Below are 45,460 nucleotides of genomic sequence, written 5' to 3' on the forward strand. Positions count from 1 at the left end.
CCCCCCCCCCCCCCCCCCCCCCCCCCCCCCCCCCCCCCCCCCCCCCCCCCCCCCCCCCCCCCCCCCCCCCCCCCCCCCCCCCCCCCCGCCCCACGACGAAACCGTTGGCGCTACGCGCACCCCCACCGAACCCGCGCAGGCCGCCGCAGGCATCGCACCCGAACCACCGGCACCACCGACAACGAGAGGCTGACCCGACGTGCAAGACGACCTCATCGCCCGGGCCCAGGCATGGCTCGCCGAGGACCCCGACCCGGAGACCCGCGACGAGCTGGCCAAGCTCATCGAAGCCGGCGACCTCACGGAGCTCGCGGAGCGCTTCAGCGGCACCCTCCAGTTCGGCACCGCGGGCCTGCGCGGAGAACTCGGCGCCGGCCCCATGCGCATGAACCGCACGGTCGTCATCCGCGCCGCCGCCGGCCTCGCCGCGCACCTCAAGAAGCAGGGCCACGACAACGGCCTCGTCGTCATCGGCTACGACGCCCGCCACAAGTCGGAGGACTTCGCCCGCGACACGGCCGCCGTCATGACCGGCGCGGGCCTGCGCGCCGCCGTACTCCCCCGCCCCCTCCCCACCCCGGTCCTGGCCTACGCCATAAGGCACCTCGGCGCCGCCGCCGGAGTAGAGGTCACCGCCAGCCACAACCCGCCCCGCGACAACGGCTACAAGGTGTACCTCGGCGACGGCTCCCAGATCGTCCCGCCCGCCGACATCGACATCGCCACCGAGATCGCCGCGGTCCCGTCCCTCACCACGGTCCCCCGCCCGACCGAAGGCTGGGAGACCCTCGACGACAGCGTCCTCGATGCCTACCTGGCCCGCACCGACGCCGTACTCGCCCCAGGCTCCCCCCGCACCGCCCGCACCGTCTACACGGCGATGCACGGCGTCGGCCGGGACGTCCTCCTCGCCGCCTTCGAGCGCGCCGGCTTCCCGGCCCCCGCCCTCGTCGCCGAGCAGGCCGACCCCGACCCGGACTTCCCCACCGTCGCCTTCCCCAACCCGGAAGAGCCCGGCGCGATGGACCTGGCCTTCGCCAAGGCCCGGGAAACGGCCCCCGACCTCGTCATCGCCAACGACCCCGACGCCGACCGCTGCGCCGTGGCCGTCAAGGACGGCGACGAATGGCGCATGCTGCGCGGCGACGAAGTAGGAGCCCTGCTCGCCGCCCACCTCGTCAACCGCGGAGCCCGGGGCACGTTCGCCGAGTCGATCGTCTCCTCCTCCCTCCTCGGCCGTATCGCCGAGAAGGCGAACCTCCCCTACGAGGAGACCCTCACCGGCTTCAAGTGGATCGCCCGCGTCGAGGGCCTGCGCTACGGCTACGAGGAGGCCCTCGGCTACTGCGTCGACCCCGAGGGCGTACGCGACAAGGACGGCATCACCGCAGCCCTGCTGATCACCGAGCTCGCCTCCGTCCTCAAGGCCGAGGGCCGCACGCTCCTCGACCTCCTGGACGACCTCGCCGTGGAGCACGGCCTGCACGCCACGGACCAGCTCTCGGTGCGGGTCCAGGACCTGTCGGTCATCGCGAACGCCATGCGCCGCCTGCGCGAACAGCCCCCGACCGAGCTCGCCGGTCTGGCCATCATCCGCGCCGAGGACCTCACCAAGGGCACCGACACCCTCCCGCCGACCGACGGCCTGCGCTACACGCTCGACGGCGCCCGCGTCATCGTCCGCCCCAGCGGCACGGAGCCCAAGCTGAAGTGCTACCTGGAGGTCGTCGTCCCGGTCGCGGCGCACGCCGGCCTCCCGGCGGCCCGCGCCAAGGCGGCCGACCTGCTGGCGACGATCAAGCGGGACCTGTCGGCGGCGGCAGGCATCTGAGCCGGACGACGGCTGCCTGTCTGTTCCCGAGAGGGTGCCCCCGTCTGGAGGCACCCTCTCGGGTGATTTCCCCACGGCGGTTGACCGGCGCTCCGCGCCCCGCCCCACACCCCGGGCAACGGTGGACGGCAGAACCCACCGCCGATCCGCCTGGAGCAGCGCCGTGTCCACGACCGCATCCCGGCCGACCTCCCGAACGACCACCGCTCCCACCGACGACACCCACCCGGGCTCCCACCCCCCGCCACACCCACACCCTCGCCCGGCCCTCCTACGCGCCCTGCCCCACGCGACCCCCGCCCTCCTGAGCGCTCTTCGCCACGCGGCCCCCGCCCTCCTCGCCTACCTCGCCGTACGCGGCACGGGCCTCGCGGTGCTCACCGTCTGGGCGCACCGCCGGAACCACGGGGTCTGGCCGATCCTGGCGACGCAGTGGGACGCCGACTGGTACCTCGGCATCGCCGACCACGGTTACGCGAGCGAACTCGGCACCGCGCACAACGCCAACAACCTCGCCTTCTTCCCGCTCTACCCGATCCTGGTCAAGGCGCTCGCGGCGGTCACCCCGGGCACCCGCGCCAGTACCGGCCTCGCCATCGCGGTCGTCGCCTCCGTCGTCGCCGCGTGGGGCGTCTTCGCGGTCGGCGACCGGCTGTACGGCCGCAGGGTCGGCATCCTCCTCACCACCCTCTGGGCGGCGCTCCCGGTCGGCCTGGTGCAGTGGATGGGCTACACCGAGTCCCTGTTCACGGCGCTGGCGGCCTGGTCCCTGTACGCCGTGCTCACCGGCCGGCTCCTCACCGCGGCATGGCCGGCGGTGCTCGCGGGCCTGACCCGGCCGACCGGCATCGCGGTGGCGGCGGCGGTGACGGTGGCGGCGCTGCTCGCACTGCGCCGCCGCTTCCGCCTCCGTACCCTCGCGGCCGCGGCGATCGCCCCGCTCGGCTGGTGCGGATACGTCGGCTGGGTGGGCCTGCGCGTGGGCCGCTGGGACGGCTACTTCGCCGTACAGCGGCTCTGGCACAACGAGTTCGACGGCGGCCGCGAGACCCTGCGTCTGGTACGGCGGCTGCTGGCGCGCGACTCGACGCCCGAGCTGTTCCTGGTGATGGTGACGCTCACGCTGGTCGCGTCGGTGGTGCTGTTCGCCCTGTCGGTGTGGGACCGGCAGCCGGTGCCACTGCTGGTCTTCACGGCCGTACTGCTGGCGATCGTCCTGGGCAGCGGCGGCGTCTACTTCCCCCGCGCCCGCTTCCTCCTGCCCGCCTTCCCACTCCTGCTCCCCCTCGCCGCGCACCTGTCCCGCGCCTCCTCGCGCCACCGCGCGCTGATCCTCACGGCGGCGGTGGCCGGGGCGGCGTACTGGGGCGCGTACATGGCGTTGGTGTGGCCGGCGGCACCCTGAACGCGGGCCGCCTCCCAGGGCGTTGGCCCGGATCCGCGTGCGGCAGCGACACCCCCTGCGCGGCAGCCGAACCCCCCTGTGCGGCAGCCAAACCCCCGCCGCCCTCACGCCCAGAGCACCAGCGCCGTCCACCCCACCGCGATGAGCACCGCGAGCGGCCACAGCGGGCGCCCGCGTCGGCGTTCGTCGCTCATCTCGGCCGGTCGCGCGGCCGGGTCCTGCCACATCGCCGTGATCTCGGTGGCGATCCGCTCGTAGGGGTGGACGAAACCCGTCCTGCGCTCCAGCCGGCGCCAGCGAAGGGTGTCCACCGACCACTCGCCGAAGGCACTGCGGCGAGTGCCGATCTTCAGCTCGGCGCCCTTGCACTCGACGGTCCGCAGGTCGTCCCACGCGATGTGCCGGGTGCCGAGCAGGGCGTTGAACCAGAGCCCCTCGCGGTCGGCCGTGACCCGCCAGGCAAGCTGGCGCGGCGCCATCAGGGCGACGCAGAGTCCCAGCAGCCCGCCGAGGACGTACCGCCACACCCCGCCCTCGGTGACGAAGAGGACCCCCACCCACAGCGCCCCCAGGGCCACCGACAGCCAGTCGGGCCACCCGGCCCGCCACCGCCGCACGTCCACGGCCCCCTGGCCGCGCAGCCGTCCGGCGACGTCCTCGACAGCGGCCCGCCGCCGCGCCTCGTCCGCCACCGCACGCTTCGCACCCGCCAGCCGACGGCGTACGGCCCCCTCGGAGAACGGCCGCACGGGCCCCGTGGACCACTCCACGACCGCCGGCTCGTCGGACTCCGTCGAGGCGATCACGAGCTGAACCTCGGCGCCGTCGTAGGGCACCCCGTACAGGACGGCTTCCCGCAGGGGCCCGGGCTGGTCCTCGTCGAGCCGCTCGAGGAGTTCCCGGATCTCCTCGTCGTCCTCGTCGTCGTCCTCGTCGTCGTCCTCGTCGTCGTCCTCGTCGTCGTTTTGGTCGTCGTCCCCGTCGCCCCGGTCCTCGCGATCCCCTTCCCCGGCCAGGTCCCCGTCCCCGCCTCCGGCCTCGTCATCGTCCTCGTCGTCGTCATCGAGCACCGATGTCGCGACAGTGAACAGCGGCCGCACCCCTTCCAGGTCGTCCGCGGCGTACACCTCGGTGTCCACGTCGGTGTTCACCCGCATCAGCACCCGCAGCACGGGCACGGGCTCCCGGCGCAGCCCTGTGGCACGCCACCGGCCGAACGCGGCGGACAGCAGCACGGTGACGCCGATCCCGAGGACGTACCAGCCGACGGCCGGCGCGGTCCGCCGGTCGTCGGAGAGCTCCCACCCGCCGGAGCCGGCGACCAGTACGGCCCCGGCCACGAGCGGTACGAGTGCGACCCAGACGAGGAATTTCCCGCGCCCCACCGGCGCGCCGCCGTCCGGCAGGGCACTGGTCACTCCCCCGGCGGCAGCCCTGGCCGCCGTTCGCTGTCGTCCCCGCGCGAGGAGCCGCAGCACGGCGGCCACCCACAGCAGCACGAGTACGACCGACAGGCTCACCGCCCACGCGAGGGCGACCCCCTGGAACAGCACGACAACGACGAGGACGGGCGCCGCCACCCCCACGGCCTCGGGACGTAGCACGACCCAGACCGCCTGCAGCGCGAGACACGCTGCGGCCCACCCCGGCACCCCGGCGTAGAGCGCCAACGCCCCGGCCGCCACACCTGCGGCCAGGACGACGGCGACGACAAGGGACGCCGGCGCCCGCAACGGCACCCAGCGCGGCGGCAGAGCACCGGTCCAGCGCCGGGTCTGCTCGGCGTCCCAGGGAAGGCAGCCGTCGGGTATGGCGGAGGCGGGCAGCGACGGGGGCTGCCGGAGATTCGTAGTCATCGCTTGCCAGACGTTCGGGCCGCGCTCGTGGTTGCGGTCCTTGCCGTCCTCGGCCCGACGGACGAGCGGGGCCGGGCGCCGGGAGGGGCCGGCCGCGGGCGGCTCAGGTGATGATCAGCAGGATCAGCAGCAGCACGGCGCCCGCGACCGCCGGCCCCGCCACCTCGTAGGCCCACCGCACGGTCACCTCGCCCTGCGCGGACTCCTCCTGCTCCCGGTGCTCGTGCAGCTCCCGCAGGTCGTCCATGACCTGGTCGGTCTCGGCGCGCACCGGCCCGTCCACGTTCAGGCCCGACCGCGGCGCCCCGAAGCCGAGCCCTCCGAAGCCCGTCCCCCCGCCTCCGCGGCCGCCCCGCTCGCCTCGCGCGGCAGCGCTCCGCTCGGCCGCCGCCCGGGCCGACCGGCGCGCCGCCTTCTTGCGGGCGCGCAGCGAGACCGGGACCGCCCAGAGCTGGAACTTGGTGCCGGACTTGGCGACGACCTCGTTCGAGTAACCGGACCGCAGCGAGGCGATCTGGCCCCAGGGCAGCACGATGACGCGGAGCGGGTTGCGGATGCGCAGTCGTTCCTCGTTGGCGTAGACGGCGGGGCGCAGGGTGAACGCGGACACGAGCGGCACGAGCAGGATGAGCGCCGCGAGGGCGAGCCACTGTGTGCGGCCCTCGCCACGGACCAGGGCGTCGATGCCGAGCCAGAGCACGATGGCCAGGAGAAGGACACCGCCGACGATGCCCATGGGTGAGCGGTAGACCCGGTCCTTCGATACGGGGTCCGGGGTGGTGGGCTGGGGCTCGGGGGTCGTCATGGGGCCGATTCTGCCGCATGCCTGCGGCGGGCTTGGCCGGGCGCCCGTTCGCCATGAGGACGTGCCTTGTCCGCGAGTGCGGGTCGTGGGTGGCCCGCCGCTCCCCCAGGCGCGGATTCACGGAGAGCAGCCCTCTTGGGGTGTACAGCCGCTACGCGCGTAGATATGCTCGTCTGGTGACCATGCCCACCAATGCACCTGCCGCAGCCCACGCCCTCTCGGACGTCACCGCGTCCGACAGCACGCTGCGCCGCTTCCTCCACGGGCTGCCCGGCGTCGACGCGGTCGGCCTGGAGGGGCGGGCCGCGTCCCTCGGTACCCGTTCCATCAAGACGACCGCCAAGGCGTACGCCATCGACCTCGCCATCTCGATGGTCGACCTGACGACGCTGGAAGGCGCGGACACCCCGGGCAAGGTCCGGGCGCTCGGCGCCAAGGCGGTCCACCCCGACCCCACCGACCGTACGACCCCGGCGACCGCGGCCGTCTGTGTCTATCCCGACATGGTGGCCACCGCCAAGGAGGCCGTCGCCGGGTCCGGTGTGAAGGTCGCCTCCGTCGCCACCGCCTTCCCGGCCGGCCGCGCCGCCCTCGGGGTGAAGCTGGCCGATGTCCGGGACGCCGTCTCGGCCGGCGCCGACGAGGTCGACATGGTCATCGACCGCGGGGCGTTCCTCGCGGGGAACTACATGAAGGTGTACGACGAGATCGTCGCCGTGAAGGAGGCCTGCGGGGCGAGCGCCCGGCTCAAGGTCATCTTCGAGACCGGCGAGCTGTCGACGTACGACAACATCCGGCGGGCGAGCTGGCTCGGCATGCTGGCCGGGGCGGACTTCATCAAGACGTCCACCGGCAAGGTCGCCGTCAACGCCACCCCCGCGAACACGCTCCTTATGCTGGAGGCGGTACGGGACTTCCGCGCCCAGACCGGCATCCAGGTCGGCGTGAAGCCGGCCGGCGGGATCAGGACGACCAAGGACGCGATCAAGTTCCTGGTCCTGGTCAACGAGACCGCCGGCGAGGACTGGCTGGACAACCACTGGTTCCGCTTCGGCGCCTCCTCGCTCCTGAACGACCTGCTGATGCAGCGTCAGAAGCTGGCCACCGGCCGCTACTCCGGCCCCGACTACGTGACGGTGGACTGATCACCATGGCATCGGCATTCGAATACGCACCGGCCCCCGAGTCCCGCTCGATCGTCGACATCGCGCCGTCGTACGGCCTGTTCATCGACGGCGAGTTCACCGAGGCCGCCGACGGCAAGGTCTTCAAGACCGTCTCGCCGTCCACCGAGGAGGTCCTCTCCGAGATCGCCCAGGCCGGCGAGGCGGACGTGGACCGCGCCGTGAAGGCCGCCCGCAAGGCCTTCGAGAAGTGGTCGGCGCTGCCCGGCTCCGAGCGCGCCAAGTACCTGTTCCGCATCGCCCGGATCATCCAGGAGCGGGCCCGTGAGCTCGCCGTGCTGGAGACCCTGGACAACGGCAAGCCGATCAAGGAGACCCGCGACGCGGACCTCCCGCTGGTCGCCGCGCACTTCTTCTACTACGCGGGTTGGGCCGACAAGCTCGACCACGCCGGTTTCGGCCCGAACCCGAAGCCGCTGGGCGTCGCCGGCCAGGTCATCCCCTGGAACTTCCCGCTACTGATGCTGGCCTGGAAGATCGCCCCGGCCCTCGCGACCGGCAACACGGTCGTCCTGAAGCCGGCGGAGACCACTCCCCTCTCGGCGTTGTTCTTCGCGGACATCTGCCGCCAGGCGGGCCTGCCCAAGGGCGTCGTCAACATCCTTCCGGGATACGGCGACACGGGCGCCGCGCTCGTCGCGCACCCGGATGTGAACAAGGTCGCCTTCACCGGCTCCACGGCCGTCGGCAAGGAGATCGCCCGGACCGTCGCGGGCAGCCGCAAGAAGCTCACCCTCGAACTGGGCGGCAAGGGCGCCAACATCGTCTTCGACGACGCCCCGATCGACCAGGCGGTCGAGGGGATCGTCAACGGGATCTTCTTCAACCAGGGCCAGGTCTGCTGCGCGGGCAGCCGCCTCCTCGTCCAGGAGTCGATCCAGGACGAGCTGCTGGAGTCGCTGAAGCGCCGCCTGTCGACCCTCCGCCTCGGCGACCCGCTGGACAAGAACACCGACATCGGCGCGATCAACTCCGAGGAGCAGCTCTCCCGTATCACCACGCTCGTCGAGCAGGGCGAGGCGGAGGGCGCCGAGCGCTGGTCGCCGGCCTGCGAGATCCCGACCGCCGGCTACTGGTTCGCCCCGACGCTCTTCACGAACGTCACCCAGGCGCACCGGATCGCCCGCGACGAGATCTTCGGCCCGGTGCTGTCGGTCCTGACCTTCCGTACGCCGGACGAGGCCGTCGCCAAGGCCAACAACACGCCGTACGGCCTGTCGGCGGGCGTCTGGACGGAGAAGGGGTCGCGGATCCTCGCCGTGGCGAACAAGCTCCGTGCGGGCGTCGTCTGGTCCAACACGTTCAACAAGTTCGACCCGACCTCGCCGTTCGGCGGCTACAAGGAGTCGGGCTTCGGCCGCGAGGGCGGCCGCCACGGCCTGGAGGCGTACCTCGATGTCTGAGAAGAACGACAAGACTGAGCGCGCCGAGCGGCTCTCCGTCTTCAAGACCTACAAGCTGTACGTCGGCGGGAAGTTCCCGCGTTCCGAGAGCGGCCGGGTGTACGAGGTGAGCGCGAAGACATCAGCCGCTGGCGCGGCGGGCAAGGGCGACTGGTTGGCGAACGTACCTCTCTCCTCCCGCAAGGACGCCCGTGACGCGGTGGTCGCCGCGCGCAAGGCGTTCGGCGGGTGGTCCGGCGCGACGGCGTACAACCGGGGCCAGATCCTCTACCGCATCGCCGAGATGCTGGAGGGCCGCCGCGAGCAGTACGTGCGCGAGGTCGCCGACGCCGAGGGCCTGTCCAAGTCGAAGGCGGCGGCGCAGGTCGACGCGGCGATCGACCGCTGGGTCTGGTACGCGGGCTGGACCGACAAGATCGCCCAGGTGGTCGGCGGCGGCAACCCGGTCGCGGGCCCGTACTTCAACCTCTCCTCTCCCGAGCCGACGGGCGTGGTGGCCGTGGTGGCACCGCAGGAGTCGTCGTTCCTGGGCCTGGTCTCGGTGGTCGCCCCGGTGATCGCGACCGGCAACACGGCCGTGGTCGTGGCCTCGGAGAAGTCCCCGCTCCCGGCCCTCTCCCTCGGCGAGGTCCTGGCCACCTCCGACCTGCCCGGCGGAGTCGTCAACATCCTCTCCGGCCGTACGGCGGAGATCGCGACGCCGCTCGCCGCGCACCAGGACGTCAACGCGATCGACCTCGCGGGCGCCGACGACGCCCTGGCGAAGGAGCTGGAGATCGCCGCGGCGGACAACCTCAAGCGCGTCCTGCGTCCACAGCCTGTGGACGACTGGGCGGCCACCCCCGGCATCGACCGTATGACGGCGTTCCTGGAGACGAAGACGGTCTGGCACCCCACGGGTTCCCTGGGCGCGTCCGGCTCGTCCTACTGACCCGCCCGCGCAGACCAGAGGGCCGTGCCTCCTCTCCGTCCGGAGGAGTCACGGCCCTCTTCTTCCGCTCTTCCGCCGCCGCTGCGTGGCGTACTCAGGTGAACGCCGCCTGTAATCCGGGTGTGACGCGCGCTGCAAAGTCGGTACGCCGGGTCGTCCGCCGGGCGGAACATGCCTCACACTGGTGTCCCGTGAGTTCCCAACCGCCCATACCGACGCGAGTCGTGCTGCTCTGCGGCCCTTCCGGCTCCGGCAAGTCCCTGCTCGCCGCCCGTTCCGGTCTTCCGGTGCTGCGGCTCGACGACTTCTACAAAGAGGGCGACGACCCGACGCTGCCGCAGGTCCCCGGGTCCTCCGACATCGACTGGGACCACTCCGACTCGTGGGACGCCGACACGGCCGTGGCGGCGATCGTGGAGCTGTGCCGCACGGGCCGTACGAACGTCCCGCTGTACGACATCTCGCTCAGCGCCCGGACCGGCGAGGAGACCGTCGAGATCGGCCGGACCCCCCTGTTCATCGCGGAGGGCATCTTCGCGGCCGAGATCGTGACCCGCTGCCGGGAACTCGGGGTGCTGGCCGACGCGCTGTGCCTGAGCCGCGGCCCGGTGCGGACGTTCCGCCGCCGTTTTCTGCGCGACCTGCGGGAGGGCCGCAAGTCGGTGCCCTTCCTGCTGCGCCGCGGCTGGCGCCTGATGCGCCTGGAGCGGTCGATCATCGCCCGCCAGACGGCACTGGGCGCGTACGCCTGCGACCGCGACGAGGCCCTCGGCCGCCTCACCGCGGCCGCCGCGGGCCGCTGCCCGGCGGCTTCGACACCGGCCGGCTGAACGACTTCGGCGCCTTCTCCGTCGTAGGCCTGGGATCTTGCGGAGGAAAGGACGACGATGAAGCGTGCGGCTCTGCTCGTGACAGTGGCGCTACTGACGTCGGCCGGTTGCACGGGCACCAGCGGCGGGGTTTCCGGCGGGGCCTCCTGTTCGGGCCTGGTGACCTACGACAGCCGCGACTACCTGCCCACCGAGAAGTCCGTCTTCACCGTCGGGGAGCGGCTGGGCACGGCCACGGTCGTGGAGTGCGACGACACCCCGAACGACCCGGAGGTCGCCATCCCCGAGAGCACGACCGGCGCCTACGCGATCGAGGGGGTCGATCCCACCGAGGCCATCGCCGTCGGGGACAGTCCCGCCGAGGCGGCGCCCATGGCTGCCCGCTGACCGCACAGCGAAGCGGGACTGGACGGACCCCCCGGCCCTCCAGCCCCGCTCTCGTTGCGCTCCACCGCTTCCCCCGTGGTGGAGCTTCCCCCGTTTCCCCCGTCGGTCCCCTCGTGGGCCCCCCGGCCCCCGTGGGTCCCCCCACTTCTTACCGCTCCCCCGTTACCGCTCCCCCTGGTGCGTCCCCCCGGACCTTCAGGCGACGAGCTCCCCGAAGGCGTCCTCCTCGTCACGGCCGAAGCTGAGGACCTCGTCCTCGCGCAGCCGGCGGAGCGACCGCCAGATGCTGGACTTCACCGTGCCGACACTGATGTCGAGGATCTCCGCGATCTCCGGGTCGGTGCGGCCCTCGTAGTAGCGCAGGACCAGCATCGTGCGCTGGAGCTCGGGAAGGCGGGCGAGCGCCTGCCACAGGACCGCGCGCAGTTCGGTGCCGCGCATCGCGTCCGTGTCGCCGGGCGTCTCCGGCAGTTCCTCGGTCGGGTACTCGTTCAGCTTGCGGCGGCGCCACGCGCTGATGTGCAGGTTCGTCATGGTGCGGCGGAGGTAGCCCCCGACCGCGGCCTTGTCGCTGATCCGGTCCCAGGCCTTGTACGTCGAGAACAGCGCGCTCTGCAGCAGGTCCTCGGCCTCGAAGCGGTCACCGGTCAGGTGGTAGGCGGTCGCGTACAGGGAGGCGCGGCGCTCCTGGACGTAGGCGGTGAACTCCGCCTCCGACAGCGAGCGACGACGCTCCCCCGAGTCCTCCCTGTACGCGGCTCCCCCGTGCGGTTCCCCCGTGAAACCGTCAACCACCGTCATGTACGCGGTGTGCTGACGCCCGGTGCCGCGAGCGCACCCCCGCCCGCTCACGGCACCGGACTTCTCGGAACCCCGGCCCCCGTTCACGTCGTGCAGCCGCGTGATAACCGCGCTGGTGCTGGTGCCGTGCAGCGTGTTCATCTCGCGCCCCCCGTCGTGGACTTCCGGTGTTCTGATCGTGCGACTTGCTGGTGGTCTTGCTCGGTGCGTCTTGCTGTCTTGCCTGTGCCGAAAAGCTTGCCCGGGCACCTTCATGGCCGTGTCCGCCGACTGTCACAGAGCTGTCACAGGGGCCTGTGTCAGAGGTCGCCCCCAGGCGCGGGACAGTCCCCGCACAGCCGAACGCGCTACGTGCGCGTAGCCGTACAGCTCGTACAGGTGTCGAAAGACCGCCCCCGCATGGGCCAGAATGACCCCCGTGCCTTCCCTGTTGCTGATCGAGGACGACGACGCCATCCGGACGGCCCTGGAGCTCTCACTGACGCGCCAGGGACACCGGGTGGCCACCGCTGCCACCGGCGAGGACGGCCTGAAGCTGCTGCGTGAGCAGCGGCCGGACCTGATCGTGCTGGACGTGATGCTGCCCGGCATCGACGGCTTCGAGGTGTGCCGCCGTATCCGGCGCACCGACCAGCTGCCGATCATCCTGCTGACCGCGCGCAGCGACGACATCGACGTGGTCGTGGGCCTGGAGTCCGGCGCGGACGACTACGTCGTCAAACCCGTGCAGGGGCGGGTCCTGGACGCCCGGATCCGGGCCGTGCTGCGCCGCGGGGAACGGGAGTCCAACGACGCGGCGACCTTCGGCAGCCTCGTCATCGACCGCGCCGCGATGACCGTGACGAAGAACGGCGAGGACCTCCAGCTCACCCCCACCGAGCTGCGCCTGCTGCTCGAACTGAGCCGCCGGCCGGGTCAGGCCCTGTCCCGGCAGCAACTCCTCCGCCTGGTCTGGGAACACGACTACCTCGGCGACTCCCGCCTCGTGGACGCCTGCGTCCAGCGACTGCGCGCGAAGGTCGAGGACGTACCGTCGTCGCCGACGCTGATCCGTACCGTCCGTGGTGTCGGCTACCGCCTGGACGCGCCTCAGTGACAGACGCGCAAGGGGGTTTCCGCGGCTGGTTCGCGGCTCGCAAGGGAGTGTGGTCGAGGCTGCGTTTCACGAGCCTGCGACTGCGGCTGGTGGTCGTCTTCGGCCTGGTGGCGCTCACGGCCGCCGTATCGGCCTCCGGGATCGCCTACTGGCTCAACCGCGAGGCGGTGCTCAGGCGCACCCAGGACGCGGTGCTGCGCGACTTCGAGCAGGAGATGCAGAACCGCGCGGGCCTGCTCCCCCAGGAGCCGACGCAGGACGAACTGCAGCACACCGCCGGGCAGATGGCCAACAGCAGCCAGCGCTTCTCCGTGCTGCTGGCCGCCGAGGACGCCGACGGCAAGCCGGTGTACGGCAATTCCGGCGGCCTGGACGGCTTCACGCTCGCGGACGTGCCCGAGTCGCTGCGCACGGCGGTGAACGAGAAGCAGACGACCAACTCCTCCGGCAAGTCCGAGTACCACCTGTACTGGCAGCGGATCATCGAGGACGACACCCCGTACCTGGTCGCCGGTACCCGGCTGAACGGCGGCGGTCCGACCGGCTACATGCTCAAGTCCCTGGAGCAGGAGGCCAAGGACCTCAACTCCCTGGCCTGGTCGCTCGGTATCGCCACGGGCCTCGCGCTGATCGGCTCCGCGCTGCTCGCGCAGGCCGCCGCCACGACCGTACTGAAGCCCGTGCAGCGCCTCGGTACGGCCGCCCGCCGACTCGGCGAGGGCAAGCTGGACACCCGTCTGCGTGTCTCCGGCACGGACGAACTGGCGGACCTGTCAAGGACGTTCAACAACGCCGCCGAGGCGTTGGAGAAGCGGGTCGCCGACATGGCGGCGCGCGACGAGGCGTCCCGCCGCTTCGTGGCGGACATGTCCCACGAACTGCGCACCCCCCTCACCGCGATCACCGCCGTGACGGAAGTCCTCGAAGAAGAACTCGAGGCGGAGTCCGGCTCCATGGACCCCATGATCGAGCCCGCCGTACGCCTCGTCGTCAGCGAGACGCGCCGCCTGAACGACCTCGTCGAGAACCTGATGGAGGTCACCCGCTTCGACGCGGGCACGGCCCGCCTGGTCCTGGACGACGTCGACGTCGCCGACCAGATCACGGCCTGCATCGACGCCCGGGCGTGGCTGGACGCGGTCGATCTGGACGCCGCGCGCGGCATCATGGCCCGCCTGGACCCGCGCCGCCTGGACGTCATACTGGCCAACCTCATCGGCAACGCCCTCAAGCACGGCGGCTCGCCGGTGCGCGTCGCGGTCAGTGCGCAGGACGACGAGGTCGTCATCGCCGTACGGGACCACGGCCCCGGCATCCCCGAGGACGTCCTGCCTCACGTCTTCGACCGCTTCTACAAGGCCAGCGCCTCCCGCCCCCGCTCCGAGGGCAGCGGCCTGGGCCTGTCGATCGCCCTGGAGAACGCCCACATCCACGGCGGCGAGATCACCGCCGCCAACTCCCCCGACGGGGGCGCGGTGTTCACCCTGCGCCTGCCCCGGGACGCGTCGCAGCTTGCGCAGGAGACGAACGGCGACGAGGGCGGCGGCAAGGACACCGGTCGCGCGCAGAAGGGGGACGCCTGATGAACGCCCGCGACGCGGGGACCGCTCCCGTTCGCCTCAAGGGCGCCGAGGCCGAACTCCCCGCACGCTCACACGCACACGGCCGGACGGCCCGTGCGGGCCGCCTGCTGACGCTCTCCGCGCTGACGGCCGCCCTCCTCGCCGGTTGCGGCATACGGTCCACGGAGGTCCCGACCGACTTCGGCCCGGCCCCCTCCCGCGTGCACTGCTCGCTCTCCGGGCCGGACGTCTCGACGCAGGCCTCGCGCGGCCTCCCGGTGCAGGTGTTCCTGCTGTGCGGCTCGCAACTGGTGGCCGTGGAGCGGACCGTACGGGTCCCGGACGGCTCGCCGGACTCGGAGCGCCGTGTGCTGGTGGCCCAGGGCCTGCTGGACGAGCTGGAGGAAACCCCGTCGGCCGACGAGAAGGAGGCCGGCTACACCACGGACGTCCGCGGCGCCATGACCGTGAACGGCCCCCGCCCCGGCGATCCCGACGAGGCACTGCGCCTGAGCACCCCGCCCACCGACCTCACGTCGTACGCCCTCGCCCAGATCGTCTGCACCTTCTCGGACTCGACGGCCGCCGAGGGCGACGGCTCGGTGATCCTGGGCGGCCCGACGGACGAGCCCCCACGCCGCTACGAGTGCACGGACGAGGTCCGCACGAGGCCTGGCAGCAACGAGCCGCCGTCGAGCGACGTCTGACGGAGGGATGTGGGCCGGCGCTGAGAGGTGCCCGGCGTGAGGGCTGAGGTCGGGGGGTTGCGCAGCCCGGCGCGACGGGGTGCGGCCTGCCCACTCGTGCCGCCCATGGGGGTACCTCCCAGGCCCTTTAGGCACTGGGGGAGGCACGACTGCCCGCAGCTGGGGCGGCGGAAGGACGCGTGCCCCCACGCAGCCGCGGTCGCGTACATCGGGAAGGGGACGGGTCGGGCGGTGTCCGCCCGCAGTGGCCGGCGTCAACACGCGGCACCTCCTGGCCTGAGCCCAGCCGCCGGTCCGAGGACGGCCCCCCGACCCGGCCCCGACCCACCCACCGACCGCAGGCGCTACGCACGCCCCCACCCCACCCGCACAGGCGCCGCAGGCATCACACCCGCACCCCGCCGGAGGCCCGTGTGGCGGACGCCTCACGCCACCACGGCGTGTCCCGGAACCGATCCCGCCGGGGGGCGCGTCTAGGGGGGCGTGCAGCGTCAAGGCTCCATCGGCGGCAGCGCCGCGATCCGCATCCGTGCGACGGGAGGTGTCCTCCTGGTCGCACACCTCGCGTTCGTCGCCTGGCTAACACTGCGCCCCCTGGACGTCCCCTGGGTGATGCCGGCCAACCTGCGGCCGTTCGCCGGGATAAGAGCCGACCTGGCCCTGGGCTGGCAGGAAGCCGCCCGCCACATCGTCGAGGGCCTCGCACTGCTCGCCCCACTGGGCGTACTGCTCCCGATGACACACGGCAGGCTTCACGCCTCCCCCCTCGGCTCCCTGGTCCGCACGGTCGCCGCCGGCGCCCTGATCTCCCTGGGCATCGAACTGCTGCAGACCGGCGTCCCGGGCCAGGTCGTGGACATCGACTCACTGTTCCTGAACACGGCCGGCGTGGCCCTCGCGCACACCACGATCGTCCCCGCCGCCCGCGCCTGGCTGCGCCGCAGGTCCCGGCTCGCCCACCGGTCGACGGTCCCCCAGGACGAGCCCTCTCAGGGTCGGACCCCGACGATTCCCAGGGTCGGGATAGCCCCGTAGAGCGACGCTTTGCCCGGTTCGTCGCCATAGCGTGGATGTCAGATGAGGCCATCACTAGGAAGGCCCCACCAGGGGGCCTTCGGCCCACGCTCGCGAAGGAGCCACACCATGACCGCGCTCGCCCGACCCACCCACGGCCGCATGATCGGCGGAGTGTGCGCCGCGCTGGCGCGACGCTTCGGCACCTCCGCGACGACGGTGCGCGTCCTGTTCCTGATCTCCTGCCTGCTCCCGGGCCCGCAGTTCCTGCTCTACATAGCGCTGTGGCTGCTGCTCCCGTCGGAGGCAAAGGCGAACAAGACACGCACGGCCTGGTAACCAGGGCACGTACAGCCTGGTAACCCGGCGAAAAAATGCGCCCCGGCACCGCCTCCATCGCCGGGGCGCACCACTGTCTCTTCCGCCGGCCCCGGCCCCCCGGCCCGCCCGGTCCCTTCCCGCCCCCTCCCGTCTCCTCGCTGCCCCGGTTCAGACCAGCTGCTTGACGGACATGAGCAGATGCCGGTGCGAACCGCCCACCCCGCCAGCCCCCTCCTCCGCCTCCACCCCACTCAACAGCACCCGCTGCCCGGCCCCGATCAGCTCCAGCCGCAACCGGCCCGCCTCAAAGGAATTCAGCGCGTCCAGCAGATACGCCGGATTGAACGCGACGCCGACCTCCTCCGCCCCACTCAGCACCGCCGGCAACCGCTGCGCCGCCACATCGTCCCCGTACCCGGCCCGCAGCAGCACCGACCCGCCGGCCGAGAAGTCCAACCGCACGGGACTGCTCGCCTCGGCCACCACGGCAACCCGGCGCACGGCCTCCGTGAACGCCCCGGACTCGACCTCCGCGACCGCCGCCCCCGCCATGTCGAACAGCGACCCGTACGCCGGCAGCCGCCCGTCCAGCAACCGCACGACGCTCCGCATGCCCCCACCCTCGAAGCCGACCAGCCCGCCACCCGCGGCAGGCTCCAGCCCGACGCGCACGACTGCGCACCGTGCGAGCGACCGCGCGGCATCGAGCAGCCGCCGCGCGGGCACCAACGCCTCCACGGCCCCACCGACACCCATCCCCTCCGCGGCCCCCACCGACCCTTCCGGCTTCCACCCCACCCGCCGTACGGCATACCGGTACCGGTCCGACGCCGACAGCGTCATCGACTCGCCGTCCAGGCGCAGTTGCACACCCGTCAGCACCGGCAGCGTCTCGTCCCGCCCCGCCGCCACGGCCACCTGCCCGACGGCCGTGGCGAACGCGGCGGCGTCCACACTGCCGTACGGCCCGGGCTGCGCCGGAGGCGCCGGGTACTCCTCGCGCGGCAGCGTGGACAGACCGAACTCGGTGCCGCCGGCCTCCACCGTGAACCGCGCCCCGTCCAGGGAGCAGCTCACCGGCCCGTCGGGCAGCACACGGCAGATGTCCAGCAGCCGGCGCCCCGGCACGAGCACCTCGCCGGGCGCCCCGGTCTCGGCGTCCACCTCGATGCGCGCCGCCGCCTCGAAGTCGAACCCCGAGACGGTGAGCCGCCCGGATGTCACCGCCAGCAGGAGTCCGCCCAGCACCGGCACCGGTGTACGCGACGGCAGTGCACGCCCCGCCCAGCCCACAGCCTCGGCGAAGGCGGCACGCTCGATGCGGAACTCCATGAAAAATCCCCCTGTCCGGACCCGGCTCCCCATGACCGCGGACACTATCCGCACCCACTGACAACCGGCCCCGACCAGGGGGAACGTACAAGCCCCCCAGAGAGACCCGGGGAGACCCCAGAGCTCAGGCGGCCGTCGCCAGCCGCTCCCGCCGCAACCGTGCCGCCCGCGTCCCGAACACCGTGATCGTCACGACGCCGAGCACCGCCAGCAGTCCGACCCCGACGGTCCCGGCCCAGCCGCCCGCGTGGAAGGCGACGGCGCCCACGGTGCTGCCCGCGCTGGAGCCGACGTAGTAGGCGGACTGGTACAGGGCGGAGGCCTGCGCCCGCCCTCGCGTGGCCGTCTTGCTGACCGCCGAGGACGCCACCGCGTGCCCCGCGAAGAAGCCGCCGGTGATCAGCACCAGCCCCAGCAGGACGAGCGGCAGCGACCCCGCCAGGGACAGCAGCAGCCCCGCAGCGGTCGTGGCGCCCGCCGCGTACAGCGCACCGCGCCGGCCCAGACGGCCCACCAGCCGCCCGGCCGTCGAAGCCGAGACCGTACCGACCAGGTACACCAGGAAGATCGAGCCGATGATGCCCTGCGGCAGCGAGAACGGCGCCTCCGTCAGCCGGTAGCCGATCACCGTGTACACACCACCGAAGACGGTCATGAACAGCGCGCCGATCGCGTACAGGCGGCACAGCAGCGGATCGGAGAGATGGTCACGGACGGTCCGCACGAGCACCCGCGGCCGCAGCGAGCCCTGCTTGAAGTGGCGCGGCGCCGGAAGCAGCAGCCGGAAGGCGACCGCGCACGCCACGGCGATCGCGCCGATGACGCCGACGGCGACCCGCCAGCCCCACTCCTGAGCGACCCAGCCGGTGATCACGCGGCCGCTCATCCCACCGACGCTGTTGCCCGCGACGAACAGCCCGATCGCCGTGACCAGCGCCTTCGGCCGGACCTCCTCGGCGAGATACGCCGTGGCCGACGCCGGCAGACCCGCCAGCGCCGCACCCTGCACGGCCCGCAGCACCACCAGGGCAGTCAGGTTCGGCGCGAGGGGGACCAGCAGCCCGACCGTCACCGCGACCGCCAGCGACGCCGTCATGACCGTACGGCGTCCGAACCGCTCGGACAGCGCGCTCATGGGCAGCACGAACAGCGCCAGACCGCCCGTCGCCGCCGCCACGGTCCAGCTCGCCTCGCTCGCCGCCACCCCGAACTCACCGGAGATCAGCGGCAGCAGGGCCTGGGTGGAGTACAGCAGGGCGAAGGTCGCGACACCGGCGAGGAAGAGGGCGAAGCTCATCCGGCGGTAGCCGGGGCCGCCGGGGGCCATACGGGAGTCGACGACAGGGACAGCGGGTGCGGCGCCCACGGTGGTGGACGCCCCGGTACTGGCGGGAGACATGCTTCGAAGCTACGTACGCCCCCACTCATCCGTCCAATGCATGAACTCGCCATAATCGTTCCCATGGCGCATCAACACAGCTCACAGGCTCGACTGTCACCATCCAGTGACACAGAAGACATGGAAGATCTGTCGAGGTTGCTCGCACCCCGGCTCGCGTACTTCGCCGGCGTGGCCCGCACCGAGCACGTCACCCGGGCCGCCCAGGAGATGCAGGTCCCCCAGTCCACGCTGTCCCGTGCCATGGTCCGCCTGGAGCAGGACCTGGGCGTCGACCTGTTCGCCCGCCACGGCCGTACGGTCTCCCTGACGCCCGCCGGCCGCACCTTCCTCGCCTCCGCCGAACGCGCCCTCGCCGAGATCAGGCGCGCCGCCGACGAGGTACGCGCCGACGCCGACCCGGCCACCGGCAAGGTCGCCTTCGGCTTCCTGCACACCATGGGCGCGGAAACGGTCCCCGGCCTCCTGCACGCCTTCCGCGCCGACCACCCGCGCATCCGCTTCAGCCTGGTCCAGAACTACGGCGAGGCGATGATCGAACGCCTGCGAGCCGGCGAACTCGACCTCTGCCTGACCTCCCCCGTCCCCGACGCCCCCGACCTGGTCGCCCGCCGCCTGGACGAACAGAAACTCCGCCTGGTCGTCCCCGCCGACCACCGCCTGGCCGCCCGCAGGCGCATCCGCCTGGCCGAAGCGGCCGACGAGATCTTCGTGACCCTGGAACCCGGCTACGGCCTCCGCCGCATCACGGACGACCTGTGCAAGGAGGCGGGCTTCAAGCCCCGTATCGCCTTCGAGGGCGAGGAGGCGGAAACCCTGAGGGGCCTGGTGGCGGCGGGCTTGGGAGTCGCCCTCCTGCCCCCACCGGCGGTCCCCCGCCCAGGAGTGGCGGAACTGACGGTCACGGCCCCGAGAGCGGCGCGCGAGATCGGCGTGGCATGGATGGCAGACCGCCCGGACACGCCCCCGGTGGCCGCCTTCAAGAAGTTTCTGCTCTCACGAAGGGGCAATCTGCTGCCAACCTAAAAGGGGCGCGGGGCTTTGTTCACTGTGTGGCTCCGCCGCGTGGGCGCGAACAACCAAACACAACCCGCACCCCGAACACAAGCTCACCCCCTACGGCGCTGCCGTCTCTTCCCGAAGCCGGAGGCAAGCGGCATCCGCAACCCCAGCGGCGGCGGAGCCGCGAACGCATCAGCGACCGGCCGGGAAAACACCCTCCCGAACAACACCCCCATCACGAAGTCCTCGGCCAGCGCGAGAACTTCCTCCCGGTACTGATGCAACCCGTGACCGTCGGCATGCACTTCGAACCGGCACACATCCCGGTTCGCCTTCTTCGCCCGAGCCGCCAACCGGAACGACAACTCCGGATCGGTCCGCTCGTCGTTCGTGCCGTGCACGATCAGCACCCGCCGCCCCCCGAGCTGCTTCACCGGTTCGGGCGAGGCCGCCACGTCCTCCTCCGGCAGCCAAGGCGCCACCGCCAGCACGGAGTTGACGGCTTCGTGACCCGCCGCGTGCAGGGCCGCCCGCCCGCCCATGTCGACCCCGGCGAGGCACACGGGCACGTCCCCGTAGCGCCGTACGACCTCGTCCGCGGCCCACAACGCGTCGCTCACCTGGTTCGCGGCACTGCCGTTCCAGCCGCGGAAGCGGTAGTGCACGACATGCGCGGCGAGCCCCTCCCCGCGCCCCGCCCGCACCAGACGGCGCCCCAGCGTCCGCACGTACGAGGTCGCCAACAGCGGCGCGGGTTTGCGATGTGAGACCTCGTCACCGCCGGGGAGCAGGAGCACCACACCGCTCACCGCTGTCGGCTCCGGCCCGATCGCTCTGCCCAGCCGGGCCCTGCGAACCGGCGTCGCTTGTTGTGCCATGACAGAACAGTGTCAGAAGGACGGGTGTACGCGACCCGTCCTCGCGGTCACCGTTACGTATCGACGGATTCGTACAGCGACCCGGAAACGTACGAGAGGCGGGCATTTCCCGAGCGATCTACGCGTGTAGGCATTACAGTGCGGAAATGACGAGCGAGACTGCCCAGAAGGCGAACACCCCGAGCTCGGACCAGATCCGCCGGGCCCCGAAGGTTCTGCTGCACGACCACCTCGACGGCGGGCTGCGCCCCGGCACGATCGTCGAGCTCGCCCGCGAGTCGGGCTACCGCCAGCTCCCCGAGACCGATCCGGACAAGCTCGGCGTCTGGTTCCGTGAGGCCGCCGACTCGGGCTCGCTGGAGCGGTACCTGGAGACCTTCTCCCACACGGTCGGCGTGATGCAGACCCGCGACTCACTCGTTCGGGTGGCGCGCGAGTGCGCCGAGGATCTCGCCGAGGACGGGGTCGTGTACGCCGAGGTGCGGTACGCGCCCGAACAGCATCTCGAGGGCGGGCTCAGCCTCGAAGAGGTCGTCGAGGCCGTCAACGAGGGCTTCCGGGAGGGCGAGCGGCTCGCACGGGAGAACGGTCACCGCATCCGCGTGGGCGCCCTGCTCACCGCCATGCGGCACGCCGCCCGCGCCCTGGAGATCGCCGAACTCGCCAACCGCTACCGGGACTTGGGCGTCGTCGGCTTCGACATCGCCGGCGCCGAGGCCGGCCACCCGCCCACCCGGCATCTCGACGCCTTCGAGTACCTCAAGCGCGAGAACAACCACTTCACCATCCACGCGGGCGAGGCCTTCGGCCTGCCGTCCATCTGGCAGGCCCTGCAGTGGTGCGGCGCCGACCGGCTCGGGCACGGCGTGCGCATCATCGACGACATCCAGGTGCACGCCGACGGCTCGGTGAAGCTCGGCCGGCTCGCCTCGTACGTGCGGGACAAGCGCATCCCGCTGGAGCTGTGCCCGAGCTCCAACCTGCAGACGGGTGCCGCCGACTCCTACGCCGCCCACCCCATCGGTCTGCTGCGCCGACTGCACTTCCGGGCCACCGTGAACACCGACAACCGCCTCATGTCCCACACCAGTATGAGCCGGGAATTCGAGCACCTTGTCGACGCATTCGGCTACACGCTCGACGACATGCAATGGTTCTCCGTCAATGCGATGAAATCATCGTTCATTCCTTTCGATGAACGGCTCGCGATGATCAATGACGTGATCAAGCCCGGATATGCCGAACTTAAGTCCGAGTGGCTGTTCCGGCAGACCACGTCTACCAGCGACTCTGCCACCGAAGAGGGCTGATCGGCGGGCATCCGCGTGCACGGGATGCAAACGCCATTCACAATCCGTCCGCATTTCGATGTTTGCGGTGGCAGGCGGGGCGTGTTTACGGTCGAGAACCGCTCACAACCCCGTAACGAATTTCGAGGACGCATTTCATGAAGCAGTCTGCTGCCAGGACCCTCGGTGTCGCCGCTCTCGGTGCCGCCTTCGCCGCCGCGGGTGCCGGCGCCGCGAACGCCGCGCCGGTCGCCCCGGACGCCGCGGGCACGGCGCTGGACACCGTCACCAGGACGCTCCCGGCCGAGAACCTCTCGACGGCCACCCCGGCCGCCACCTCGGGGCTGGCCGGCGGTCAGGAGGCGCTCACCACGGGCGTGGCCTCCGCCACCACCGGCGTCGCCTCCGCGCAGCCGGCCGCGGAGCAGGCGCTGGCGGGCGGCCCGACCGGCCTGGTCTCCGGCCTGCTGGGCGGTCTGCCGGTGCCGGGTGTGCAGGGCGCGCCCACCGCGACTCTGCCCACCCAGGGCCTGCCGCTGAACGGCGTGCCGCTCGCCTGAGCCGACGCGCCTCCGCAGCGGAGACCAGCGGAGAAGCAGCGGAGAACCGCCTGGGAACGGGCGGCCGACCACATCGCCGGGGCGCACCCCATGGACACCGGGTGCGCCCCGGCGGTGTGTCGTGGCAAGGCGTTTGAGCTGCGCTTTCGTCCGCTCCGGGGGCCATTGTCAGTGGGCTGCGGTAGCTTCCGAGGTGTTGAGCGCGAAGAGGCGCTCCTCGGGATACGGCCACAGGGGTGGGTGGACGATGAGCGACGGCACGGCGACTACGACAACGGACCTCGACGTCAGACTGGAGAAACACCGCGTCGAACTGACCGGGTACTGCTACCGCATGCTCGGCTCGTCCTTCGAGGCCGAGGACGCGGTGCAGGACACGATGGTCCGCGCCTGGCGGAGCTACGACAAGTTCGAGGGACGCTCGAGCCTCCGGTCCTGGCTGTACCGCATCGCGACGAACGTGTGCCTGGACATGCTGACCGCCGGCAACAAGCGGGCCCGGCCGATGGACCTGACGGAGTCGACGCCGCTCGCCCAGGCGGCGCTCTCGCCCCGGCCGGACAACACGTGGCTGGAGCCGATGCCGGACAACCGGGTGCTGCCCACCACCGACGACCCGGCCGAGGCGGCCGTCGCCAAGGAGTCGGTGCGGCTCGCCTTCATGGCCGCCCTGCAGCAACTGCCGCCCAAGCAAAGGGCGGTGCTGATCCTGCGCGAGGTGCTGGCCTGGAAGGCGAGCGAGGTCGCCGAGCTGCTCGGCACCACGGTCGCGTCGGTCAACAGCGCGTTGCAGCGGGCGCGTGCGACGCTCGCCGAGCGGGAGCAGCCGGGGGCGGAGGCGACCGTGTCCGACCCGCTGGACGACGAACAGCAAAAGCTCCTGGAGCGCTATGTCGCGGCGTTCGAGGGCTACGACATGACGGCGCTGACCGCCCTGCTGCACGAGGACGCCATCATGACGATGCCGCCGTTCGACCTGTGGCTGACCGGCGTCGAGGACATCACGGGCTTCATGACGACACTGGGCGCCCCGTGCGCGGGCTCGCGTCTGATGCCGGTCCAGGTCAACGGACTGCCGGGGTTCGCGCAGTACAAGCCGGATCCGGAGAAGGGCGGCTTCAGCCCCTGGGCGGTCCAGGTCCTGGAGATCTCAGACGGGCGGATCACCGGGTTCCACTGCTTCCTCGACACGCAGCGCTGGTTCCCGCTGTTCGGGCTGCCCCTCCACCTCGAAGCGGAGCCCGACCAGGTCGAGGAGGGCGTGTAGCGCGGGATCCGGGTCGCGCAGCCGGATACGGCCCCCGGCCCGTCGGGCGGTGAGCTGCAGTCGGGCCAGCAGGTCCACGGTGCCCAGCCCCGGCGGCCCGAGCCCCCCGACATCGCACACCACCACCCCCGCCCCGGTGTCCTCCAGCCGCGCCCGCACGACATCGCACAGCCCTGGCACCTCGTCCCGGGTGACGGGGCCGGCCAGCACGAGTACAGCGGGTGTCATGGCGTCCACGATCGGTAGACCGGGCGGGCGGGCGTAACTCATCGGGCCGGTCGGTGGTCGCCGGTTCCCGCTGATCGGGGCGCTGCGCCGTGTCCGCCGACCGAGATCACGTTGACCGGCTCCCCTCTTTCCCCGGAGGGTTGGCTGTATGCCCCATGTATCGTCGCGTCCCCGAATACCCTCCGGCCTCGTCCCCGCCAAGGGGGCTCCGTGCAGGGGGTGTTGACCGGGTTCGCGGTGATCGCGGTCGTCATCGGCGTGGGCTATGTGATCGGCCGGCGCGGCTATCTCGGCGCCCAGGGCCGCGAGGTGCTGACCAAGCTCGCCTTCCACGTGGCCTCTCCCGCCCTGCTCTTCACCACGCTCGCGCAGACCGACCTCTCGGTGATCTTCTCCAGCCGTCTCCTGGTCACGGCGCTGAGCACGGCCGCGGCGGCCGGGGTCTTCGTCGCGGTGGGTGTCGTACGGCGGTGGGGAGTGGGCCGTACGACCATCGGCGCGCTGTGCTCCAGCTACGTCAACTCCGGCAACCTCGGCATCCCCATCGCGGTGTACGTCCTGGGCGACGCGTCGCTGGTGGCGCCGGTGCTGCTGTTCCAGCTGGTCGGGGTCACTCCGATCGCGCTGACGGTCCTCGACCTGTCCGGCGAGGGCGAGAAGGGGCCGCTGTGGCGCCGCCTGCTGACGCCGTTGCGCAACCCGATCGCGGTGGGCTCGCTGGCGGGGGTGGCGGTGTCGGCGGCGGGCGTGAAGGTACCGGCGCCCGTCCTGGACCCGCTGACCCTGATCGGCGGCATGTCGGTCCCGGCGGTCCTGCTGGCCTTCGGTATCTCACTGTGCGGCAGCACGATGCCGGGCCGGGGGCCGGACCGAGCTCCGGTGCTGCTCTCGGTCACTCTGAAGTCGGTGGGCCAGCCGGCGGCGGCCTGGGCGCTGGCGGTGGGGGTGTTCGGACTGCGGGGCGCTGAACTGCTTGACGTGGTGGTGACGTCGGCGCTGCCTGCCGCGCAGAACCTGTTCACGTATGCGTCGAGTTACCGGGTGGGCGAGCGGTTGGCCCGGGACTCGATTCTGTTGTCGACGGTGTTGTCGGTGCCGGTGCTGGTCGTGGTGGCCGCATTGCTGGGCTGATGGTCAGTCGACCGGGAACTCACCGGTGTCGATGGTCACGTCGAACGGCTCCGGCAGCTTGATGGGGTCACCGAACTTGACGGCGCTCAGGACACGGTAGACATCGCCCTTCGGCTCTCCGTAAAGCGTCGCGGTGGGGCCTCCGGGGGCCCAGCGGTCGATGAGGAGGTAGAGCGGGATCCCGGCTGTGGCGTAGGCAGCGGGCTTGCTGACACGGTCGTGGCGGGCGTTGGACTTGGAAGTCACCTCGACGACGAGCTCGGCGAGGACTGCCGGGATGTGGGAGTCCGCCTCCGCGCATTCCCGCACGGGAGCCACGACCAGGTCCGGGATGAGCATGCCAAGCCGTGACGGCACGGCGATCGCCAGTGTCTGGAAGATTTCCCAGTCCTCGGGGATCACGGAGTAGAGGCGACGCTGGACGCGGGCCGTGATCACGTTGTGGCGGGACGCAGGAGCAGGTGACACGGTGATGATCCCCTCGATGATCTCCACCTTGCTGCCCTCGGGCCATTCCATCTCCTCCCAGTACCGGACGAGGTCGTCCCAGTTCTGGTCGGGGTCCTGGCTCACGGTGAGTGCGCTCATGGCGGTCTCCTATCGGTGCGTCACCGATCCCAGCATGCCGAACGGGACCGGCGGGGGTCCACCGATCCCGTTCACCCGAATGAGGAACCGCCTGATCAGGCGATACGTTCCAGCACAACAGGCGAAGCCGTGAAGTCCGTCCCCGGCGCCGCCACGTCGTAGGAACCCTCCACCGCCTGCAGCGCGTACTCGAAGCGCTCCGGCGTGTCCGTGTGCAGGGTCAGCAGGGGCTGGCCCTCGGTCACCGTGTCGCCCGGCTTGGCGTGCATCTCCACGCCCGCGCCCGCCTGCACGGGGTCCTCCTTGCGGGCGCGTCCGGCGCCGAGGCGCCAGGCGGCGACGCCGATGTCGTAGGCGTCGAGGCGGGTCAGGACACCGGATGACGGCGCCTTGATCACGTGCTGCTCGCGCGCCACCGGCAGTTCCGCGTCCGGGTCGCCGCCCTGGGCCGCGATCATGCGCCGCCAGACGTCCATCGCCGAGCCGTCGGCCAGGGCCTTGGCCGGGTCGGCGTCCTTCACGCCCGCCGCGTCCAGCATTTCGCGGGCCAGCGCGATGGTCAGTTCCACGACGTCCGCCGGGCCGCCGCCCGCGAGGACCTCGACCGACTCGCGGACCTCGAGGGCGTTGCCCGCGGTCAGGCCCAGCGGGGTCGACATGTCCGTGAGCAGGGCGACCGTCTTCACCCCGTGGTCCGTGCCCAGACCCACCATCGTGGACGCCAGCTCCCGCGCGTCCTCGATGGTCTTCATGAAGGCGCCCGTGCCGACCTTCACGTCCAGGACCAGCGAGCCGGTGCCCTCCGCGATCTTCTTCGACATGATGGAGGAAGCGATCAGGGGGATCGCCTCCACCGTGCCGGTGACGTCGCGGAGCGCGTACAGCTTCTTGTCCGCGGGGGCGAGGCCGTCGCCCGCCGCGCAGATCACCGCGCCGGTGCCGTCCAGTACGGACAGCATCTCCTCGTTCGACAGCAGCGCGCGCCAGCCCGGGATCGACTCCAGCTTGTCCAGCGTGCCGCCCGTGTGGCCGAGGCCGCGGCCCGAGAGCTGGGGGACGGCGGCACCGCAGGCCGCCACCAGGGGCGCCAGCGGAAGGGTGATCTTGTCGCCGACGCCGCCCGTGGAGTGCTTGTCGGCCGTGGGCCGGGACAGGGACGAGAAGTCCATGCGCTCGCCGGAGGCGATCATCGCGGCCGTCCAGCGGGCGATCTCCCGGCGGTTCATGCCGTTGAGCAGGATCGCCATGGCGAGCGCGGACATCTGCTCGTCGGCGACCTCCCCGCGGGTGTACGCGTCGATGACCCAGTCGATCTGCTCGTCGCTGAGCTCACCGCGGTCCCGCTTGGTGCGGATGACAGAGATGGCGTCCATGGCCATGGCTTTCCTTCCGGCCGAACATTCTTGAAACGGCACGGCCCCTCCGAGCGCTCGCCGGAGCAACTCGGAAGGGCCGCACAGGAGTTACTTGGTGAGGTGGCCCGGCCCGAAGGCCTGCGGCAGCATCTCCGACAACGGCAGGATTCCCGCCGGGGTCTCCAGCAGCAGCTCGGAGCCGCCGAACTCGTACAGCAGCTGGCGGCAGCGGCCGCACGGCACCAGGATCTCGCCCTTGCCGTCGACGCACGTGAAGTGCGTCAGCCTGCCGCCCCCCGTGTTCTGCAACTCCGAGACCAGCCCGCACTCGGCGCACAGCGACAGCCCGTACGAGGCGTTCTCGACGTTGCAGCCGGTGATCGTACGGCCGTCGTCGACCAGGGCCGCGACGCCGACCGGGTAGCCGGAGTACGGGGCGTAGGCGCGGGTCATGGCGTCCCGGGCCGCCGCGCGCAGCTTGTCCCAGTCGACGTCGTGGGAGGCGGCCGGGGTCACTTGCCCTGACCCTTCTTGTACGGCAGGCCGTCCGCCTTCGGCATCCGCAGGCGTTGCGCGGACAGGGTGAGGACGACGAGCGTGACGACGTACGGCGTGGCGGAGACGACCTGGTTCGGGACCTCGTTGGTGGTCGCGTACCAGGTGTACACCAGGGCACCGACTACCGCGGTGATCATCGACGGGGCGTACTTCTTGCGAACCACGAGCCAGATGGCGCCGATGATCAGCAGGAGCGCGCCGAGCAGCAGCAGGGCGTGGACGTTCTGGGAGCCGCCGCGCAGGTTGAGGCTGTCGGTGTAGCCGAACAGACCAGCGCCCAGCGCGAGACCGCCCGGCATCCAGTTACCGAAGATCATCGCGGCGAGACCGATGTAGCCGCGGCCGCTGACCTGGCCCTCCAGGTAGAAGGGGTTGGCCACGATGGAGAGGAAGACGCCACCGAGGCCGGCCAGGCCGCCGGAGATGATCACGGCGATGTACTTGTACTTGTAGACGTTCACGCCGAGGGACTCGGCGGCCACCGGGTTCTCACCGCAGGAACGCAGGCGCAGACCGAAGGCCGTACGCCACAGGATCCACCAGGTCGCCGGGATCAGCGCGATGGCGATCAGGGTCAGCCAGGAGACGTTGGTGACCAGGCCGCCGAGCAGGCCCGCGATGTCCGAGATGAAGAACCAGCCCTGGTTGTTCAGGTCCCGCAGCCCGTCGGACAGGCCCGGCACGGTGAAGTGGCCGAGCGAGTCGATCGCCGGGGACTGCTTGGCGGAGCCGCCCGCGTGGCCCTCGAAGGCGAGGGGCGCGAGGTAGCGGGTGATGCCGAGGGCGAGGATGTTGATCGCCACACCGGAGACGATGTGGTTGACCCTGAAGGTGACGGTGGCGATGGCGTGCAGGATGCCGCCGATGCAGCCGCCGATGATGCCGACGACGACACCGGTCCACGGGCCCCACTGGAAGCCTGCCCAGGCGCCGAACCAGGTGCCGAGGATCATCATGCCCTCGAGGCCGATGTTGACGACGCCGGCCCGCTCGGCCCACAGACCGCCGAGACCGGCGAGGCCGATCGGGACGGCGAGCTGGAGCGCGGTGGACATCTGGCTGACGTTGGTGATGCCGTCGGCGCCGGTGATGATGCGGACGATCGAGGTCAGCGCCAGGGCGCCGGCGATGACCAGCAGCAGCACGGGCCACGACAGGCGGCGGCCGGTGGGCGCCGCGGGCTGCAGCGTGGGCTGGTTGACGTCGACCGCTGAGGTCTGCGGGGTGGTCATCGGCCGGCCACCTCCTTCGTGGTGTTGTTGTCGGCGCCGAGGACGTGACCGGCGGCCAGTTCAGCGCCGACCCGGCGCTGCTGGCGGCGCAGGCCCCACTCACGTACGGCCTCGTAGGAGACGACGACCGAGAGCACGATCAGGCCCTGCATGATGACCGCGATCTCCTTGTCGTAGTCGTGGAAGTCCAGCTCGGGCGACGCCTTGTCGAGCCAGGCCCACAGCAGTGCGGCGAACGCGATGCCGACCGGGCTGTTGCGGCCGAGCAGGGCGATGCCGATGCCGAGGAAGCCGATGCCGGTGGGGAAGTTGAGGCTGTAGGTGTGGGTGTCGCCGAGCAGGATCGGCAGGCCCGCGAGGCCGGCGATGCCGCCGGAGAGCAGCATGGCGGTGAGCACCATGCGCTTGGGGTCGACACCGCTGGCCGCGGCGGCGGACTCCGAGGCGCCGGAGGCGCGCAGGTCGAAGCCGAAGCGGGTGCGGTTGAGGACGACCCAGTAGCCGATGCCGAGCAGCACGGCGAGGAAGACCAGGCCGTAGATCTCGCCCGCGTCGCCCATGTCGATGCCGGGGACCCAGCCGGACTCGTGCATCTCGCCGGTGGTGTTGTTGTTGCCGACCTTCACGCCGAAGACGGTCGGCAGCCACAGGTAGCCGATGACCGAGGTCGCGATCGCGTTGAGCATGATCGTCGCGACGACCTCGCTGACGCCGCGGGTGACCTTCAGGACACCGGCGATGCCGGACCAGAAGGCACCGGTGCAGACCGCGGTGAGGAGCAGCAGCGGGATCTGGAGGGCGGCCGGCAGGTTCGCGTGCGCGCCGACGATGGCGGCCATCATGGCGGCGAGCTGGTACTGGCCGTCGACGCCGATGTTGAACAGGTTCATCCGGAAGCCGATGGCCACCGCGAGGGCCGCGATGTAGTACATCGAGGCCTGGTTGATGATCAGGACCTGGATGTCGGAGAACGTGGCCTGCTCGAACATGATCGAGAACGGCTCGACCGGGTTCTTGCCGGAGGCGATCAGCACGATCGCGCTCAGCACGAAGGCCACGGCGAGCGCGATGACCGGACCGGCCACGGCGAGGAGCACGCGCTCCTTGTCGAACTTCTTCATCAGCGGGCCTCGTCTTCGCCGGGCTCGGAAGACCTGGAGGTGTCTTCGGGGGTCTCTTCGTGTTCGAGGTGACCGGTGGCGGCACCGGTCATGGCCGAGCCCAGTTCCTCCGGGGTGATGGTGGCCGGGTCGGCGTCGGCGACCAGCTTGCCGTTGTAGATCACGCGCAGGGTGTCGGACAGGCCGATCAGCTCGTCCAGGTCGGCGGAGATCAGCAGCACGGCCAGGCCCTCGCGGCGGGCCTCACGGATGTGGTCCCAGATCGCGGCCTGCGCGCCGACGTCCACACCACGGGTGGGGTGCGCGGCGATCAGGAAGCGCGGCTTGTGGCTCATCTCGCGGCCGACGATCAGCTTCTGCTGGTTGCCACCGGAGAGGGAGGCGGCGGTGACGTCGATGCCGGGCGTGCGGACGTCGTACGCCTCGACGATGCGGCGCGTGTCCTCCTGCGCGGCCTTCGGGTCGAGCCATACGCCCTTGGCGTTGGGCTTCTCGGTGACGTGGCCGAGGATGCGGTTCTCCCAAAGGGGGGCCTCCAGGAGCAGGCCGTGCCGGTGGCGGTCCTCGGGGATGTAGCCGATGCCCTGCTCGCGGCGCTTGCGGGTGGCCCAGCCGGTGATCTCCTCGTCGATCAGGGTGATCGTGCCGGAGTCGGCGTGCTTGAGGCCGATGAGCGCGTCGACCAGCTCGGTCTGGCCGTTGCCCTCGACGCCGGCGATGCCCAGGACCTCGCCCGCGTGGATGGTGAAGGTGATGTCGTCCAGCAGGGCCTTGCCGCCCACCGCCTCCAGGCGGAGCTTGTCGACGGTGATGACCGGACGGTCGGTGACCGTGGACTCGGCGGTCTCCGGCGTGGGCAGCTCGCTGCCGACCATCATCTCGGCCAGCAGCTTCGGCGTGGTCTCGGCGGGAACGGCCGTACCGACCGTCGTGCCGCGGCGGATGACGGTGATCTCGTCGGCGACGGAGAGCACCTCGCCCAGCTTGTGGGAGATGAAGATGACCGACAGGCCCTCGGCCTTGAGCTCGCGCAGGTTGTCGAAGAGCGCGTCGACCTCCTGCGGAACGAGCACGGCCGTCGGCTCGTCGAGGATCAGCGTGGTGGCGCCGCGGTAGAGGACCTTGAGGATCTCCACGCGCTGACGGGCGGCGACGCCGAGCTCCTCGACGAGGCGGTCGGGCTCCACGCCGAGGCCGTAGCGCTCGGAGATCTCCTTGATCTTGCGGCGGGCCTTGGCGCCGATGCCGTACAGCTTCTCGCTGCCCAGGACGACGTTCTCGAGGACGGTGAGGTTGTCGGCGAGCATGAAGTGCTGGTGGACCATGCCGATGCCGCGGACGATGGCGTCGGCCGGTGACGAGAAGCTGACCTGCTCGCCGTGGATGGCGATGGTGCCCTCGTCCGGCTTCTGCATGCCGTAGAGGATCTTCATCAGCGTCGACTTGCCGGCGCCGTTCTCGCCGACCAGGGCGTGGACGGTGCCCTTGCGGACGGTGAGGTGGATGTCGTGGTTGGCCACGACGCCCGGGAAACGCTTAGTGATCCCGGCGAGCTCGACGGCGGTCACCTGACCGTTGACCGCCGCTCCGGCCGGAGGGCTGCTGGACGCGTTGATGGCGCACTCTCCTGGGGACGGGGGTCGTCTACGCGCGTAGCGCCCCTATGGCCTGATAAGGGGCCGACGCACCGCGACAACGGGGTACGGGGAAGTCTCCCGACAGGAGAGCCTGCCCGTACCCCGCGTCGCGGACGTAACCCCTTGGTTACCGCTGCTCAGGGTGTTGCTGGGTCAGCTGGACTTGACCTTGATCTCGCCGCTGATGATCTTCTCCTTGGCCGTCTTGAGGGCGTCCTGGAGCTCGGTGTTGTCCGCGAACTTCGGGTTGGAGTTCGACAGGCTCACCTCACCCGTCTTCAGATCGCCACGAACGATACCGGTCTCCGGCTTGCCGTCCTCGACCGACTTCGCCAGGTTGTAGACCGCCTTGGCGACGTCCTTCATCGCCGAGGTCAGGATCGAGTCCTTGTACTTGGCGAGCGCTTCCTGCTTGTACTGGTCCGAGTCGACACCGATCGCCCACACCTTGTTGGCGGCGGCGGCCTCGATGACGCCCTGACCGGACAGACCGGCGGCCGCGTAGACGACGTCGGCCTTCTTCTCGATCTGGCCCTCGGCGGCCGACTTGCCCTTGTCCGGGCTGGAGAAGCCGCCCTCCTCCGCGGTCTGCGTGAGGTACTGGGAGAGGACCTTGACCTTGCCGCCGCTGGTGTCCTTGACGCCCTGCTCGAAGCCGGCCTGGAACTTGTGGATCAGCGGGATGTCCACACCGCCCACGAAGCCGACGACGTTCGACTTGGTGCTCTTGGCGGCGGCGACACCGGCCAGGTACGAGGCCTGCTCCTCGGAGAAGACCAGGTCGGCGACGTTCTTCGCCTCGACGGTGGAGTCGTCCACGATGCCGAAGGTGGTGTCCGGGAACTTCTCCGCGGCACCCTTCACGGCGGCGGCGTACGCGTAGCCGACACCGATCACCGGGTTGTAGCCCTGCTTGGCCAGCGACACCAGTCGCTGCTCCTTGTCGGCGTCCGTCTCACCCTCGGTGGGCTCGACGTCGGCCGTGTCGTACTGGAACTCCTTCTTCGCCTGCTCCAGGCCCGCGTACGCCGCGTCGTTGAAGGACTGGTCGCCCTTGCCGCCGACGTCGTACGCGATGGCGAGACCCTTGTCGCCACCCTTCGACCCCGAGGAGGCCTGGGTGGAGGTGCCGCCGCAGGCGGAGAGAGCGAGGGCCAGAGAGGCGGTCGCTGCGCCTGCGACCGTGATCCGGGAAATCCGGCGCATGTGGGGAGACTCCTGTCGTACCTGTCGTACAAGCGCCGGACGGTACAGCTCGGGTACAGCTTGCAGCTACGGCGCTGGCTTTCGGTGCAGAGTAACGCGCGTAGACCCGCCCGAAAACCCCTTCTGTCCACCTTGTTATCCGCCCGTGTTCAACTCCACGCGATGCCTTGACCAAGGGCTTGCCGACAGCAAAGGGAGGGTGGCGGTGGGTGATCCGGATGACGGGGGTGGTGAGCCGGTCGGACGCCCGGGAACGACGGAGCGGGCGGGCACCCGCCGGATGCCCGCCCGCTCTGCGTGAGTACGACCGCTGCTACTCGGTCTTGACCTTGATGGAGCCGTCGATGATGCCCTCCTTGGCCTTCGCCACGGCGTCGGAGAGGCCCGCGATCTTCGCGAACTCCGGGTTGGACTCGGAGAGGCCGACGCCGTTGACCTTCAGGTCGAAGGTCTGCGTGCCGGTGAGCGGCTTGCCGTCCTCGACGGACTTGGCCAGCGTGTAGACCGCACCGCCGACGTCCTTGAGGGCGGAGGTGAGGATGTAGTTCTTGTACGACGCCAGCGCGGCCTGCTTGTACTGGTCGGAGTCGACGCCGATCGCCCAGACCTTGGCCTTCGCGGCGGCCTCGATGACGCCCTGGCCGGACAGACCGGCCGCCTGGTAGACGACGTCGGCCTTCTTCTCGATCTGACCCTCGGCGGCGGCCTTGCCCTTGTCGGGGCTGGAGAAGCCGCCCTCCTCGGCGGTCTGCGTCAGGTACTGCGAGACGACCTTGACCTTGCCGCCGCTGGTGTCCTGGACGCCCTGCTTGTAGCCGGCCTCGAACTTGTGGATCAGCGGGATGTCCACACCGCCCACGAAGCCGACCGTGTTCGTCTTGGTGGCCTTGGCCGCGGCGACGCCGGCCAGGTACGAGGCCTGCTCCTCGGCGAAGACGAGGGAGGCGACGTTCTCGCCCTCGACGACCGAGTCGACGATGCCGAAGGTGGTCTTCGGGTACTTCTTGGCCACGGCCTCCATCGCGGGGCCGTAGGCGAAGCCGACGCCGATCACCGGGTTGTAGCCCTGCTTGGCGAGGGAGGCCAGACGCTGCTCCTTGTCGGCGTCCGTCTCGCCCTCGGTGGGCTCGATGTCGGCGGTCTTGTAGCCGAACTCCTTCTGAGCCTTCTGCAGACCGGCGTACGCGGCGTCGTTGAAGGACTGGTCGCCCTTGCCGCCGATGTCGTACGCGATGGCGAGGCCCAGGTTCTTGTCGCCGCCGTCGCTGCCGCCGCCGTTTTCACTGCTGGTACCGCCACACGCCGTGGAAGCGAGCGCGATCGACGCAACCCCCACCGCGACACGGGTCAGTTTGGATATCCGACGCATCGTGAAGTCCCCATTCTCCAAGCCCCGCAGTGGGTGCTGAGTTCGGCGCACATTAACGCGCGTAGACCCTCCTGGGAACGGGGTTTCGCCTGGCCGTTATCCATTCGTGCCGATGGCCGGTTAAGCCCTTGTGAACCACCGGATCGAAAGGTGCGCATGGGACATTGCGCCCCTTCCGCACCACACCTTCCGTCACCAGGGGTGTCGTCAGCGTGATGGCGCTCGGGTGCGATCGCCATGGGGTCAGACTCCCTCCCCATCTGGTTGGCCGCAAGTGGAGGGCACCTTCTCGGCGCCGCATCCGGCAACGCCCCAAAGGGGCGCGGGGAACTGCGCGACCAGCCACGACGAGCCCGCAGTCGCCGAACAACCTCACCTTCCAGGGCGAAGGCGCTCCGGCCTAACCCGCGGAGTCGAGAAGCGCCGCCGCCGTGAACAGCTCCACCCCCACCCCGATGGCGGACTCGTCGACGTCGAAGTCACCCTGGTGCAGGTCACGCCCGATCCGGTCGCCCGGCGTACGCACCCCGAGCCTCGCCATGGCCCCGGGGACGTGCTCCAGGTACCAGGAGAAGTCCTCACCACCGAGGCTCTGCTCGGTGCCCTCGACGGAATCGGCGCCACGGCGGGCGGTCATGGCCTCGCGCAGCAGCTCGGTCGCGGCGGGGTCGTTGACGACGGGCGGGACACCTCGGATGTAGTTGATCTCCGACTTGGCGCGATGGAGGTTGGCGACCTCGTCGATCGCGGCGACGACCAGGTCGGGAGCCTGCCGCCAGGTGTCGAGGTCCAGGCACCGTACGGTCCCGGAGAGCTCGGCGTGCTGCGGGATGACGTTGGGGGCGTGGCCGGACTCGACGCGCCCCCAGGTCACGGCGAGGCCGCTGCGGGCGTCGGTGCGCCGGGCGACCAGCGCGGGCACGTCGGTGACGACCCGGGCGGCGGCGGTGACGAGGTCGGTGGTCAGGTGGGGGCGGGCGGTGTGGCCCCCGGGCCCGTCGAGGGCGATTTCGAGCCGGTCGCAGGCGGAGGTGATGGCGCCCTGCCGCAAGCCGATCTTCCCGGCATCCACCTTGGGATCGCAGTGCACGGCGAGGATCTGCCCCACTCCCTCCAGCACCCCGCACTCGACGACGTCGGCGGCACCTCCGGGGAGCACCTCCTCGGCGGGCTGGAAGACCAGCCGGACGGGCCGGGGCAGCTGCCCGCGCTTGTGGAGCTCGGCGAGTACGAGACCGGCGCCGAGTACCACGGTCGTATGCACGTCGTGACCGCAGGCGTGCGCCCGGTCCGGCACCGTGGACCGATACGGGCACTCACTCTTCGTGTCCGGGATGGGCAGCCCGTCGATGTCGGCGCGCAGGGCGAGCACGGGCTGCCCGCCGTCCGGCTCTCCGATGTCACAGATGAGCCCGGTTCCGATGGCGAGCACGCGAGGCTGGAGGCCGGCCTTCTCCAGGCGGGCCTTGATCGCGGCGGTCGTACGGAACTCCTGATTGCCGAGCTCCGGGTGCATGTGCAAGTCGCGCCGGAACTCGACGAGTTCGGCACGGAGCGCCTCCGGCAGGGTGCCAAGAAGGGCGCCTTCCCCGGATTGATCGGCTTCGGACTCTGGGGACATCAGTTGGTTCACCCTCTAGAGGGTAGGACGCCGGGGTGGCCAACTGACCCTCGATCAACAAAAGTTCAACCCGTTTGGGGAAGAAAATCTGGCCACGCGACGCATAGGTATCGGTTTGGGTGGGTAAACTCGCGCCTCTTCACCGCCGAGTCGATCACGGAACCGCCAGTGACGGAGAGTGACGACGCCAGTCACCCACACCTCAACGCATACCACGCCGCGAACAGAACCGTCGGTTGTGTTCACCTGTCGGGATCGCACACCGCAATGGCCGGTCTCTGCGTCAGCCGTCGACGGTGGCCGGAGTAGTCGAGATCACTTTCACACCGGCCTCATGCAGGGTCATGCAGGTCGCGCTGCCTTCCGGCGCGTCGGTGATGAGCGCATCCAGGTCCTCGGGGCCGCAGATCTTCACCATGCCGGTTCCCGGGAACTTGCTCTTGTCGGCCAGGAGGACCACCTTGTCGCCGGCGGCGATCATGGCGCGCCTGGCGGGCACCTCGGCCACGGTGGTGTCCATGACCTGGCCGCCGGGGCGAACGCCGCAAGCACCCATGAACAGCCAGTCGGCATGTACTTGGCGGAGGTTGTCCTCGGCCATGAATCCGTCCAGCATCCGTGACTCACGGAGGACCATGCCCCCGAGCAGCATCAGGTCGATGTTCTCGTCGTCGTTGAGTTCGTCGTAGACCGCGAGATTGTTGGTGATCACCGTGAGTCGGCGGCCGCGCAGGTACCGCGCCAGCCGATGGACGGTTGTACCGCTGTCGAGGATGACCGACTGGCCGTCCTCGATCATCGTGGCCGCTCGGGCGGCAATCGCGTCCTTCTCTCCCACCTGGACCGCGGCGGCCTCGTCGAAGGACGGCTGGTCCTCCTCGACGACCGCTCCGCCATGCACCCGGGTGAGCAGCCCGTCCGCCTCCAACTTGAGGAGGTCACGACGGATGGTCGCCGCGCTGGCATCCAGCCGCTCGGCGAGTTCGGTGACGGACGCGGTGCCGCCCGAGCGCAAGGCCTGCAGGATGAGTTGGTGTCGTCGTTCAGCCAGCACGCAACCGGACACTACACGCTGCCCGCTGACACAATCTGTCGACTTCTGGCCGCAGTTGACGACTACTTGTGCGTCCACGACTTCTGGTGGATTGAGTACGGCTACTCATGTGGGCCGTGGCCGGCAGCCCGCATCGTACGGACATGCGATCGATTCTCCTCCCGAAGTCCTTGCTGGCGGCCGCGCTCGGCGGCGTCGCCGTCCTGGCCTGCTTCGGTGCGCAGAACGCCACCGCCGATCAGACCTCCATGGTCAACACCGTCGCGGCGAGCGACGACGAGGCGGAGGCTCGCTTCCTCGAGATGGCGGACTTCATCTCGCAGAGCTGCGCCCCGGACGTCTCCGGTGGCGTCGATGACGTGGCATCCGCCTCCGTGGCCGACACCGCGGCGGCGGAACCGACCCCCGACTCCACGCTGCCCGTCCTGGTCGACCCGGTGCCGTTGACCGCGACGGAGGAGTGCGCGGCCGAGAGGCACCAACTGCGCATCAGCAGGGCGTTCTCGGGGCTGGACACGGCCACGTACGAGGAGATGCGGGACAAGCTGGCGAGCCTGAACTACCCGGCGGCGCGGGTCCACCGCATGCCGGACTTCTCGGGCGAGCCCGTGGCACGGCTCGACCTGCGGGTGGGGGCCGAGCACTTGGCTCTGGAGGTCACCGACATCGACAGTGGCGTGATGGTTAGGGCGTTCGGCGCTCCGGAGGGCGTGAGCGTGACCGAGGTCCGACTGGAGCCGCAGCTGGACGCGCCCACATCCTGATTGCCCCCGCCGACACCTCCTGAGGCACCCGCCGACACCGCGCCGGGTCCGCGCCGCCGGGTCACTCCGAGAGCGTCGGCTCCGGCGGGGCGGCCCTGCTGCCCCGCCGTGAGCACCCGCGGTACGGGAACTCCGGACATCGCCCCGGGTGAACCCTCTGGACGCTCGCCCCACATCCGCACCAGGGCGTGTATCGAAAGTGCCTGGTGAGATGGCGCAGAGCCCCTTTGTGATCAAGAATCATCGGATGGTCACGATTGAGACTCCCCGTCTGATCCTGCGTCGCTGGCGCGAGGAAGACGTTGCGCCCATGGCCGCCATCAATGCCGACCCCGAGGTCATGCGGTGGATCCGTGACGGCGGCGTCCGTGACGAACAGCAGACTCGCGGCGGGATCCAGGCTTGGGAGAGCGAGTGGGAGTCACAGGGCTTCGGCCTGTTCGCCGTGGAGATCCGGTCCACCGGCGAGCTGGCAGGGTTCACCGGCCTTTCGGTGCCCCACTTCTTGCCGGAGGTACTGCCGGCGGTTGAGGTCGGCTGGCGGCTCGGACGTTCCCACTGGGGGCAGGGCTTGGCCACCGAGGCCGCTACGGCCGCTGTACGGTTCGCGTTCGAAGAGCGAGGGCTGGAGCGGATCGTCAGCATCACTCAGGTGGGCAACGACGCCTCCGAACGGATCATGACCAAACTGGGGATGCATCTGTTCCGTGAGACCGTCAATGCCACCGGTGGTCGGCGGGTACGGGTGTTCGAGTTGCGGTCGGACCAGTACGTCACCACCACTCGTCCTGTGTGAACCGGTCAACGAAGTGACGCACCCGCGCGTTCGCCCTAGGTCGTGTCCGCGGGGCAGGCGGGACTTTGCGGACACGGCCTAAGCCGCGGCCAGCTCACACCACACGTACTTGCCCCGGTTGCCGCCTCTGGTCAGCGGCTGCCAGCCCCAGAGGTCGGCGCAGGCCCGGACGAGCGCCAGCCCTCGCCCTTCCTCGGCCTCCCCGAGGCACCCCAACTCCCCTGGTGGCTGCGGCGGTACGGGATCCGCGTCCCACGCCCCGATCCGCAACACCCCGGCGGACCAGCGAACGCGCAGGGCAGCCGGCCCTTTCGTGTGGCGTACGGCGTTGGCGACCAGCTCGGTCGGGAGGAGTTCGGCTGTGTCCGCGAGGCGGATCAGGCCGTGCATGGTGAGGATCAGCCGGAGGGTGCGGCGGGAGACGGTGACGGCTCGGACGTCGTTCGGGATGTACAGCGGGTACTCCCAGGGTTCGGATTCGGGCATGCGTGAACTCCGTTCGAAGGTGGCGGGGAGTCGCGGTTCGGGCAGGCGGTGTCATTGCCGCAGCCGTCATGGCAGGACGGGGCGGTGCGCTTCCGGGATCCCGGCGTTCCGCAGCGTGTGCGTCGCGCCACTGACGGTAGACCTGGATTTACAGGTTCAGCAAGCCGATCGCGTAACCTAACCCCCGAACGAGTCGCGCTTGCAGGCGCTTTGAACCAAGGAGCGGCACATGGCGGGGTTGAGGCGCGAACCAACAGCACGTCAGGTGCGTTTGGGCGTCGAATTGCGCAGACTTCGTGACGCGGCAGGCCTCACGGGCCGCGAGGCAGCGACCCTGCTCGGAGTGAGCTCCACTCAGATCAATCAGATCGAGTCAGCCCACAGCGGGGTGAGCGAGAAGCGCCTGCGTCGACTGGCTTCCAACTACGCCTGTTCAGACGCGGATTTGATCGACGCCCTGGTAGCGATGGCGACGGATCGCACGCGCGGCTGGTGGGAGGATTACCGTGGCGTTCTTCCCACACCGTTTCTGGACATCGCCGAGCTGGAGCACCACGCCACCTACCGCAGCGACGTGGAGTTCCTGCTCATCCCTGGCCTTCTTCAGACCGAGGACTACGCACACGCCGCCTTCTCCTCCAGGGTTCCCGAACTCTCCCATGAGGGCCTGGAACTGCGCGTCCGGCACCGGATGCAGCGCAGGGCGGTTCTCGAAGGCTCCGCTCCCACCCCATACAAGGCACTCATCCACGAGGCCGCCCTGCGCATCCGGGTCGGGGATCGCGCCACCGCACGAGCCCAGCTCAGCCGTGTCCTGGAACTCTCCGAGGCGGATCACATCACCGTGCGGGTCATCCCCTTCGATCTCGACGGCTTCGGCGGGACCTGGAACACCATGATGCTCGCCGGCGGCACAGTCCCCAGGCTGGATACCGCCGTCCGCGACGCACCCCACGGCACAGGGTTCATCGACTCCGAAGCCCAGCTCAGCGTCTTTCGAACAGTCTTCCGTAAGGTAGAAGCGGTATCGCTCGACCCCGTGAGGTCGCGCGACTTCATCCACGACCTGGCCAAGGAACTGTGAGGCACACCGTGACCACCCCTGGCACCTGGCGCAAGTCGTCTTACTCAGGCGGCGGCGATGGCAATAACTGCGTGGAGATCGCCAACTCCCCCACCCACATATCCATCCGCGACTCAAAGGTCCCGGCCCGGGCCACCCTCACCTTCCCAACCGGAGCCTTCGCCCTCCTGATAGAGGCCGTGAAGTCCCCCCACCTCGCCAACGGGCGGCTTCAGCATTCGCCTCGGATCTCCGATTGATCCTGTGTGAGAGTGTCCGTGGATCACTGCGTGAGGTGATTGGCTCATGAGCTATTTCATGTATGACGTCATGGGCAGTGCGGTCGACGAGCCGTCCCCGGAGACGATGAGACAGGTGCTGGACGGCCTCGCGAACGCCGACGACGAACACCCCGACGTGTCCCTGTCCCATGAGAGCGGGTGGTGCCTCAGCGCGTTCCGCAGCGGTCTGCTGATCTGGGAGAACCCGGAGGACAACTCGGCGGCTCCTGGGGAGATGCGCGAGGTCACCCGCGAGGAGACTCTCCGGCTCTTCGGCCTACTTGCGGTGGGGGACCTTGCGTCGGTGGAGGCGCTTCCCTGGCAAAGGTGACCGCCTTCTCTCCAGCTTCTCTCCGGGACCGTGCCCAGAGGAAAATCGCCAGGTCGTCGCAGCCATCAGGCGTCGCCCCAGTGACGTCGGCCGGGAACTCTCGGCAGCACCCTGGAGGACTTCCGGACGCCATTCCACCAGTCGCACTAGGGTGCGCCCCGTGACCGCCGAGAACCCCGAAATCCCGTCGACCCCCGAGCACGCCGACTTCCTCGAGGCCACCAGAGCCTCCTACGACGCCATCGCCCCGGCCTACACCGACCACTTCTCCGACTGGCCGGCCGACAGCCACCCCTTGGACCGCTCCCTCGTCACCGCCTTCGCCGAGCTGGCCCGCGAACACGCCCCGGCCCCCGTCGCCGACCTCGGCAGCGGCCCCGGTTCAGTTACCGCCCACCTGCACGCCCTCGGCAATCCTGTCTTCGGCGTCGACCTGTCACCGCGCATGGTGACTTTGGCCCGCCGCGCGCACCCCGAACTCCGGTTCCACGTGGGCTCGATGACGTCGCTGGACCTGCCGGACGAGACACTGGGCGGGATCATCGCGCTGTACTCGATCATCCACGTCCCGGACGATCACCTGACCTCGACGCTCGTCGAGTTCCACCGCGTCCTGAAGCCGGGCGCCCCGGTCCTGTTGGCATTCCAGACCGGCGACACCGCAGATCGACTGCACATGACCGAACGCTTCGGCCAGAAGATCGCACTCGACTACCACTGGCGCACCCCGGACACCGTGGCCGACGCCCTGACCAAGGCCGGCCTCCAGCTCCAGGCCCGCCTCCAGCGCGAACCGCAGTACGAGGAGAAGCGGCCCCGCGCGTTCCTCCTCGCGCAGAGGGCGGCGTAACAGTGCCGAGGATCACTGCTCTCGCCCGGCGCTCCCGGAGGCCCGGCTCGACTGCCACTGTTCCATGGTCCGTCGGAGGCACTCGCTCATGAGGAGAAGGAACTCGGCGGAGGAGTCGAAGCGGGCGCCGGCCGGGGTCGCGGTCCCGAGAATCTCGGCTCCGCGCTGCGATGCGGCCACCAGGGCGTCGTTCATCTGCACCGCCGCGAGGGTGGACCGGAGCCAGATCTCCTCGTCGATGACATAGCGCTCGCGGCGCCCGCCGGGGGCTCGTTCCCGCCTGACCATGCCCTGTTGTTCGAGGAAGGTCACGGCGTGTGAGACGGACGCCGGGCTGACCCGAAGCCGCTGGACCAGGTCGGCGGCGGTGAGGGTGCCGGCGTCGGTGATGTACAGGCAGGCCAGCACTCTGGCCGCCATCCGGGGCACGCCCTGCTGTTCGAGGAGGGTGGTGAACTGCTCCGTGAAGTCCTGGACCTCCCGGGGGTCACGCCCATGGCCGCCGTCGGGGACCGGCGGCGCCGGAGGCTGAGCCTGCCTGGGGCGGCGGGCACGATGCCGTGTGGCCTCCTGTGCCCGGTCCGCCCGGTAGTCGTCGGGTCCACCGTTCCGGGTGACCTCCCGCATGACGGTCGAGGCGGGTCGCCCCAGACGCCGGCCGATCTCCGTGTATCCGAGCCCCTCGGCCAGCCCCGCAGCGATGTGCTGACGATCCTCGTCGGTGAGCCTGCCTCCGGGCATCGGTACCCGCCTCCCCTCTGCCGGCATGTGCGGGGCTCGGTGCCCGCACTCCGTGCTGCGCAGCATGTATCCACGCCGAGCCGATTGCAATCCCTGCCGGATCACCCATTGCATTCAGCGCCAGAGTCATTGCAATGGCGGGCCAAACTTCCGTTGTTACAAGGCCTTTTGACGCCTAGCGCTTGTTGACCATTCCGTAAACGCAATGTAGCTTCGTGGGCGTTCAGTGATTCCCGAACACCGGTAAGGAGATTGGCAATGGCACAGAGCACCAACGGCTTCTCCAAGTCAGGGCTGAGCAGGCTGCACGACGTACTGGCGCGGCACGTCGACTCCGGGAAGATCCCCGGCCTGGTCGCCCTGGTCGGCCGGGGCGAGGAGACACACGTCGAAGCGCTCGGCACGATGCGCCACGAAGGCGGCGCGCCGATGCGCCGGGACACGATCTTCCGGTTGGCATCCACGAGCAAGCCGATCGCCATGTCTGCGGCGATGGTCCTGCTGGACGAGTGCAGGCTGCGACTCGACGACCCGGTGGACCAATGGCTGCCCGAACTCGCCGACCGTCAGGTCCTCAAACGGGTCGACGGCCCGGTGGACGACACCGTCCCCGCACGGCGGCCGATCACCGTACGGGACCTGATGACCTCCACGTTCGGGCTGGGCATCGATCTGACGGCGCTGGGCACCCCGATCATGAACGCGGTCTTCGAGAGCGGCGTCTTCAGTCAGGGCGGGACGCCGCTGCCCGAGCCGGACGAGTGGATGCGCCGCCTCGGCGGGCTGCCGCTGATGCAGCAGCCCGGTGAGCGGTGGCAGTACCACCTCAGTCACGACGTGCTCGGCGTGCTCGTCGCGCGGGTCACGGGCCGCCCGTTCGAGACGTTCCTGCGCGAGCGCGTCCTCGATCCGCTGGGGATGAGGGACACCGGTTTCCATGTCCCGGCGGACAAGATCGACCGGCTGCCGCCCAGCTACGCGCCCGACGCGCGGACCGGGGAGTTCACCGTGTGGGACGAGGCCGCGGGCGGACAGTACGCCTCGCCTCCGGCGTTCCAGGCGGGCGGGGGCGGGATAGTCTCCACCGTCGACGACTACCACGCGTACCTGCGGATGCTACTGAACCAGGGGAAGCACCGGGGCGAACGCATCCTGTCCCGACCGGCCGTCCAGTTGATGACCACCAACTGCCTCACGCCCGAGCAGCAGGCCGCTCGAACCGCCCTGGCCCGCGACAACGTCCATGTGTCGTTCGGCCAGGGGCAGCAGGGCGGCTGGGGCTTCGGGATGGCGGTGCGCACCTACCGCGGCGACTACGCGCCCATCGGCCAGTTCGGCTGGGACGGCGGCACGGGAACCACGGCGTACGCCGACCCGGAGAACCAGCTCACCGGCATCCTGTTCACCCAGGTCGGGCTGTCCGTCCCGGACCCGGCGCGCCTGATCCACGACTTCTGGACCACGCTCTACCAGGCGATCGACGACTGATCCCGCGCCAAGTGGTCACACGGCCGTGACCGCCGACAGCCGATGCACGTCCCGCGCGGTCCCGGTCACCCCGGACAGGAACCCCTGCGCCCGCGGAGACGCGTTCTCCGTCAGCCACGCGGGGTCGATGTCGCACACCGCGACCCGTACGTCCGTGCCGGTGAGCGCCGGCGCCGCCCCGCCCCGCGCCTCCTCACCCGCCTTGATCCCGCCATCCTTCGCTTAGTGTTGCCGCCCTGGCCACCACGTCAGTCAAGATCTCGTTCTGGGAGAGCACGGATCGCAAGCCGTCGAGTTGCTCACCGAGAGGAAGTCGGCCAAGCATGCGCTTCGCCTACCACGATCATTCCCGGAGACCACGGCTGGGTGACGTGTCTGCCCTGCGTTTGACGCAGGCGGGGCATGGGGCTGGACTGGATTGACAGGCGCTGCGGCCGAACCCCGTTCCAGGGAGAGCAGCGATGACTACTACGGAAACCTTCAATCTTCTCGAGCCGTACAGGATCGCCGAAGAGACATTCGTTATCCCGTGGGCCCTGGAGGCTCCGCCGGTCGGCCACTTCCCGATGAACTCGATGGTGATCCGGGGAGCCGAACCGGTGCTTGTGGACACCGGGGCGCCGGCCGTGCGATCCCAGTGGCTGGAGGCTGCCTGGTCCGTGGTGGATCCGTTGGACGTTCGATGGATCTTCCTCACCCACGACGATCGTGATCACGCCGGCAACCTTTTGGCTGCCCTCGTCGAATGCCCGAACGCGACACTGCTGACGACCTGGTTCTCGATCGGACGCATGGCCGAGGAGTGGGAGACACCGATCAACCGGTGCCGGTTCATGATCGACGGCGATACGGTGGATGTCGGTGACCGCACTCTGGTGGCCAAACGGCCACCGCTGTACGACAACCCGACAACCCGCGGCCTCTTCGACACGAAGACCAACGTCTTGTGGGCGGTGGACACCTTCGCGACGAACGTGCCCACTCCCCTGCCCGAGATCGCCGCTTTGTCCGCGGACGAATTTCGCGACGGGCAGTTCTTCGGCGGGCGGCTGGTTTCGCCCTGGGTGGCGTTGCTGGACAGCCAGAAGTTCGGGGCAGTGGTGGATGACTTCCAGCGGCTGGGCGCCGAGGTCGTCGCGGGGTGCCACTCGCCGGTGCTCCGCGGACCACGAGTCGCGGAGGCGTTCGATCTTCTCCGCCGGCTGCCTGAGATTCCGGCCTGGCCGGAGTTCACGCAAGCCGACCTCGACCAGTGGATGGCGTTGGCCGAGACCTCGGTCCCGCCCGAACAGCCACGGCCATCGGCCACGTGAGGACCGTTCTGACCGTCCGGTCGGATGCCGGTCGGCTGTCCACGCCCTAGGTGTATTGCCCCGCAGGGTTGTTCACGCGGGTGATGGGTGGGTGGCCGCCGAGTGCGGTGTGGCAGCGGTGGTGGTTGTAGGTGTGCAGGAAGTCTGTCAGGGCGTCGGTGCGTTCGGTGTTGCTGGTGTAGGGCCGTAGGTAGGCCCATTCGTCGAGCAGGGTGCGGTTGAAGCGTTCGACCTTGCCGTTGGTCTGCGGCCGGTAAACGCGGGTGAGTTTGCGGCTCGCGCCGAGGTCGGTCAGTGCCTGCTGCCAGGCGAAGCTCTTGCGGTAGGGCCAGGCGTTGTCGGTCAGCACCCGCTCGATGCGGTCGATTCCATGCGTGGTGAAGAAGG

The 45,460-nt window shown here is 70.3% G+C and carries 45 protein-coding genes; 25 read left to right on the forward strand and 20 right to left on the reverse strand.

The features are described 5' to 3' along the window. Nucleotides 1-199: 199 nt before the first annotated feature. Together ACIBAG_RS45020 and ACIBAG_RS45025 are read left to right on the forward strand one after the other, a co-directional pair. Nucleotides 200-1,831, forward strand: coding sequence for a phospho-sugar mutase (locus tag ACIBAG_RS45020; RefSeq protein WP_399113867.1), 1,632 nt, complete (start codon nt 200-202; stop codon nt 1,829-1,831). A 163-nt stretch (nt 1,832-1,994) separates the two neighbouring features. After that, entirely contained in the window at nt 1,995-3,236 is a 1,242-nt protein-coding gene (locus tag ACIBAG_RS45025; RefSeq protein WP_399113868.1) for a hypothetical protein, read from the forward strand. Between the two features lie 104 nt (nt 3,237-3,340). Here the strand turns inward: ACIBAG_RS45025 and ACIBAG_RS45030 are convergent, their stop codons facing one another. Then, a complete protein-coding gene (locus tag ACIBAG_RS45030) occupies nt 3,341-5,092 on the reverse strand; it encodes a hypothetical protein (protein ID WP_399113870.1) in 1,752 nt (583 codons plus the stop codon). Nucleotides 5,093-5,195: 103 nt separating this feature from the next. Further along, nucleotides 5,196-5,897: a PH domain-containing protein gene (locus tag ACIBAG_RS45035; RefSeq protein WP_399113871.1), complete on the reverse strand. Its 702-nt coding sequence runs from the start codon at nt 5,895-5,897 to the stop codon at nt 5,196-5,198. Between the two features lie 182 nt (nt 5,898-6,079). Here ACIBAG_RS45035 and deoC point away from each other — a divergent pair, with 182 nt between their 5' ends. The 5 genes from deoC to ACIBAG_RS45060 all read left to right on the forward strand — a co-directional run bounded on the left by deoC (nt 6,080) and on the right by ACIBAG_RS45060 (nt 10,632). Then, nucleotides 6,080-7,042, forward strand: coding sequence for a deoxyribose-phosphate aldolase (gene deoC / locus ACIBAG_RS45040; RefSeq protein WP_399113932.1), 963 nt, complete (start codon nt 6,080-6,082; stop codon nt 7,040-7,042). Between the two features lie 5 nt (nt 7,043-7,047). After that, nucleotides 7,048-8,484 carry an aldehyde dehydrogenase family protein gene (locus tag ACIBAG_RS45045; RefSeq protein ID WP_399113873.1) on the forward strand — a complete coding sequence of 479 codons (1,437 nt, stop codon included), beginning with the start codon at nt 7,048-7,050 and terminating at the stop codon, nt 8,482-8,484. Next, on the forward strand, nt 8,477-9,415 hold the full coding sequence (locus tag ACIBAG_RS45050; protein ID WP_399113875.1) for an aldehyde dehydrogenase family protein: 939 nt from the start codon (nt 8,477-8,479) through the stop codon (nt 9,413-9,415). Before ACIBAG_RS45045 ends, ACIBAG_RS45050 begins: the two co-directional genes overlap by 8 nt. 122 nt (nt 9,416-9,537) lie before the next feature. Then, nucleotides 9,538-10,245: a uridine kinase gene (locus tag ACIBAG_RS45055; protein ID WP_399113877.1), complete on the forward strand. Its 708-nt coding sequence runs from the start codon at nt 9,538-9,540 to the stop codon at nt 10,243-10,245. Nucleotides 10,246-10,302: 57 nt separating this feature from the next. After that, nucleotides 10,303-10,632, forward strand: coding sequence for a DUF6281 family protein (locus ACIBAG_RS45060; RefSeq protein ID WP_399113879.1), 330 nt, complete (start codon nt 10,303-10,305; stop codon nt 10,630-10,632). A gap of 195 nt (nt 10,633-10,827) precedes the next feature. Here ACIBAG_RS45060 and ACIBAG_RS45065 read toward each other — a convergent pair whose 3' ends face one another. Next, nucleotides 10,828-11,574 carry a SigE family RNA polymerase sigma factor gene (locus tag ACIBAG_RS45065; RefSeq protein ID WP_399113881.1) on the reverse strand — a complete coding sequence of 249 codons (747 nt, stop codon included), beginning with the start codon at nt 11,572-11,574 and terminating at the stop codon, nt 10,828-10,830. A 277-nt stretch (nt 11,575-11,851) separates the two neighbouring features. Here ACIBAG_RS45065 and afsQ1 point away from each other — a divergent pair, with 277 nt between their 5' ends. From afsQ1 to ACIBAG_RS45090, 5 genes are all read left to right on the forward strand, one after another. After that, nucleotides 11,852-12,529 carry a two-component system response regulator AfsQ1 gene (afsQ1, locus tag ACIBAG_RS45070; RefSeq protein WP_037886857.1) on the forward strand — a complete coding sequence of 226 codons (678 nt, stop codon included), beginning with the start codon at nt 11,852-11,854 and terminating at the stop codon, nt 12,527-12,529. Next, nucleotides 12,526-14,112 (forward strand): ATP-binding protein, encoded by a 1,587-nt coding sequence (locus ACIBAG_RS45075; RefSeq protein ID WP_399113883.1) that lies wholly within the window; start codon nt 12,526-12,528, stop codon nt 14,110-14,112. Before afsQ1 ends, ACIBAG_RS45075 begins: the two co-directional genes overlap by 4 nt. Continuing rightward, nucleotides 14,112-14,798 carry a hypothetical protein gene (locus ACIBAG_RS45080; RefSeq protein WP_399113884.1) on the forward strand — a complete coding sequence of 229 codons (687 nt, stop codon included), beginning with the start codon at nt 14,112-14,114 and terminating at the stop codon, nt 14,796-14,798. The genes ACIBAG_RS45075 and ACIBAG_RS45080 overlap by 1 nt, the downstream gene beginning before the upstream one ends. Before the next feature lie 483 nt (nt 14,799-15,281). Next, nucleotides 15,282-15,833, forward strand: coding sequence for a VanZ family protein (locus tag ACIBAG_RS45085; RefSeq protein WP_399113885.1), 552 nt, complete (start codon nt 15,282-15,284; stop codon nt 15,831-15,833). Nucleotides 15,834-15,941: 108 nt separating this feature from the next. Continuing rightward, entirely contained in the window at nt 15,942-16,151 is a 210-nt protein-coding gene (locus ACIBAG_RS45090; protein ID WP_399113887.1) for a PspC domain-containing protein, read from the forward strand. 150 nt (nt 16,152-16,301) lie between these two features. Here ACIBAG_RS45090 and dnaN read toward each other — a convergent pair whose 3' ends face one another. Beyond that, nucleotides 16,302-17,465 carry a DNA polymerase III subunit beta gene (gene dnaN, locus ACIBAG_RS45095; protein ID WP_399113888.1) on the reverse strand — a complete coding sequence of 388 codons (1,164 nt, stop codon included), beginning with the start codon at nt 17,463-17,465 and terminating at the stop codon, nt 16,302-16,304. Nucleotides 17,466-17,589: 124 nt separating this feature from the next. After that, nucleotides 17,590-18,864 carry an MFS transporter gene (locus ACIBAG_RS45100; protein WP_399113890.1) on the reverse strand — a complete coding sequence of 425 codons (1,275 nt, stop codon included), beginning with the start codon at nt 18,862-18,864 and terminating at the stop codon, nt 17,590-17,592. Between the two features lie 63 nt (nt 18,865-18,927). Between ACIBAG_RS45100 and ACIBAG_RS45105 the strand changes: the two genes are divergently transcribed. Further along, the gene (locus tag ACIBAG_RS45105; RefSeq protein WP_399113892.1) at nt 18,928-19,890 is read left to right on the forward strand and encodes a LysR substrate-binding domain-containing protein; all 963 of its coding nucleotides are present in this window, start codon (nt 18,928-18,930) and stop codon (nt 19,888-19,890) included. Nucleotides 19,891-19,973: 83 nt separating this feature from the next. Here ACIBAG_RS45105 and ACIBAG_RS45110 read toward each other — a convergent pair whose 3' ends face one another. Then, nucleotides 19,974-20,744 (reverse strand): alpha/beta hydrolase, encoded by a 771-nt coding sequence (locus ACIBAG_RS45110; protein WP_399113894.1) that lies wholly within the window; start codon nt 20,742-20,744, stop codon nt 19,974-19,976. 146 nt (nt 20,745-20,890) lie between these two features. Between ACIBAG_RS45110 and ACIBAG_RS45115 the strand changes: the two genes are divergently transcribed. From ACIBAG_RS45115 to ACIBAG_RS45125, 3 genes are all read left to right on the forward strand, one after another. Continuing rightward, the gene (locus ACIBAG_RS45115; RefSeq protein WP_399113895.1) at nt 20,891-22,054 is read left to right on the forward strand and encodes an adenosine deaminase; all 1,164 of its coding nucleotides are present in this window, start codon (nt 20,891-20,893) and stop codon (nt 22,052-22,054) included. Nucleotides 22,055-22,191: 137 nt separating this feature from the next. Beyond that, complete coding sequence (locus tag ACIBAG_RS45120; protein ID WP_399113897.1) at nt 22,192-22,593, forward strand: ATP-binding protein; 402 nt, start codon at nt 22,192-22,194, stop codon at nt 22,591-22,593. A gap of 247 nt (nt 22,594-22,840) precedes the next feature. Beyond that, the gene (locus ACIBAG_RS45125) at nt 22,841-23,860 is read left to right on the forward strand and encodes a sigma-70 family RNA polymerase sigma factor (protein ID WP_399113898.1); all 1,020 of its coding nucleotides are present in this window, start codon (nt 22,841-22,843) and stop codon (nt 23,858-23,860) included. On the opposite strand, the gene ACIBAG_RS45130 is transcribed toward ACIBAG_RS45125, so the two are convergent. Continuing rightward, entirely contained in the window at nt 23,744-24,130 is a 387-nt protein-coding gene (locus ACIBAG_RS45130) for an STAS domain-containing protein (RefSeq protein WP_399113900.1), read from the reverse strand. The two genes, ACIBAG_RS45125 and ACIBAG_RS45130, sit on opposite strands and share 117 nt — an antisense overlap. A 168-nt stretch (nt 24,131-24,298) precedes the next feature. On the opposite strand from ACIBAG_RS45130, the gene ACIBAG_RS45135 reads away from it, so the two are divergent. Further along, on the forward strand, nt 24,299-25,219 hold the full coding sequence (locus ACIBAG_RS45135; protein WP_399113902.1) for an AEC family transporter: 921 nt from the start codon (nt 24,299-24,301) through the stop codon (nt 25,217-25,219). 3 nt (nt 25,220-25,222) lie between these two features. Here ACIBAG_RS45135 and ACIBAG_RS45140 read toward each other — a convergent pair whose 3' ends face one another. From ACIBAG_RS45140 to ACIBAG_RS45185, 10 genes are all read right to left on the reverse strand, one after another. Further along, nucleotides 25,223-25,807, reverse strand: coding sequence for a Uma2 family endonuclease (locus tag ACIBAG_RS45140; protein WP_399113903.1), 585 nt, complete (start codon nt 25,805-25,807; stop codon nt 25,223-25,225). 95 nt (nt 25,808-25,902) lie between these two features. Beyond that, complete coding sequence (locus tag ACIBAG_RS45145; RefSeq protein WP_399113904.1) at nt 25,903-27,180, reverse strand: thymidine phosphorylase; 1,278 nt, start codon at nt 27,178-27,180, stop codon at nt 25,903-25,905. Between the two features lie 90 nt (nt 27,181-27,270). Further along, nucleotides 27,271-27,678, reverse strand: a complete 408-nt coding sequence (locus tag ACIBAG_RS45150) for a cytidine deaminase (RefSeq protein ID WP_399113905.1) — start codon at nt 27,676-27,678, stop codon at nt 27,271-27,273. Then, a complete protein-coding gene (locus ACIBAG_RS45155) occupies nt 27,675-28,952 on the reverse strand; it encodes an ABC transporter permease (RefSeq protein ID WP_399113907.1) in 1,278 nt (425 codons plus the stop codon). Before ACIBAG_RS45155 ends, ACIBAG_RS45150 begins: the two co-directional genes overlap by 4 nt. Beyond that, the gene (locus tag ACIBAG_RS45160) at nt 28,949-30,073 is read right to left on the reverse strand and encodes an ABC transporter permease (protein WP_399113909.1); all 1,125 of its coding nucleotides are present in this window, start codon (nt 30,071-30,073) and stop codon (nt 28,949-28,951) included. Before ACIBAG_RS45160 ends, ACIBAG_RS45155 begins: the two co-directional genes overlap by 4 nt. Beyond that, on the reverse strand, nt 30,073-31,641 hold the full coding sequence (locus ACIBAG_RS45165) for an ABC transporter ATP-binding protein (protein WP_399113911.1): 1,569 nt from the start codon (nt 31,639-31,641) through the stop codon (nt 30,073-30,075). The genes ACIBAG_RS45160 and ACIBAG_RS45165 overlap by 1 nt, the downstream gene beginning before the upstream one ends. A gap of 222 nt (nt 31,642-31,863) precedes the next feature. Beyond that, complete coding sequence (locus ACIBAG_RS45170) at nt 31,864-32,916, reverse strand: BMP family protein (protein ID WP_399113913.1); 1,053 nt, start codon at nt 32,914-32,916, stop codon at nt 31,864-31,866. A 313-nt stretch (nt 32,917-33,229) separates the two neighbouring features. Further along, complete coding sequence (locus ACIBAG_RS45175) at nt 33,230-34,285, reverse strand: BMP family protein (RefSeq protein WP_399113915.1); 1,056 nt, start codon at nt 34,283-34,285, stop codon at nt 33,230-33,232. Between the two features lie 400 nt (nt 34,286-34,685). After that, a complete protein-coding gene (locus tag ACIBAG_RS45180; RefSeq protein ID WP_399113916.1) occupies nt 34,686-35,906 on the reverse strand; it encodes a M20 family metallopeptidase in 1,221 nt (406 codons plus the stop codon). A 283-nt stretch (nt 35,907-36,189) separates the two neighbouring features. Then, nucleotides 36,190-36,960, reverse strand: coding sequence for a DeoR/GlpR family DNA-binding transcription regulator (locus ACIBAG_RS45185; protein ID WP_399113933.1), 771 nt, complete (start codon nt 36,958-36,960; stop codon nt 36,190-36,192). A 143-nt stretch (nt 36,961-37,103) separates the two neighbouring features. Between ACIBAG_RS45185 and ACIBAG_RS45190 the strand changes: the two genes are divergently transcribed. Together ACIBAG_RS45190 and ACIBAG_RS45195 are read left to right on the forward strand one after the other, a co-directional pair. Further along, nucleotides 37,104-37,724, forward strand: a complete 621-nt coding sequence (locus ACIBAG_RS45190; protein WP_399113918.1) for a hypothetical protein — start codon at nt 37,104-37,106, stop codon at nt 37,722-37,724. A gap of 247 nt (nt 37,725-37,971) precedes the next feature. After that, the gene (locus ACIBAG_RS45195) at nt 37,972-38,520 is read left to right on the forward strand and encodes a GNAT family N-acetyltransferase (protein ID WP_399113935.1); all 549 of its coding nucleotides are present in this window, start codon (nt 37,972-37,974) and stop codon (nt 38,518-38,520) included. A gap of 78 nt (nt 38,521-38,598) precedes the next feature. On the opposite strand, the gene ACIBAG_RS45200 is transcribed toward ACIBAG_RS45195, so the two are convergent. Continuing rightward, a complete protein-coding gene (locus tag ACIBAG_RS45200; protein WP_399113920.1) occupies nt 38,599-39,006 on the reverse strand; it encodes an ATP-binding protein in 408 nt (135 codons plus the stop codon). Nucleotides 39,007-39,235: 229 nt separating this feature from the next. On the opposite strand from ACIBAG_RS45200, the gene ACIBAG_RS45205 reads away from it, so the two are divergent. From ACIBAG_RS45205 to ACIBAG_RS45220, 4 genes are all read left to right on the forward strand, one after another. Next, the gene (locus tag ACIBAG_RS45205; protein ID WP_399113922.1) at nt 39,236-40,090 is read left to right on the forward strand and encodes a helix-turn-helix domain-containing protein; all 855 of its coding nucleotides are present in this window, start codon (nt 39,236-39,238) and stop codon (nt 40,088-40,090) included. A gap of 8 nt (nt 40,091-40,098) precedes the next feature. Next, nucleotides 40,099-40,329, forward strand: coding sequence for a DUF397 domain-containing protein (locus tag ACIBAG_RS45210; RefSeq protein ID WP_399113923.1), 231 nt, complete (start codon nt 40,099-40,101; stop codon nt 40,327-40,329). Nucleotides 40,330-40,375: 46 nt separating this feature from the next. Further along, nucleotides 40,376-40,681, forward strand: coding sequence for a hypothetical protein (locus tag ACIBAG_RS45215; protein ID WP_399113924.1), 306 nt, complete (start codon nt 40,376-40,378; stop codon nt 40,679-40,681). Between the two features lie 151 nt (nt 40,682-40,832). Beyond that, nucleotides 40,833-41,531, forward strand: coding sequence for a class I SAM-dependent DNA methyltransferase (locus tag ACIBAG_RS45220; protein ID WP_399113925.1), 699 nt, complete (start codon nt 40,833-40,835; stop codon nt 41,529-41,531). 12 nt (nt 41,532-41,543) lie between these two features. Here ACIBAG_RS45220 and ACIBAG_RS45225 read toward each other — a convergent pair whose 3' ends face one another. Then, entirely contained in the window at nt 41,544-42,272 is a 729-nt protein-coding gene (locus tag ACIBAG_RS45225; protein ID WP_399113926.1) for a helix-turn-helix domain-containing protein, read from the reverse strand. 258 nt (nt 42,273-42,530) lie between these two features. Here ACIBAG_RS45225 and ACIBAG_RS45230 point away from each other — a divergent pair, with 258 nt between their 5' ends. Together ACIBAG_RS45230 and ACIBAG_RS45235 are read left to right on the forward strand one after the other, a co-directional pair. Further along, nucleotides 42,531-43,760, forward strand: a complete 1,230-nt coding sequence (locus tag ACIBAG_RS45230; protein ID WP_399113927.1) for a serine hydrolase domain-containing protein — start codon at nt 42,531-42,533, stop codon at nt 43,758-43,760. A gap of 461 nt (nt 43,761-44,221) precedes the next feature. After that, nucleotides 44,222-45,073, forward strand: a complete 852-nt coding sequence (locus ACIBAG_RS45235; RefSeq protein WP_399113929.1) for an MBL fold metallo-hydrolase — start codon at nt 44,222-44,224, stop codon at nt 45,071-45,073. Nucleotides 45,074-45,119: 46 nt separating this feature from the next. Here ACIBAG_RS45235 and ACIBAG_RS45240 read toward each other — a convergent pair. Beyond that, nucleotides 45,120-45,460 (reverse strand): integrase core domain-containing protein (locus ACIBAG_RS45240; protein WP_399113930.1); only part of this gene is annotated, 341 nt, incomplete at its 5' end.

Source organism: Streptomyces sp. NPDC051243, assembly GCF_044455405.1.
Classification (GTDB): Bacteria; Actinomycetota; Actinomycetes; order Streptomycetales; family Streptomycetaceae; genus Streptomyces.

Excerpts from the sequence above, each read along its gene's own strand:
- ACIBAG_RS45030 (WP_399113870.1), bottom strand. The coding sequence starts at position 5,092 with ATGACTACGAATCTCCGGCAGCCCCCGTCGCTGCCCGCCTCCGCCATA.
- ACIBAG_RS45035 (WP_399113871.1), bottom strand. The coding sequence starts at position 5,897 with ATGACGACCCCCGAGCCCCAGCCCACCACCCCGGACCCCGTATCGAAG.
- deoC (WP_399113932.1), top strand. The coding sequence starts at position 6,080 with ATGCCCACCAATGCACCTGCCGCAGCCCACGCCCTCTCGGACGTCACC.
- ACIBAG_RS45045 (WP_399113873.1), top strand. The coding sequence starts at position 7,048 with ATGGCATCGGCATTCGAATACGCACCGGCCCCCGAGTCCCGCTCGATC.
- ACIBAG_RS45050 (WP_399113875.1), top strand. The coding sequence starts at position 8,477 with ATGTCTGAGAAGAACGACAAGACTGAGCGCGCCGAGCGGCTCTCCGTC.
- ACIBAG_RS45060 (WP_399113879.1), top strand. The coding sequence starts at position 10,303 with ATGAAGCGTGCGGCTCTGCTCGTGACAGTGGCGCTACTGACGTCGGCC.
- ACIBAG_RS45065 (WP_399113881.1), bottom strand. The coding sequence starts at position 11,574 with ATGAACACGCTGCACGGCACCAGCACCAGCGCGGTTATCACGCGGCTG.
- ACIBAG_RS45080 (WP_399113884.1), top strand. The coding sequence starts at position 14,112 with ATGAACGCCCGCGACGCGGGGACCGCTCCCGTTCGCCTCAAGGGCGCC.
- ACIBAG_RS45090 (WP_399113887.1), top strand. The coding sequence starts at position 15,942 with ATGACCGCGCTCGCCCGACCCACCCACGGCCGCATGATCGGCGGAGTG.
- dnaN (WP_399113888.1), bottom strand. The coding sequence starts at position 17,465 with ATGGAGTTCCGCATCGAGCGTGCCGCCTTCGCCGAGGCTGTGGGCTGG.
- ACIBAG_RS45100 (WP_399113890.1), bottom strand. The coding sequence starts at position 18,864 with ATGTCTCCCGCCAGTACCGGGGCGTCCACCACCGTGGGCGCCGCACCC.
- ACIBAG_RS45105 (WP_399113892.1), top strand. The coding sequence starts at position 18,928 with ATGGCGCATCAACACAGCTCACAGGCTCGACTGTCACCATCCAGTGAC.
- ACIBAG_RS45110 (WP_399113894.1), bottom strand. The coding sequence starts at position 20,744 with ATGGCACAACAAGCGACGCCGGTTCGCAGGGCCCGGCTGGGCAGAGCG.
- ACIBAG_RS45115 (WP_399113895.1), top strand. The coding sequence starts at position 20,891 with ATGACGAGCGAGACTGCCCAGAAGGCGAACACCCCGAGCTCGGACCAG.
- ACIBAG_RS45120 (WP_399113897.1), top strand. The coding sequence starts at position 22,192 with ATGAAGCAGTCTGCTGCCAGGACCCTCGGTGTCGCCGCTCTCGGTGCC.
- ACIBAG_RS45125 (WP_399113898.1), top strand. The coding sequence starts at position 22,841 with ATGAGCGACGGCACGGCGACTACGACAACGGACCTCGACGTCAGACTG.
- ACIBAG_RS45130 (WP_399113900.1), bottom strand. The coding sequence starts at position 24,130 with ATGAGTTACGCCCGCCCGCCCGGTCTACCGATCGTGGACGCCATGACA.
- ACIBAG_RS45140 (WP_399113903.1), bottom strand. The coding sequence starts at position 25,807 with ATGAGCGCACTCACCGTGAGCCAGGACCCCGACCAGAACTGGGACGAC.
- ACIBAG_RS45145 (WP_399113904.1), bottom strand. The coding sequence starts at position 27,180 with ATGGACGCCATCTCTGTCATCCGCACCAAGCGGGACCGCGGTGAGCTC.
- ACIBAG_RS45155 (WP_399113907.1), bottom strand. The coding sequence starts at position 28,952 with ATGACCACCCCGCAGACCTCAGCGGTCGACGTCAACCAGCCCACGCTG.
- ACIBAG_RS45160 (WP_399113909.1), bottom strand. The coding sequence starts at position 30,073 with ATGAAGAAGTTCGACAAGGAGCGCGTGCTCCTCGCCGTGGCCGGTCCG.
- ACIBAG_RS45170 (WP_399113913.1), bottom strand. The coding sequence starts at position 32,916 with ATGCGCCGGATTTCCCGGATCACGGTCGCAGGCGCAGCGACCGCCTCT.
- ACIBAG_RS45175 (WP_399113915.1), bottom strand. The coding sequence starts at position 34,285 with ATGCGTCGGATATCCAAACTGACCCGTGTCGCGGTGGGGGTTGCGTCG.
- ACIBAG_RS45180 (WP_399113916.1), bottom strand. The coding sequence starts at position 35,906 with ATGTCCCCAGAGTCCGAAGCCGATCAATCCGGGGAAGGCGCCCTTCTT.
- ACIBAG_RS45190 (WP_399113918.1), top strand. The coding sequence starts at position 37,104 with ATGCGATCGATTCTCCTCCCGAAGTCCTTGCTGGCGGCCGCGCTCGGC.
- ACIBAG_RS45195 (WP_399113935.1), top strand. The coding sequence starts at position 37,972 with ATGGTCACGATTGAGACTCCCCGTCTGATCCTGCGTCGCTGGCGCGAG.
- ACIBAG_RS45200 (WP_399113920.1), bottom strand. The coding sequence starts at position 39,006 with ATGCCCGAATCCGAACCCTGGGAGTACCCGCTGTACATCCCGAACGAC.
- ACIBAG_RS45205 (WP_399113922.1), top strand. The coding sequence starts at position 39,236 with ATGGCGGGGTTGAGGCGCGAACCAACAGCACGTCAGGTGCGTTTGGGC.
- ACIBAG_RS45215 (WP_399113924.1), top strand. The coding sequence starts at position 40,376 with ATGAGCTATTTCATGTATGACGTCATGGGCAGTGCGGTCGACGAGCCG.
- ACIBAG_RS45225 (WP_399113926.1), bottom strand. The coding sequence starts at position 42,272 with ATGCCCGGAGGCAGGCTCACCGACGAGGATCGTCAGCACATCGCTGCG.
- ACIBAG_RS45230 (WP_399113927.1), top strand. The coding sequence starts at position 42,531 with ATGGCACAGAGCACCAACGGCTTCTCCAAGTCAGGGCTGAGCAGGCTG.
- ACIBAG_RS45235 (WP_399113929.1), top strand. The coding sequence starts at position 44,222 with ATGACTACTACGGAAACCTTCAATCTTCTCGAGCCGTACAGGATCGCC.